At 51.2% G+C, this 57,671-nt stretch carries 51 protein-coding genes and 1 pseudogene (2 of these 52 only partly in view); 14 read left to right on the top strand and 38 right to left on the bottom strand.

Annotation, left to right across the window (positions count from 1 at the left end):
• The 9 genes and pseudogenes from IOQ59_RS08280 to IOQ59_RS08240 all read right to left on the bottom strand — a co-directional run.
• On the bottom strand, positions 1 to 880 hold the 5' portion of the coding sequence (locus tag IOQ59_RS08280; RefSeq protein ID WP_193952792.1) for a GTPase/DUF3482 domain-containing protein. 521 nt of this gene lie to the left of the window's left edge; only the first 880 of its 1,401 coding nucleotides appear in the window; it begins with the start codon at positions 878 to 880; its stop codon lies beyond the left edge, outside the window.
• A complete protein-coding gene (locus IOQ59_RS08275; RefSeq protein ID WP_193952791.1) occupies positions 877 to 2,010 on the bottom strand; it encodes a DUF2868 domain-containing protein in 1,134 nt (377 codons plus the stop codon). The genes IOQ59_RS08280 and IOQ59_RS08275 overlap by 4 nt, the downstream gene beginning before the upstream one ends.
• 136 nt (positions 2,011 to 2,146) lie before the next feature.
• Positions 2,147 to 2,272: pseudogene (locus IOQ59_RS21595) on the bottom strand (helix-turn-helix domain-containing protein); the annotation flags it as partial.
• Between the two features lie 625 nt (positions 2,273 to 2,897).
• On the bottom strand, positions 2,898 to 4,076 hold the full coding sequence (prpF, locus tag IOQ59_RS08265; RefSeq protein WP_193952816.1) for a 2-methylaconitate cis-trans isomerase PrpF: 1,179 nt from the start codon (positions 4,074 to 4,076) through the stop codon (positions 2,898 to 2,900).
• Between the two features lie 246 nt (positions 4,077 to 4,322).
• Complete coding sequence (acnD, locus tag IOQ59_RS08260) at positions 4,323 to 6,929, bottom strand: Fe/S-dependent 2-methylisocitrate dehydratase AcnD (protein WP_193952790.1); 2,607 nt, start codon at positions 6,927 to 6,929, stop codon at positions 4,323 to 4,325.
• A 148-nt stretch (positions 6,930 to 7,077) separates the two neighbouring features.
• A complete protein-coding gene (gene prpC / locus IOQ59_RS08255) occupies positions 7,078 to 8,205 on the bottom strand; it encodes a bifunctional 2-methylcitrate synthase/citrate synthase (RefSeq protein WP_193952789.1) in 1,128 nt (375 codons plus the stop codon).
• A 73-nt stretch (positions 8,206 to 8,278) separates the two neighbouring features.
• Complete coding sequence (gene prpB / locus IOQ59_RS08250) at positions 8,279 to 9,172, bottom strand: methylisocitrate lyase (protein WP_193952788.1); 894 nt, start codon at positions 9,170 to 9,172, stop codon at positions 8,279 to 8,281.
• Positions 9,165 to 9,878 carry a GntR family transcriptional regulator gene (locus IOQ59_RS08245; RefSeq protein ID WP_193952787.1) on the bottom strand — a complete coding sequence of 238 codons (714 nt, stop codon included), beginning with the start codon at positions 9,876 to 9,878 and terminating at the stop codon, positions 9,165 to 9,167. Before IOQ59_RS08245 ends, prpB begins: the two co-directional genes overlap by 8 nt.
• A 162-nt stretch (positions 9,879 to 10,040) precedes the next feature.
• Positions 10,041 to 10,904, bottom strand: coding sequence for an alpha/beta fold hydrolase (locus tag IOQ59_RS08240; protein ID WP_193952786.1), 864 nt, complete (start codon positions 10,902 to 10,904; stop codon positions 10,041 to 10,043).
• 131 nt (positions 10,905 to 11,035) lie between these two features.
• Here IOQ59_RS08240 and pabB point away from each other — a divergent pair, with 131 nt between their 5' ends.
• On the top strand, positions 11,036 to 12,370 hold the full coding sequence (gene pabB / locus IOQ59_RS08235) for an aminodeoxychorismate synthase component I (RefSeq protein ID WP_193952785.1): 1,335 nt from the start codon (positions 11,036 to 11,038) through the stop codon (positions 12,368 to 12,370).
• Positions 12,371 to 12,394: 24 nt separating this feature from the next.
• Here the strand turns inward: pabB and IOQ59_RS08230 are convergent, their stop codons facing one another.
• On the bottom strand, positions 12,395 to 12,568 hold the full coding sequence (locus tag IOQ59_RS08230) for a hypothetical protein (protein ID WP_193952784.1): 174 nt from the start codon (positions 12,566 to 12,568) through the stop codon (positions 12,395 to 12,397).
• 130 nt (positions 12,569 to 12,698) lie between these two features.
• Here IOQ59_RS08230 and IOQ59_RS08225 point away from each other — a divergent pair, with 130 nt between their 5' ends.
• Positions 12,699 to 12,986: a hypothetical protein gene (locus IOQ59_RS08225; protein ID WP_193952783.1), complete on the top strand. Its 288-nt coding sequence runs from the start codon at positions 12,699 to 12,701 to the stop codon at positions 12,984 to 12,986.
• Between the two features lie 110 nt (positions 12,987 to 13,096).
• The gene (locus IOQ59_RS08220) at positions 13,097 to 13,243 is read left to right on the top strand and encodes a hypothetical protein (protein WP_193952782.1); all 147 of its coding nucleotides are present in this window, start codon (positions 13,097 to 13,099) and stop codon (positions 13,241 to 13,243) included.
• A gap of 1 nt (position 13,244) precedes the next feature.
• Here IOQ59_RS08220 and IOQ59_RS08215 read toward each other — a convergent pair whose 3' ends face one another.
• Positions 13,245 to 13,739 (bottom strand): gamma-glutamylcyclotransferase family protein, encoded by a 495-nt coding sequence (locus IOQ59_RS08215; RefSeq protein ID WP_193952781.1) that lies wholly within the window; start codon positions 13,737 to 13,739, stop codon positions 13,245 to 13,247.
• Positions 13,740 to 13,769: 30 nt separating this feature from the next.
• Positions 13,770 to 16,160, bottom strand: a complete 2,391-nt coding sequence (locus IOQ59_RS08210) for a helicase-related protein (protein WP_228050770.1) — start codon at positions 16,158 to 16,160, stop codon at positions 13,770 to 13,772.
• Positions 16,161 to 16,262: 102 nt separating this feature from the next.
• Between IOQ59_RS08210 and IOQ59_RS08205 the strand changes: the two genes are divergently transcribed.
• Positions 16,263 to 17,492 (top strand): TMEM143 family protein, encoded by a 1,230-nt coding sequence (locus IOQ59_RS08205; protein WP_193952780.1) that lies wholly within the window; start codon positions 16,263 to 16,265, stop codon positions 17,490 to 17,492.
• Positions 17,493 to 17,570: 78 nt separating this feature from the next.
• Here IOQ59_RS08205 and thrH read toward each other — a convergent pair whose 3' ends face one another.
• Positions 17,571 to 18,188: a bifunctional phosphoserine phosphatase/homoserine phosphotransferase ThrH gene (thrH, locus tag IOQ59_RS08200; protein ID WP_193952779.1), complete on the bottom strand. Its 618-nt coding sequence runs from the start codon at positions 18,186 to 18,188 to the stop codon at positions 17,571 to 17,573.
• Positions 18,189 to 18,350: 162 nt separating this feature from the next.
• A complete protein-coding gene (locus IOQ59_RS08195) occupies positions 18,351 to 19,247 on the bottom strand; it encodes a LysR family transcriptional regulator (protein WP_193952778.1) in 897 nt (298 codons plus the stop codon).
• Between the two features lie 106 nt (positions 19,248 to 19,353).
• Here IOQ59_RS08195 and IOQ59_RS08190 point away from each other — a divergent pair, with 106 nt between their 5' ends.
• The 3 genes from IOQ59_RS08190 to IOQ59_RS08180 are packed head-to-tail and all read left to right on the top strand — an operon-like array spanning position 19,354 to position 22,465.
• Complete coding sequence (locus IOQ59_RS08190) at positions 19,354 to 21,036, top strand: sigma-54-dependent Fis family transcriptional regulator (protein WP_193952777.1); 1,683 nt, start codon at positions 19,354 to 19,356, stop codon at positions 21,034 to 21,036.
• The gene (locus tag IOQ59_RS08185; protein WP_193952776.1) at positions 21,033 to 21,434 is read left to right on the top strand and encodes a GlcG/HbpS family heme-binding protein; all 402 of its coding nucleotides are present in this window, start codon (positions 21,033 to 21,035) and stop codon (positions 21,432 to 21,434) included. The genes IOQ59_RS08190 and IOQ59_RS08185 overlap by 4 nt, the downstream gene beginning before the upstream one ends.
• 2 nt (positions 21,435 to 21,436) lie before the next feature.
• A complete protein-coding gene (locus tag IOQ59_RS08180) occupies positions 21,437 to 22,465 on the top strand; it encodes an MsnO8 family LLM class oxidoreductase (RefSeq protein ID WP_193952775.1) in 1,029 nt (342 codons plus the stop codon).
• 80 nt (positions 22,466 to 22,545) lie between these two features.
• Here the strand turns inward: IOQ59_RS08180 and cysB are convergent, their stop codons facing one another.
• The 3 genes from cysB to rluC all read right to left on the bottom strand — a co-directional run bounded on the left by cysB (position 22,546) and on the right by rluC (position 25,702).
• Entirely contained in the window at positions 22,546 to 23,520 is a 975-nt protein-coding gene (cysB, locus tag IOQ59_RS08175) for an HTH-type transcriptional regulator CysB (RefSeq protein WP_193952774.1), read from the bottom strand.
• 91 nt (positions 23,521 to 23,611) lie between these two features.
• Positions 23,612 to 24,718, bottom strand: coding sequence for a hypothetical protein (locus tag IOQ59_RS08170; protein WP_193952773.1), 1,107 nt, complete (start codon positions 24,716 to 24,718; stop codon positions 23,612 to 23,614).
• 27 nt (positions 24,719 to 24,745) lie between these two features.
• The gene (rluC, locus tag IOQ59_RS08165; protein WP_193952772.1) at positions 24,746 to 25,702 is read right to left on the bottom strand and encodes a 23S rRNA pseudouridine(955/2504/2580) synthase RluC; all 957 of its coding nucleotides are present in this window, start codon (positions 25,700 to 25,702) and stop codon (positions 24,746 to 24,748) included.
• Positions 25,703 to 26,269: 567 nt separating this feature from the next.
• On the opposite strand from rluC, the gene rne reads away from it, so the two are divergent.
• Positions 26,270 to 29,425 (top strand): ribonuclease E, encoded by a 3,156-nt coding sequence (gene rne / locus IOQ59_RS08160; protein ID WP_193952771.1) that lies wholly within the window; start codon positions 26,270 to 26,272, stop codon positions 29,423 to 29,425.
• A 108-nt stretch (positions 29,426 to 29,533) separates the two neighbouring features.
• Here the strand turns inward: rne and murB are convergent, their stop codons facing one another.
• The 8 genes from murB to IOQ59_RS08120 all read right to left on the bottom strand — a co-directional run bounded on the left by murB (position 29,534) and on the right by IOQ59_RS08120 (position 36,346).
• The gene (gene murB / locus IOQ59_RS08155; RefSeq protein WP_371871842.1) at positions 29,534 to 30,556 is read right to left on the bottom strand and encodes a UDP-N-acetylmuramate dehydrogenase; all 1,023 of its coding nucleotides are present in this window, start codon (positions 30,554 to 30,556) and stop codon (positions 29,534 to 29,536) included.
• Positions 30,557 to 31,030 (bottom strand): low molecular weight protein-tyrosine-phosphatase, encoded by a 474-nt coding sequence (locus IOQ59_RS08150; protein ID WP_193952770.1) that lies wholly within the window; start codon positions 31,028 to 31,030, stop codon positions 30,557 to 30,559.
• Positions 31,027 to 31,797, bottom strand: a complete 771-nt coding sequence (gene kdsB, locus IOQ59_RS08145; RefSeq protein ID WP_193952769.1) for a 3-deoxy-manno-octulosonate cytidylyltransferase — start codon at positions 31,795 to 31,797, stop codon at positions 31,027 to 31,029. Before kdsB ends, IOQ59_RS08150 begins: the two co-directional genes overlap by 4 nt.
• A gap of 12 nt (positions 31,798 to 31,809) precedes the next feature.
• Positions 31,810 to 31,995: a Trm112 family protein gene (locus IOQ59_RS08140; RefSeq protein ID WP_228050768.1), complete on the bottom strand. Its 186-nt coding sequence runs from the start codon at positions 31,993 to 31,995 to the stop codon at positions 31,810 to 31,812.
• On the bottom strand, positions 31,988 to 32,992 hold the full coding sequence (lpxK, locus tag IOQ59_RS08135; protein ID WP_193952767.1) for a tetraacyldisaccharide 4'-kinase: 1,005 nt from the start codon (positions 32,990 to 32,992) through the stop codon (positions 31,988 to 31,990). The genes IOQ59_RS08140 and lpxK overlap by 8 nt, the downstream gene beginning before the upstream one ends.
• Position 32,993: 1 nt before the next feature.
• Positions 32,994 to 33,407, bottom strand: coding sequence for an ExbD/TolR family protein (locus IOQ59_RS08130; RefSeq protein WP_193952766.1), 414 nt, complete (start codon positions 33,405 to 33,407; stop codon positions 32,994 to 32,996).
• A gap of 18 nt (positions 33,408 to 33,425) precedes the next feature.
• The gene (locus tag IOQ59_RS08125; protein WP_193952765.1) at positions 33,426 to 34,040 is read right to left on the bottom strand and encodes a MotA/TolQ/ExbB proton channel family protein; all 615 of its coding nucleotides are present in this window, start codon (positions 34,038 to 34,040) and stop codon (positions 33,426 to 33,428) included.
• A gap of 95 nt (positions 34,041 to 34,135) precedes the next feature.
• Positions 34,136 to 36,346 carry a DNA internalization-related competence protein ComEC/Rec2 gene (locus IOQ59_RS08120; protein WP_193952764.1) on the bottom strand — a complete coding sequence of 737 codons (2,211 nt, stop codon included), beginning with the start codon at positions 36,344 to 36,346 and terminating at the stop codon, positions 34,136 to 34,138.
• 93 nt (positions 36,347 to 36,439) lie between these two features.
• Between IOQ59_RS08120 and IOQ59_RS08115 the strand changes: the two genes are divergently transcribed.
• A complete protein-coding gene (locus IOQ59_RS08115; protein ID WP_193952763.1) occupies positions 36,440 to 36,970 on the top strand; it encodes a DUF2062 domain-containing protein in 531 nt (176 codons plus the stop codon).
• Between the two features lie 55 nt (positions 36,971 to 37,025).
• On the opposite strand, the gene lolD is transcribed toward IOQ59_RS08115, so the two are convergent.
• Positions 37,026 to 37,730, bottom strand: a complete 705-nt coding sequence (lolD, locus tag IOQ59_RS08110; RefSeq protein ID WP_193952762.1) for a lipoprotein-releasing ABC transporter ATP-binding protein LolD — start codon at positions 37,728 to 37,730, stop codon at positions 37,026 to 37,028.
• Positions 37,723 to 38,970 (bottom strand): lipoprotein-releasing ABC transporter permease subunit, encoded by a 1,248-nt coding sequence (locus tag IOQ59_RS08105; protein ID WP_193952813.1) that lies wholly within the window; start codon positions 38,968 to 38,970, stop codon positions 37,723 to 37,725. Before IOQ59_RS08105 ends, lolD begins: the two co-directional genes overlap by 8 nt.
• 110 nt (positions 38,971 to 39,080) lie before the next feature.
• Here IOQ59_RS08105 and IOQ59_RS08100 point away from each other — a divergent pair, with 110 nt between their 5' ends.
• From IOQ59_RS08100 to IOQ59_RS08090, 3 genes are read left to right on the top strand one after another with little or no spacing between them, the layout of a single operon-like run.
• Positions 39,081 to 39,668 carry a PilZ domain-containing protein gene (locus IOQ59_RS08100; protein WP_193952761.1) on the top strand — a complete coding sequence of 196 codons (588 nt, stop codon included), beginning with the start codon at positions 39,081 to 39,083 and terminating at the stop codon, positions 39,666 to 39,668.
• Complete coding sequence (locus tag IOQ59_RS08095; protein ID WP_193952760.1) at positions 39,668 to 40,504, top strand: DNA replication terminus site-binding protein; 837 nt, start codon at positions 39,668 to 39,670, stop codon at positions 40,502 to 40,504. Before IOQ59_RS08100 ends, IOQ59_RS08095 begins: the two co-directional genes overlap by 1 nt.
• Before the next feature lie 17 nt (positions 40,505 to 40,521).
• The gene (locus tag IOQ59_RS08090; RefSeq protein WP_193952759.1) at positions 40,522 to 40,803 is read left to right on the top strand and encodes a hypothetical protein; all 282 of its coding nucleotides are present in this window, start codon (positions 40,522 to 40,524) and stop codon (positions 40,801 to 40,803) included.
• Between the two features lie 54 nt (positions 40,804 to 40,857).
• Here the strand turns inward: IOQ59_RS08090 and sthA are convergent, their stop codons facing one another.
• The 9 genes from sthA to IOQ59_RS08045 all read right to left on the bottom strand — a co-directional run bounded on the left by sthA (position 40,858) and on the right by IOQ59_RS08045 (position 51,207).
• Positions 40,858 to 42,258 carry a Si-specific NAD(P)(+) transhydrogenase gene (sthA, locus tag IOQ59_RS08085; RefSeq protein ID WP_193952758.1) on the bottom strand — a complete coding sequence of 467 codons (1,401 nt, stop codon included), beginning with the start codon at positions 42,256 to 42,258 and terminating at the stop codon, positions 40,858 to 40,860.
• Positions 42,259 to 42,538: 280 nt separating this feature from the next.
• Positions 42,539 to 43,576: an FAD:protein FMN transferase gene (locus IOQ59_RS08080; protein ID WP_193952757.1), complete on the bottom strand. Its 1,038-nt coding sequence runs from the start codon at positions 43,574 to 43,576 to the stop codon at positions 42,539 to 42,541.
• A 6-nt stretch (positions 43,577 to 43,582) separates the two neighbouring features.
• Entirely contained in the window at positions 43,583 to 44,809 is a 1,227-nt protein-coding gene (gene nqrF, locus IOQ59_RS08075; protein ID WP_193952756.1) for an NADH:ubiquinone reductase (Na(+)-transporting) subunit F, read from the bottom strand.
• A gap of 36 nt (positions 44,810 to 44,845) precedes the next feature.
• Positions 44,846 to 45,454, bottom strand: a complete 609-nt coding sequence (gene nqrE, locus IOQ59_RS08070) for an NADH:ubiquinone reductase (Na(+)-transporting) subunit E (RefSeq protein WP_193952755.1) — start codon at positions 45,452 to 45,454, stop codon at positions 44,846 to 44,848.
• On the bottom strand, positions 45,455 to 46,114 hold the full coding sequence (locus IOQ59_RS08065; protein ID WP_193952754.1) for an NADH:ubiquinone reductase (Na(+)-transporting) subunit D: 660 nt from the start codon (positions 46,112 to 46,114) through the stop codon (positions 45,455 to 45,457).
• A 3-nt stretch (positions 46,115 to 46,117) separates the two neighbouring features.
• Entirely contained in the window at positions 46,118 to 46,900 is a 783-nt protein-coding gene (locus tag IOQ59_RS08060) for a Na(+)-translocating NADH-quinone reductase subunit C (protein ID WP_193952753.1), read from the bottom strand.
• On the bottom strand, positions 46,890 to 48,101 hold the full coding sequence (locus IOQ59_RS08055; RefSeq protein WP_193952752.1) for an NADH:ubiquinone reductase (Na(+)-transporting) subunit B: 1,212 nt from the start codon (positions 48,099 to 48,101) through the stop codon (positions 46,890 to 46,892). Before IOQ59_RS08055 ends, IOQ59_RS08060 begins: the two co-directional genes overlap by 11 nt.
• Before the next feature lie 4 nt (positions 48,102 to 48,105).
• Complete coding sequence (locus tag IOQ59_RS08050) at positions 48,106 to 49,449, bottom strand: Na(+)-translocating NADH-quinone reductase subunit A (RefSeq protein WP_193952751.1); 1,344 nt, start codon at positions 49,447 to 49,449, stop codon at positions 48,106 to 48,108.
• Positions 49,450 to 49,773: 324 nt separating this feature from the next.
• A complete protein-coding gene (locus IOQ59_RS08045) occupies positions 49,774 to 51,207 on the bottom strand; it encodes a glyceraldehyde-3-phosphate dehydrogenase (protein WP_193952750.1) in 1,434 nt (477 codons plus the stop codon).
• A gap of 181 nt (positions 51,208 to 51,388) precedes the next feature.
• On the opposite strand from IOQ59_RS08045, the gene mfd reads away from it, so the two are divergent.
• A complete protein-coding gene (gene mfd, locus IOQ59_RS08040; protein ID WP_193952749.1) occupies positions 51,389 to 54,835 on the top strand; it encodes a transcription-repair coupling factor in 3,447 nt (1,148 codons plus the stop codon).
• On the top strand, positions 54,832 to 55,602 hold the full coding sequence (locus IOQ59_RS08035) for a CsiV family protein (protein ID WP_193952748.1): 771 nt from the start codon (positions 54,832 to 54,834) through the stop codon (positions 55,600 to 55,602). Before mfd ends, IOQ59_RS08035 begins: the two co-directional genes overlap by 4 nt.
• A gap of 528 nt (positions 55,603 to 56,130) precedes the next feature.
• Here the strand turns inward: IOQ59_RS08035 and IOQ59_RS08030 are convergent.
• Positions 56,131 to 57,075 carry a sensor domain-containing diguanylate cyclase gene (locus IOQ59_RS08030; protein WP_193952747.1) on the bottom strand — a complete coding sequence of 315 codons (945 nt, stop codon included), beginning with the start codon at positions 57,073 to 57,075 and terminating at the stop codon, positions 56,131 to 56,133.
• Between the two features lie 37 nt (positions 57,076 to 57,112).
• On the bottom strand, positions 57,113 to 57,671 hold the final stretch of the coding sequence (locus tag IOQ59_RS08025) for a mechanosensitive ion channel family protein (RefSeq protein ID WP_371871841.1). The gene runs 560 nt beyond the window's last position; 559 of the gene's 1,119 nt are visible here — the last part of the coding sequence; its start codon lies beyond the right edge, outside the window; its stop codon occupies positions 57,113 to 57,115.

The following is a 57,671-nucleotide window of genomic DNA, read 5'->3' as shown; positions in this document are numbered from 1 at the left end:
TATCAAACAGATCATCTGGCAGGCTCAGTTCAGTTGATTCGCAGGCCAGCTGGTGGTGCCGAAACACCGCCTGCAGCTGCAGATGGGCTTCTTTTTCACGCTGTCGCATCCACTGATAATAGCGCTGTTCCAGCAACAGCTGTAAGGATTCTGCCTGGGATTTGCTGGCCACTTTCTGGCTCAGTTGATACTGGGTCATATCTTCCAGTAACTGGGCGCAAAGCTGGCAGCTTTGCAGCCGTTGCCGAGCGATCTCGTGGTTAAACTCTGTTACCAGCAATTTCAGGGCAGCAGACCATGGCTGATGGATATGGGCAAAGGCTTCCAGCAGATCAATATGGTGATCTATATCTGCGGTAACCGCATTAAACACCCGCACTACTTTGAAATACTGCTGCAGCGCCTGTTGCCAGCTAGGTACATAGTCCTGATTTTCAATCGGGTTGATCAACGCCATGCTCGGCTGGCCGGTCCAACGCAGGATCTCCATCTCTGCTTCATATTCAGCGCTGTAAGGCCGCGAGCCATCCACCACATACAAAATGGCAGCCCCGGCCATAATGGGCCGTAGCAACTCGATCTCATCTTTAAACTGTGCCTGACACTGCAGGTCCTGCAAAAACGCTTCCACCCGTGCGCTACGCTTATCAGCATCAGGGTTGGTCTGATTAAGCCACGCCAACACCTTGCGGGGACGCTGAAATCCCGGTGTATCGATCAGCTGATAACCGGATTCACCCACCCGGATCTCAAAGGTTTCTGCGACCACGGTGGTACCGCTCTGCATCGACACCGCCACCCGATCATCCCGCGCTAACGTCGAGACAACAGAGGATTTACCTTTATTGGGATGGCCGACTACCGCAAAACTCGGGGTCATTTCGATTCCTCATCAAGGCGGGGATTATCCAGCTGCAGCAACTGCCACTGCTCCAGTGGATGGCAGAAGCGCCGCCACTCATCCAGATGCAACGCAGACACCTGCGTAAACACATTATCGCGCCAGTCCAGCGGTATCAGCGCGCCATGGCCCTGCTGCAAAAAGTCATTCAATTCACCCAACGGCGGCTCCCAGGCCGCAACAAGCACCAGCTTGCTGCGAGGGTCGGCTTCGGCGGCCAGCTCCTGATCCATCTCACCGTGGGGTCCGGCATGGAAAGTCTGTTCTGGCAGGCCCATTTGTTCCGTCACTTTATCTACCAGGCTTTGTGGCAGATCGGTCCAGAGCACCAGACAGTAAGGTTGAGACATGGTAGAACAACCTTTTACCTTCTCTACCTCTGCCAGCGCCGGAGCCTCCGGCGATCGATTAACCAGCGGCGCAGTGACAGGCATAACGGCATCAACCGGTTGGGCTGGCAGCGCATTAAAGCGGTAATTGGCCAGCCACAGTAGCAGCAGCCGGGGCAGAATGCCGTAACACAACTGTGACGCCACCAGGAATTTCCACCATAAACCGTACTCAGCACCTCCCGTCGGGTGCGCCACCAACCGCGAATCGCGGGTGCTAACCAGTAGCTCCAGCGCAGGCTGAGCGCTATCGATAAATGCCCAGGGCTCTGCAATTACAGCCAGAAACGGATAGATATCTTCGGCTGTCAGTAAGGTGCTGCGCCAGACAAACGACAGATCGTTGAACAGCAGCAAAGTGATAAATGACACCAGACAGCCGAGATTAAACGACAGCATCGCTTTCTGGCTCTGGCAGAATAACCAGGGCTGAAAGCGCCGTTCACGCTTTAGCTCCGGCAGCGCATCACGCCATGAACTGGGCCAGAGAGACAACCGGGCGAGCGCCCCAACCAGCAGCGGGGGCTTTTTCAAGGCCGAGAACAGTGATAGCAACAACAACGAAAACAGCGGCACCGCCACGTATAGCAGCACGAGATACATCAGATTCACCCGGCCTGCACTATCCCCTGCGGTTACTGCCACAGTGCTTAAAATCCCGGTAATAGCAGCCACAACGGCAATACCCCAGCTAAGGTGGGTATACGATTTGTTGGTCACGAACAGATATCCTAAACCTAAAGTTATAACGCACAGACGTGGCAGTGCCCTGAAAGCAGGATCACATTGATGCGAGTGCTCTGAAAGTACAAGGCCTGTTGCAGTCACGCAACTTACATCCGGCCAAATCCAAACTCTATTCCGTCACCCCTGCTGCCCGATAACGTGCCAGCCAATTGTATACGGTTCGCTTCTTGATGCCGAAGCAAGAAACTACCTCAAGTACTGATTGCCCTTCAGCGAGCGCGCGTTCGACGATTAGGTCTCGATTGTGGACCGTGGTTGGTAGATTTTATGTGGATTGTTCATGCCAGTTATCGAATGTTGTTTGGCGATGAGCAGTGTCTTGAATCTAGCCGATGTGAACGCCCGCCCCCTCTAGCATCTATACCTAACGCTGCGTTAACGGGCCTGAAAAGCCGCAGGTTATTGGAGGCCCGAGCGAGCTTGCTGCCTGACGTTGAACGCCTTGTTATAGATTTTGTATATAGACGCAAGATCGTCTCACCCCTAACCACAATATCGCGGGCGGCGTGGCGCTCTATGAGCGTAAGCTCACTCGCGGGAGATATATCCGCAGGGGACAGATCGGGGTGAAATGCAGTTTATAAAATTCTCATAAATAAAGACCGACAGGTCCTACTGTTCCTTGCTCATTCTTGTTTCTAGCTGACCCAACCGATAAAAAGGGCCGACACTCGGCTATGCTCTCAGACGCTCAATGCTCTTTGGATCACCCAGCGCTCAACAGCCAGACATAATAACAGGCAGGCATAAAAAAACCCCGCCAAGGCGGGGCTGAATGAAGTACCAGAATGGTGGGCAATGATAGGTTAACCCACCACACACTTTGGGGACTTCAAATTTAAACGTTCAGGGCATCGCCCTTAGAAGGAATCACCCGGGATACGTACCCAGCCTTCCATCAGTACACGAGCACTGCGGCTCATAGATACTTTGTTAACTGTCCAGTCGCCGCCGTTTTCACTGGCTTCAGCACCGACTTTCAGGGTGCCTGAAGGATGGCCAAAGGTCACCGCTTCGCGTTCGCCGCCACCCGCTGCCAGATTCACCAGTGTGCCTGGAATGGTTGCCGCTGTGCCGATGGCTACCGCTGCCGTACCCATCATCGCATGGTGAAGTTTACCCATGGACAGTGCACGTACGTTCAGGTCGATATCTGCGCTGCCGATCTCTTTACCGCTGGAAGATACGTAGTCAGCCGCTTTATTCACAAACGCCACTTTAGGCGTGTGCTGGCGAGCCGCTGCTTCAGATACATCGCTGATCAGGCCCATACGCACAGCACCGTGTGCACGGATGGTTTCAAAACGCTCCAGTGCTGCCGGATCACCGTTGATCGCTTCCTGCAGCTCAGTACCGGTGTAACCGATATCTTCAGCATTTAGGAACACCGTTGGAATACCAGCATTGATCATGGTCGCTTTGAAGGTGCCGATGCCCGGTACTTCCAGATCATCAACAAGGTTGCCGGTTGGGAACATGGCGTCGGTAGCATCTACCGGGCTCATGAAATCCACCTGCACTTCAGCGGCCGGGAACGTAACACCGTCCAGCTCGAAGTCACCGGTTTCCTGTACTTCACCATTGGTGATCGGCACATGCGCCACGATGGTTTTCTTGATGTTCGCCTGCCAGATACGTACGACACACACACCGTTTTCAGGTACACGGTCCGCATCTACCAGACCTTTGCTGATCGCAAACGCGCCAACAGCAGCCGTCAGGTTACCGCAGTTACCACTCCAGTCGACAAACGCCTTGTCGATAGCAACCTGACCGAACAGGTAATCTACATCGTGATCTGGCTGGGTGGTTTTAGACAGGATAACCGTCTTACTGGTACTGGAAGTCGCGCCGCCCATACCGTCAGTCTGCTTACCGTATGGATCAGGGCTGCCGATCACGCGCAGCAAAATTGCATCGCGCGCTGCACCTGGCACCTGAGCAACTTCAGGCAGGTCTGTCAGGTTAAAAAATACACCTTTACTGGTGCCACCACGGATGTACGTCGCTGGAATTTTAATCTGAGGTACGTGGGCCATAAGAATCTTGTCCTGTATAAGCTGGGCGGTGCGTCCTGTCTCAATCATCAGACCGGGACCGCGATTCAGAAAATGCTTAATAACAGTTACTGCCAAGCGCGTGGCTTCAGTAGATGTGGTTAAGCAATCTCGGTAGAGAAATTCGGTAGCGCGCTACCTACCCTGTGGATTTCCATACCGGCCCACCGTTTTTAGACAGTGGACCGGACGGGTCAGGGATCAGTAGCGCCTACCGATCAGTCGTGCTTAAGCGCTAGCCAGGAAGTCTTTTGCGAAACGCTGCAATACACCGCCCGCATTGTAGACGTTCACTTCAGCTGCGGTATCCAGACGACATGTCACAGGCACTTCAACGGTCTCGCCGTTTGCACGGTTGATGATCAGCGTCAGATCACAACGTGGGGAGATATCGCCCACTACGTCGAATGTCTCTGTACCGTCGATGCCGTAAGTTTCACGCGTATCGCCCGCTTTAAACTCAACCGGCAGAACACCCATACCAACCAGGTTGGTACGGTGGATACGTTCGAAACCTTCAGCAACGATGGTTTCAACACCCGCCAGACGTACACCTTTCGCAGCCCAGTCACGGGAGGAACCCTGACCGTAGTCTGCACCGGCAACGATGATCAGCGGCTGCTTGCGCTCCATGTAGGTTTCAATCGCTTCCCACATACGGCTCTCGGTACCTTCCGGCTCGATACGTGCCAGAGAACCCTGCTTCACTTCACCGTTTTCGTCACGGCACATTTCGTTCAGCAGTTTAGGGTTCGCAAAGGTCGCACGCTGTGCAGTCAGGTGGTCACCACGGTGCGTTGCGTAAGAGTTGAAATCTTCTTCCGGCAGACCCATCTTCGCGCAGTATTCACCCGCCGCACTGGACGCCTGAATTGCGTTGGATGGAGACAGGTGGTCAGTCGTGATGTTGTCACCCAGTACCGCCAGTGGACGCATACCTTTCATGGTACGTTCGCCCGCCAGAGCGCCTTCCCAGTATGGAGGACGACGGATGTAGGTAGACATTTCACGCCAGTCGTACAGCGGGCTTTCTGCCTGCTCGATATCACCCAGATCAAACATTGGGATGTAGATCTGGTTGAACTGTTCTGGCTTAACGCTCTTCGCTACCAGTGCATCGATCTCTTCATCGCTCGGCCAGATATCTTTCAGCGTCACCGGGTTACCGTTTTGGTCGTTACCCAGTACGTCTTTTTCGATATCGAAACGAACAGTACCCGCGATAGCGTAAGCAACAACCAGCGGTGGAGATGCCAGGAATGCCTGCTTAGCGTGTGGGTGGATACGGCCGTCGAAGTTACGGTTGCCGGACAGTACAGCGGTTGCGTACAGATCGCGATCAACCACTTCTTTTTCGATCACTGGATCCAGCGCACCGGACATACCGTTACAAGTCGTACATGCGTACGCCACGATACCGAAGCCCAGTTTTTCCAGCTCAGGCAACAGACCTGCTTCTTCCAGGTACAGTTTTGCAACTTTGGAACCCGGCGCGAAGGAAGACTTAACCCATGGCTTACGGATCAGACCCAGCTCGTTGGCTTTCTTAGCCACCAGACCTGCCGCCACAACGTTGCGTGGGTTAGAAGTGTTAGTACACGAGGTGATCGCTGCGATGATAACCGCGCCATCTGGCATCAGGCCTTCAGCTTCTTCAGCTTGAGCAGCCGCCAGCATCTCGTCACCCGCAATGCCACGCTCATTCAGCGCAGATGTAGGCAAACGACGGTGCGGGTTAGAAGGACCTGCCATGTTACGAACAACGGTAGACAGATCGAATTCTAGTACACGCTCGTACTCAGCAGCAGCCAGATCATCCGCCCACAGGCCGGTCTCTTTCGCGTACTGCTCAACCAGTGCAACCTGCTCAGGCTCACGACCGGTCAGCTTCAAGTAATCGATGGTCTGTTCGTCGATGTAGAACATACCAGCAGACGCACCGTACTCAGGCGTCATGTTGGACAGGGTTGCGCGGTCACCGATAGACAGAGTTGCAGCACCCGGACCGAAGAACTCCAGGTATGCAGAAACGACTTTCTCGTTACGCAGGAATTCAGTCATCGCCAACGCGATATCCGTCGCGGTGATGCCCGGCTGACGTTCACCAACAATCTTAACGCCTACGATGTCCGGTAGGCGCATCATGGATGGCAGACCCAGCATGACAGTCTCAGCTTCCAGACCACCCACGCCAATCGCGATAACACCCAGTGCATCAACGTGTGGAGTATGGGAGTCGGTACCAACGCACGTATCCGGGTAAGCAACGCCGTCACGGTTCTGGATCACCGGAGACATTTTCTCCAGGTTGATCTGGTGCATGATGCCGTTACCGGCAGGGATCACGTCAACGTTGTCGAACGCAGTCTTACACCACTCGATAAAGTGGAAACGGTCTTCGTTACGACGGTCTTCGATCGCGCGGTTCTTTTCGAACGCGTCTGGATCAAAACCTGGCGCTTCCACTGCCAGAGAGTGGTCAACGATCAGCTGTGTTGGTACAACCGGGTTTACTTTGGCTGGGTCGCCACCCTGATCTGCGATTGCATCACGCAGACCGGCCAGGTCAACCAGTGCAGTCTGACCCAGAATGTCATGACACACTACACGTGCCGGATACCAAGGAAAATCCAGGGTACGCTGACGGTTGATCAGCTGTTTCAGAGAATCAGTCAGCGCAGCCGGATCACAGCGACGCACCAGCTGTTCAGCCAGTACACGAGACGTGTAAGGCAGCGTAGCGTAAGCGCCTGGCTGGATTGCTTCAACCGCTTCACGCGTATCGTAGTAATCCAACTGGGTGCCAGCTAATTGTTTGCGGTGTGCAGTATTCATAACATAACCCACGAGAAAATTTGTTCAGGAACGGTGCAGGATGCAGACGGAGAACCACGCCCTGCCCCTTATATTCTTATATTGAGATGCGCTCCAACCGGAGAGGCTGGAGCGGGCATCTCTTAGCTCAATGCAGTGCGCGCTGAGCTTATGGACGATCTTCGATCGCTACCCATTCAGCTGACTCAGGACCGGTGTAATCCGCAGAAGGACGGATAATACGGTTGTTCGCACGCTGTTCCATTACGTGTGCAGTCCAGCCTGCAGCACGGGAGCATACGAAGATTGGTGTGAACAGCTTGGTTGGGATACCCATGAAGTTGTATGCAGATGCGTGGAAGAAGTCTGCGTTACAGAACAGTTTCTTCTCGCGCCACATAACGGCTTCAACACGCTCAGAGACTGCGTACAGGTATTCATCGCCAACCTGTGCAGACAGTTTCTTGGACCACTCTTTGATGATCGCGTTACGTGGATCAGATTCGCGGTAGATCGCGTGACCGAAGCCCATGATTTTGTCTTTACGCGCCAGCATGCCCATGATCTCAGCTTCAGCTTCATCAGCTGAACGCCAGTTCTCGATCATTTCCATTGCCGCTTCGTTTGCACCACCGTGCAAAGGACCACGCAGGGAACCAATCGCTGCGGTTACGCAGCTGTGGATATCAGACAGCGTAGAAGCACATACACGTGCAGTGAACGTAGATGCGTTGAACTCGTGCTCAGCGTACAGGTTCAGAGATGCGTGCATTACCTGAACGTGCAGTGGCTCAGGTTTTTTGTTGTGCAGCGTCCACAGGAACTGTTCAGCGATAGAGTCAGCATCGGTTTCAACCTCAACGCGAATGCCGTTGTGGCTGAAGTTGTACCAGTAGTTGATCAGACCCGGGAACACGGCCAGCATGCGATCGATGTGATCGTGCTGCTCGGAGAAATCCTGTTCTGTTTCCAGGTTACCCAGCATGGAGCAACCAGTACGCATAACGTCCATTGGATGAGCATCAGCAGGAATCTGCTCCAGAACCACTTTCAGGGCTTCTGGCAGTGCGCGCATGCCTTTCAGCTTCGCTTTGTACGCATCCAGTTCAGCCTGATTAGGCAGCTTTCCGTACAGCAACAGGTATGCAACTTCTTCAAACTGCGCTTTATCAGCCAGAACGGAGATGTCGTAACCGCGATAGGTCAGGCCAGCACCGGTTTTACCTACAGTACACAGTGCAGTTTCACCAGCGGATTGACCTCGCAGGCCCGCGCCGCCTAGTTTCTTCTCAGCCATGTTGTGCTCCTTAGTTCAGGGCGGGCTCTCGCGGCCCGCTTGATTACTTTTTATTCGTCGTAGTCAGTAAGGCTTACTTGTTCTTACCTTCAGCGAACAGCGCATCCAACTTCTGCTCGAAGTCGTGGTAGTTCAAGAAATCGTACAGTTCCATACGGGTCTGCATGGTGTCGACAACGGCTTTCTGGTCGCCGTCTTTCAGCAGGTGCTCGTATACGTTCAGCGCTGCTTTGTTTGCCGCACGGAAAGCAGACAGTGGGTACAGCACCATAGTCGCGCCGTTTTCAGCCAGTTCTGCTTTGTTGAACAGTGGGGTCGCACCGAACTCAGTGATGTTCGCCAGCAGGTGACCGCCGTTGATGCCGTTAGAGAACGCCTGGTAATCTTCCAGCGTGTGAACCGCTTCAGCGAAGATACCGTCAGCACCCGCTTCCAGACATGCCTGTGCACGATCTACAGCAGCGTTCAGGCCTTCCATCTGGAATGCATCAGTACGTGCGATGATGAAGAAGTCATCGTCAGTTTTTGCATCAGCCGCCGCTTTCACGCGATCAACCATCTCTTCCAGAGATACGATCTCTTTGTTAGGACGGTGACCACAACGTTTCTGCGCTACCTGGTCTTCCAGGTGAACCGCAGCTGCGCCTGCTTTAGTCATTTCTTTAATGGCACGTGCGATGTTGAATGCACCACCCCAACCGGTATCGATATCTACCAGCAGTGGAGTTTCAACAGCGCTGGAGATGCGGCGTACATCTTCCAGAACATCGTTCATGGAAGTCATACCCAGATCAGGCAGACCGTAAGAGTGGTTTGCAACACCGCCACCTGACAGGTAGATAGCTTTGTGACCAACACGCTCAGCCATCATCGCGTGATAAGCGTTTGTAGTACCTACGATCTGCAGTGGTTTTGTCTCAGCCAGTGCTTTGCGGAAACGTCCGCCTGCGGTCAGTTTTTCAGCCATGATTATCCCCTTTGGTTTCGGTTGTAGCGTTCAGTTTGCCTTCGATGTTCTTACGTGCTGCGCCGATATGGCGACGCATCAGCATCTCTGCCAGTTCTGGGTCACGCGAGTCGATGGCATCAACGATCTGGCGGTGTTCCTTCAGTGCACGTTTCGGTCGAGAGCTGGAAACGCTGAATTTGTATCGGTACATTCGCACCAGGTGATACAGCTCACCACCTAACACTTCGAGCATCTTTTCGTTCTTGCTGCCCTTAACAATGCGGTGGTGAAAGTCCAGATCACCTTCTTTCTGGAAGTAGGAGCGTCCATCAAGCTCTGCGATGTTGCGTTCGTGCTCATCAAGCAGTTCACGCAGATCTTCGATCTCTTCCTGAGGCATATGCTCGGCAGCCAGACGGCATGCCATACCTTCGAGTGCTTCACGGACGTGATAGATCTCTATCAGTTCCTTTGCCGACAAGTTGACAACACGCGCACCGACATGCGGTTTACGTTCAACCAGTCGATACCCTTCCAATCGGCGAATGGCTTCGCGTAGCGGACCACGGCTAATCCCGTAGGTTCGCGCCAGTTCTGGCTCACTGATTTTGTGACCCGGCGGGATATTTCCCATCACGATGGCATCAACAATTTTCTCGCAAACGCGATCAGCTAATGTGCGTGATTCTGGCTCAAACTGAGTAACTACTGCTTTATCTGTCATAACAACCCTTTTCAGATTGAAGATTGTCGACAATCTTGGAGTAATGTAACGATAGCCGCCTAGAATTTGGCCGTCAACTCAATATTGCCGAAAAACTGTCAACACTATACAAAAGTCTAGAGGTTTAAGGGGCCTCGATTCGACCTTGTACATTCAACTGCATTATTTGTTAAGGAAACGATCCATTTCGCTGTTCATAATCCGCGCGATCTGGCGTGGTTTCTGATAAGGAAGGGAATGATCGGTGCCCGGCATCATGAAGTAATGCCAGTTTGGCAGGCGCTCGGCCAGTTCCTTCTGATATTCATGCATCAGCTCAACGCTGTTGCCCCCGATAAAGCTGGTGACATCACCTTGTGCAGCCACCAGCGAATCGCGGTCTATCTCATTAATCGCATGCGTCACACAATCCAACGCATTGGAAAAACCTTCCGGGCGCTGGCCCAGACGACTGATCGTCAACTCCTCCACCTGCGGGGATACGCGGCGGTTGGGGGAGATCGCATCAAGAAAGCCTACCACGCCATGGCGTACATTATCCTGACGTAACTGACCGGCTGCGTCGGAATAACGCTGGCGAAGTTCAATGGTACTGTTCCAGCATGATCGGTCCAATACCGCCGCTTCAAGGATGAACTGTTTACCGACACGATCACTGTGCTGCTGCTTAAACAGCAAACTCACAAGGCCACCCATGGAATAGCCGGCCAGATCAAAGTCCCACCAGCCCAGATGATCCACCAATGCATTCATGTCCGCCACCAGTTCCTGCGTCTTAAACGCATACTCCTGACCGTCGGGATATTGGGTATCCCCCATACCACGCTGATCAGGCACCAGAACTTCACCCCAATGGGTCAAAAACGCGGTGATCATCTCCCAGGTGTCGACACCGGCCACCCCTGCACCGTGCAACAGGACCAGTTTTCGGGTGCTGTCGATATCGGGGTTCTTATATAGACGGTAGGTAATGTGCTGGTCAGCAAGCTTGAGTTGGCGAGTGGTTTTTGTGAACGGATGGTTCATTGTGTATTCATTCCTGAATGATCTTTTTGGAGCGCCTTTTAATGTTACCTGATTAGCGTTATTAAGCGACTCGATTTGTCGCCTGCGCCCCGTTACAATGCCCGTTTACTCCACCACAGGTAGAATCAGCATTGAGTAATCGGCGTACCATTCCATATCTTGCCGACAGCAGCCTCTATTTCAATCGCATCCGCTCTATGGGTAACGCGGTGTATCTGGACAGCGGTCGACCGCTTTGTCCATGGGGACGCTTTGACATTATTGCTGCCGCTCCTATTGAGCAGGTACTTTTCTCTGTCAGCCCGGCAACCGATACCAACCCGTTTGATCAGCTACGTGAACTGAAATCACGTTACGCCTGTGCGCCCACAGCCGATCCGGACCTGCCCTTTCAGGGTGGACTGCTGGGGCATTTCTCTTATGACCTTGGGCGGGCACTGGAAGACCTGCCTGAATCCGCACAGAAAGATACCGACTTTCCCGACATGGTCGTGGGTGTTTATCTGTGGGCAGTGGTCGTTGACCATGATCTGAAGCGCTGCACCCTAGTGTCGACAGAAAGTGTCGACAATCTACTTTTGGATCAAATTGAACACAGGCTACAAACCCCTTCTGAATCGGACAGCACGTTTGCGCTGACCGGAAAGTTTGGCTCGAATGTCAGCGAAGCGCAGTATCACAGTGCACTCAAGAAGATCGATGATTACATTCACGCCGGTGATTGTTATCAGGTGAACTTTGCACAGCGCTTCAGCAGCACCTATGAAGGCGACCCTTGGGCCGCGTATCAGCAGTTACGCGAAGCGGCTCCCGTCCCTTACTCTGCTTATATAGAGAACGAGTATGGTGCGGTACTCTCTTTGTCGCCAGAACAGTTCCTTGAAGTCAAAGATCAGAAGGTGACGACAAAACCGATCAAAGGCACCCGTCCACGTTCAGAAGACAAAGCGCAAGACGCAGCATTAAAAGAGGAGCTGAAACACTCCACGAAAGACCGGGCAGAGAATCTGATGATTGTTGACCTGCTACGCAACGACCTGAGTAAGGTCTGTGATTTCGGCAGCGTCAAAGTACCCCGCCTGTTTGCCGTAGAGAGTTATCGTAACGTGCACCATTTGGTTACCACGGTAACCGGCCAGATGGATGGACGTTATTCTGATATTGATCTGCTGGAACACTGCTTTCCGGGCGGATCGATTACCGGCGCACCGAAAATTCGCGCCATGGAGATCATTGACGAGCTAGAACCCCATCGTCGTTCGGTCTATTGCGGCTCGATTGGTTACATCAGCTTTTGTGGACAGATGGATACCAGCATCACCATTCGTACCTTATTGTGTGAAAACAATAAGATTCACTGCTGGGCGGGCGGCGGTATTGTGGCCGACTCTGTCAGCGATATGGAGTACGAAGAGACGTACAACAAGGTGAATAACCTGTTGCAGTCATTGGAAAACACGCTCTGATTAGACGTGCACTAAGGCAAACCGTTATTTTTTTGGTTTGCCTTTCTTAAAGATATTCAGCAGCTTTTTCTTCGGATCTTTCTCTTCAGTTGGCAGTGCGTTTTCAAAGCGCTCCTGCATCTTATCCAGGTTACGCTCTTTCCGTCGATGCCTGGCTTCATCCCGCTTACTGTTCAGGTCGATTACGTTATCGCTCATGTTCGCCCTTCAGGTCGTCCAATTTCGTTTAGCTTAGTCGAAACCCATCAGCAGGTATACCCTGCCACAAAGGCCTCTTATCTGTGATTCATGCTATCCTTGGCCCGCATTTTTACTACCGGAGCCAATGATGACAAAACCTGCTGAACCCAAGAAAGTCCGTGTCGCAAAACGCATTGGTACTGTAGGCGCTCTTATTCTCGGATTATCGATCTACGCCCTGCTGTCTGACGATCCAGGTTCATTCTACCCTGAACTGGCCAACCCTAATGTTGTCACCGGCATGATGGTATTGGCGATCATCTGCATTGCCATAGAGCAGTTTATTAAAATTCCTTATTATCAAGAAGTTAAAGCTAAATCCAAGCAGGAGCCTGGTAACAAAGAGGCCCACAAACAGAACGATCATTCAGAATAGTACTTACTACCTATTGCCCTCTTCTGTATAAAAAACGTACAATAAATCTTTCTATTGTCGTGACACACTGTGTTTTAAATGTGCCTAAGAAGTATGAGAAGAGCTTTCGTATGACTAACAAAGAAAACCGTACCTTCATTCAGAAAATCAGCAGTACATTTCCCCTGCTCCGCAAGCTGGGTCTTGCTTACGTAACGATCTCGGCCGGTATGTTTATGTTTGGTTTTGTAAGCACACTGATCGTCAAACTTGCCTGATTTAAACCTGATAGATACTACTTTCCCGCAAATGGCGCTCAACATCCGGATCGTCGATAGAGGATACGTTGTGGATCAACGCAACATAATCCTCTGGCAACCCGGCTTCTAGAGCACCTTGCACAACATGCTGCTTGTACCAATGATACGGCTTCAAGCCTCGGTCGATATGCAACGCAACATAGGCAAATGCCGTTTGCATAACACCACGCCCCAGATCGAGCTCCACCTCAATACACTCGTATCCGACGCCTTCACCTTCCGCACGATCTAAAGACGGCTTATCAACAGACACCATCGAAAAGATAACGCCAATCAGGTGATCCTCAGTGCATCCGGTAAAGTGCGCATCGGCTTTCGCTGAACGATCCATCCCACATTTGTGAAATCGTAACTGGTACTGTCGTAACGTTGCATTACTTACGACCTGCGCACTGGGCACCCGCGCCTGCAGGCGCTTAAGTGACATATTGGAGCCGTAAGCAAAGTAATACATCAATCTATCTCTATATATGACGGGGTCAGGTCAGCGAATATCAACGATCCGGCTGGCTTTTTTATATCGAATTCGCCAACCAGACCACACGGGCAGTTCCCATCGTTTCGGATCATCTTTACGCGTACCCGACAAGCGCTCAACCGTGACCTGCTTTCTTCTTACATCGTAGTGCACTTTCAGACGCAGATCACCGAGTAGCAACTGGGCAGGATATTTCTCATCAAACGCCGCGCGCTGCCACTGCGGAATACCTTCAAATACCAGATCATCTGGTTCAAGCAGCGACATGTCTTCTGCTGCTTCAACGCCAAGCAATGCTAGTTGATCGATCAGCCAGGTCTCCGCCTCAGGTGTCACTGCTTTAGCATCGTCTGATTCGCCCAATGCAACAAATAATGACCAGGCTGCAAGGTCTTTGCGGAGCTGATCTGCCACACCAGACATAACACTGCCACGCAGAATCAAACCGGCCAGCGCCTGACGTGCGGCATCACCTTCAGGCATCAGTACTTCACTGCCGATGACCCGTTCGACATAAATGCGTTGCTGCTCAACACTCAGTTGCCGTGCTTTCCAGATAATCTCCCCTTGTGAGCATTCACCCAGTTCAGCGGTTACGAGCATTTTCATCTTCACTGGCGCCAGACAGGTGCCGATAGTCAGAGTTTGTCGCGTACCACGTCCCGGCATACTGTAATCGTCAAACATGACCGCGGCTTCGTAGTCGTCGGGCATACGGCACTGATCACCAATCGTCAGCTCCGAATAGCCATTCCCCATCGCCGCGCGCCGCTTGGCGCGACGAATAAAGGCCGTGGTCGGCTGCGCTTTGATCACTGACAGCAACCAGTGCTCACGTTCGAAATCGATCTGATCTGGTAAATCCGCTAGACCGAGTGCATGACGTATCTGGCTGGCCAAACGGCGGGCTTCCTGCCGTCCGGCCCGATCGATACCTATCTCTTCCGGCGCATTCATACGCAACGCCGCGATTAACGTCATCGCGTCACAGGGTATCGGTTGCCATGCTTGTAACACCTGCAACCCCTGCTCACTTTTGGGCAAGCTCAACCAACGCCCACCGGCCGTCAGAGATGCAGCCAGATCCACCATAGCGCCCCGAGTCGCATCATCCTGCATCGAGGTGATCAAGTGGGAAAACTGCGTATCGATGGGTAATGGAAACAATGTTTGCCCGAGCTTCATCACGCTACCACTGTTATCCAGCGCGCCCATTTGCAGCAGTTTGTCAGCTGCCTGCCGGGATGACTTTTCCGGGACCAAATCCGGGAATGACAACTCATCCAATGATGATCCGGCACAGGCTGCCGCCAACATCATTTCAACCAGCTCTTCTCTCTGGATCTCGGGGGGTGTAACCAACTCTAACGGTGCATGCTCTCCCCACAAACGCACGCATAAGCCTGCCGTTAAGCGCCCAGCTCGCCCTCGGCGCTGTTCCGCACTGGCCTGAGACACTGCGTGTAAGCCCAACACTGTGCGCCCGTTACGCTGATGGGTACGACGTTCAAGCCCCGAGTCCACCACTAAGGTGATACCCGGTATAGTGAGCGAGGTTTCCGCCACGTTCGTCGCAAGAATAATCCGTCGACGCGCACCGGTGTGAAGTGCCCGCTTTTGTTCAGCAGGGCTGACGCTGGCATGCAGTGGAATCAGATCTGCATCCAAGGCTTTCAAGGCAGCCATCGACTGTTGTATCTCTTTGCGCCCCGGCAAAAACACCAACGTATCGCCTTCGTGCTGAGTAAACAGCTCCGTCACCGCCGCTTTGATCTGCTGTTCCAGCCCTTTGCTTTGCGGCATATCCCGCGGATCTTTCGCGCGATGACGTACTTCAACCGGGAAACTACGTCCTTCCGCCTGTAACACTTCTGCATCCAGATAAGTCGCCAAACGCTGCGCATTCAAGGTCGCCGATGTCAGAATGAGTCGGTGTTTCTGCTGCTTTTTCAGTAACGCCAGCAACAGATCCGTATCCCAACGGCGTTCATGAAATTCATCCAGAATAACGGTATTGAAGTCACGCAGCCCCGATTCGGTCATCCAGCGTAACGCCACACCCGGCGTGACAAAGACAATCTCAGTGTGCGCAGCAAACTGATTGTCGAAACGGATCGAATAACCAACCCCTTCACCTAGAGCCGTCTCCGCCAGTTGCGCGACATATCCGGCGAGCGCAGTACAGGCCACCCGCCGGGGTTCCACCACCAGCACCCGACCGCGACTTCGCGCCCACAGCGGTAAGCGCGTAGATTTACCTGAGCCGGTCGATGCTGCAACGACCAGATCATGATTATCCAGCGTTGACTGAAACTGAGAGTGGATCGCATCAATAGGTAAAACGGGAGACATAATGACCTGAAAAATCAGCAAGATATGAATAGATGAAGTGCTCATCTTATCATTGATTGTGCCTGCTTTAGCGTATTCCCTATTCGGCTTTGATCACATTCACCGTAGAATAGCGCCCTTACATCGCTTGCTGTGGAATATGCCCTGATGGACCTGAAGCCCCCTGCCAAACGTTTTATCCCCTTTCGAAAGCACGACATCCTGCAGCTGTGCCTTGATGACGGCAAACTGGATCAGGCTCAACGCGCCGCATTTCAAAATTGCAGTTCACTGATACAGGCACTGTTTCATTTCGAGTTCCACCAGCGATTGGAACGGTTAAAAAACAGCTTCAGCAGCTTCAACCCCGATAGAGACACCCACAGCCTGAAGCCACAGGAAAAACACTGCGACGCGTTTATTCAGGAGCTTGAACCGCTGCTGGATAAAGCCAATTTTGAAAAAGTCTCCGAAGAGGACTTAGCCCTCGCATTGTGTGAAGACTCTCTGTTCAAAATTAAGCTGCATGTGGACTTTGATGAGTTTGCCGAAGTGCTGCTCTATTGCCGCGGCGAATCCATCCGCACCGAAAGCGTGCCTGCGCTCTTTGGCCTAAAACGACGCCAGGTCCAGTTTGCAAACTATGACCGTGTTGTTATCTATATTCGCTTTAAAGATGATCTCGATCCTAAGACCGCTGCAACACGGGATATTAAACCCGGCAGCGTCATCCTGAAATTGTTCAAAAATGTACCGAAAGCAGATCTGGAGATGCTGTTCCCCAATACAACCGTGCGTATGCGTTTGATCGACAAACTGATGATTGGTGTCCCTGCCGCCATCAGTGGTGGAGTTGTGATCAGCACGAAGCTGGGGGCCACGCTGGTACTTTTGGGATCGCTATTTGGCTTCTGGATGGGCATGCACTCAACACCGGTTGAACTGGATAAAGCCGCCCTGATCGCCCTGTTTGCAGGACTAGGAGCCGTGGGAAGTTATCTATGGAAGCAGTTTAATAACTTCAAAAACCGCAAACTGCGTTTTGTTCAGTCATTAACCCAGAATCTGTACTTCAAAAATCTTGATAACAATGCTGGCGTATTTCATCGGCTGATCGACGATGCCGAAGAGGAAGAGTGCAAGGAAGCAATTCTGGCGTACTACTTCCTACTGACCCGCGACACCGCAATCACAGCGACCGAGCTAGACCAACAGATTGAGCACTGGTTTCGCGGCACTCTGGATTGCGAACTGGATTTCGAGATCGATGACGCGCTCGATAAGCTCAAGCGGCTGCAGCTGGTAACCGAAGCCCCTGACGGGACATTAACTGCGATGCCGTTACCACAGGCACTCAGCGCACTGGACCAACATTGGGATCAGCTATTTTCGTATTGAGTCAACCGCCTACAGCGGAACGTCAGACACAAAAAAGCCACCCGCAGGTGGCTTTTCAGATTGTAGCAATCAGCTCGATTACAAGCTCAGATCGCGTACACTTGCCTTGAGAAATTCCTGCTTCAGGTCTTCGTAGCTGTGTACAGCCGGGAACTGTGGGAACTCAGAAATAACGTTATCCGGTGCATGGAACAAAATACCGGATTCAGCCTGAGTCAGCATAGTGGTGTCATTGTAGGAATCACCTGCTGCAATCACACGGTAGTTCAGCAGCTGGAACGCACGTACAGACTGACGCTTAGGATCGCGCTGACGCAACGTGTAGTCAGTGATACGACCTTCCTCGTTCACTTCCAGCTTGTGGCACAACAGCGTTGGGTTACCCAGCTGAGCCATCAGTGGCGCCGCAAACTCGTAGAAAGTATCAGACAGAATCACCAGCTGAAAACGCTCACGCAACCAATCTACAAACTCAGACGCACCTTCCAGTGGAGACAGACGGCTGATAGTGTTTTGAATCTGCGGCAATGTCAGCCCATGCTCATCCAGAATACGCAGACGCTGTTTCATCAGCACATCGTAATCAGGAATATCGCGGGTCGTCGCTTTCAACTCTTCGATACCGGTTTCTTCGGCAAATGCGATCCAGATTTCCGGAATCAGTACACCTTCCAGGTCAAGACATGCGAGTTCCACAGGGAATTCTCCTAATAGCAATTTATAGTTATGCATTACCTGCGTTCAGACTTTATCGGCCGTCTGTTTTACACGCAGATAGTTATATATTTTGCGCGTCAATTTACCTGCTATGCCAAAACCTTGCAATGACAAACCCGCTTCAGGGTATATCCCTATCGATCAGTGTTTTAATGTCTCCCGATATAGCTCAACTTTTTCCATAATAAATTCAACAAACAAGCGGACCTTGGCAGGCAAATACTTACGATGCGGATACAGCATTTGCACTTCGCGGCCAATGGGCTCCCATTCCGGCAGCAAACGCACCAGCGAACCATCCTCTACGCTTGCACCAACGACATAGTTAGGCAGATTTCCCACCCCTAAACCACTGGCAATCGCTTTCACTGCGGTACTCAGCTCATCCACACGTACACGCGACTCACCGCCAATAGAGCAACGCTCACCATCCCGGTGCTGGAAGTGCCAAATGGGCGAACGCCGGGGAATGACCAACGGCAATCCCGCCAAGTCCGAGGGGTGATCAGGCAAACCATTGCGCTCAATAAACTCTGGGCTCGCGCACAGCGTAAAACGCGAATGAAACAATGAACGACTGACCCAGTCCTTTAACTTGATCTCTCCGATACGAAACGCAATATCGATCCCCTCATCCATCAGATCGATGTTGCGGTTTACCAGTACCAGTTCCAGCCGAATCTTGGGATACAGCTCCATAAACTCAAAAAACCAGGGATCAAGCAGCTCATTAGACAGCGACACCGGCGCGGTAATACGCAGCTCACCCGATGGAGAGGTTAACTCGCCATCCAGCGCTTGGGTGGCTTGCTCCAATTCGGAGAACAGAGGCTGGCAACGACGAAAAAAAAGCTCGCCTGCTTCTGTAAGAGCCAGTTTACGGGCACTGCGATGCAACAACCGATACCCCAAACTCTCTTCCAGATGTTGTACACGCCGGCTCACCGTAGACGTTGGCATACCCAATGCGCGGGACGCTCCGAGAAAGCTGCCCTTTTCCATCACCTTGATAAAGATGAAGAGATTCTGGTAGTCCATCACTAATCCTAAATATGGGATTTAAATTCCCGAAGACCGGGATAAATTTAATATACGAAATTTAATAGAATCATATCTATACAATAATTAAAACTGTGGACCCTGCATGGATAACTCCGTTACCCGCGATACCCAGAACCTCAGCCGCCAGATCCGCTTTCAGGACAGCGACGGTAAGATCTGGTTTGACGAGCAGCGCGTGCTGCTACTCCAGCTGGGAGCACTGACCGATTTCCGCAAAGAGCAGATCGAAACGGTAGGGCTTGAGCGCGCGAAAGGATTCTTTATGCGCCTTGGATATAGCCTGGGGAAAAAAGATGCGCAGCTGGCACTTAAACTGGCCGAAACGGATGATGCGGCCGAACTGCTTCGCACCGGGTTTAACCTACACGCCCTGAAAGGCATGGTCCGTATCGAAGAGTGCACACTGCAGATCGATCAGAACGACGCGCATTTTTACGCCGAATACCGTCTGCATGACTCTTATGAAGCTGAGATGTTTCGCTCGGAACTGGGCCAGCAGGATGAACCGGTATGCTGGAGCTTGGTCGGCCACGCCAGTGCTTACACCTCAACCCTGCTTGGCCGGGAGATCCTGTTTAAAGAGGTTAACTGTCGCGGATGCGGTGACGAACAGTGCCTGTTTGTTGGTCGTCCGGCAGAAGAATGGGACGACGCTGCAACCTACAGACGCTACTTCTCCAGCGACCGTATCATGGAAGAACTGTATGAGCTGCAGTCTCAAATCTCCGTGCTGCGCCATAAGATCGACTCTGAATCCACACTCGGCAACTTCCGTGGCCAGTCTCCTGCGTACAAACAGGTATGTAATCTCGCCCACAAGGCGGCCCCCGGCAAGGTAAACGTCCTGCTCCTGGGTGAAACCGGTGTGGGTAAAGAGCTGGTCGCCAAAGGCATTCACCAGGCCAGCGAACGCTCAGACAAGGCATTTATTGCCGTCAACTGTGCCGCCATTCCACCTGACCTGATCGAATCCGAACTCTTTGGCGTGGAACGTGGCGCTTATACCGGCGCGACTCAATCCCGTCCGGGCAAGTTCGAACGCGCTGATGGGGGCACCATCTTTCTGGATGAGGTCATCGAGCTTACTCCCCGTGCACAGGCATCACTGCTGCGCGTATTACAGGAATCAGAATATGAACGCGTGGGTGACAGCAACACCCGCAAAGTCGACATCCGGGTTGTTGCCGCCACCAACGAATGCCTTGAAACGGCCGTCGAAGAGGGTCGTTTCAGGGCCGACCTGTTTTACCGTCTGAACGTATACCCGATTAACATCCCCCCATTGCGCGAACGACGCGAAGATATCCCGATGCTAATCGAACACTTCCTGGAGAAATATCAGGCCTTTTATAGCCGCCGCGTCGCCGGACTCTCCGATATGGCGATGCGCGCCATTATGAAATACGAATGGCCCGGCAATGTCCGCGAACTGGAAAACATCATCGAACGCGGCCTGATTCTGACCGACCATGACGAAACGATCAGCGCCCATTCCCTGTTTCCGACCCTGCAGATGGATGCCAGCCAAATCGTTTCGTCACAAGGTCATCTCATCGACGATGACGAAGAGGATGACGCTGACAACCAAAACAGCTGGATTGATGAGGCACTGGTTGAATGCGGATCAATTGAAGAGATCGAAAACAAAGTTATTGAGCATGCGCTAACTCAGGCAAATGGCAACGTATCAGAAGCCGCCCGTGTACTCGGTATATCAAGACCCACGCTGGCTTACAGAATTAAAAAGATGGATCAATCCCTATGAGCACACTCAGTTCCCAAATTGCCCGCCAGCTGGTTGCTGCTGCGGAAGATAAAGCCCAGCAGATGGGTATCAACGTATCTATCGCCGTGGTTGACGGTGGCGCCCATTTACTTGAATTCCGTCGTATGGATCGTGCAATTCTCGGCTCGGCCGATGTCGCCCATAAAAAGGCACGAACATCCGCCCTCTTCCCTATGCCTACCGGTGACTTTGGCGAGCTTATTCGGGAAGCCTCACTGACCGGTATTGAGCTCAGCAACGGCCTGCTTACTGGATTTCCCGGCGGGCTTCCTATTCGAAAGGACGGTGATGTCCTAGGCGCTATTGGTATTTCGGGTGGCAGTGCCGAGCAGGATCTGGAAATTGCCCATCATGCATTGGACAAGGCGGGATTATAATCATGACGAAGTTAAAACTGAGTGTTGTAGACCAGTCTCCTGCCCACGACGGCAACTCCCAGACGAATGGCCTTCATCGCACGCTGGAACTGGCAAAAACCTGCGATGAGTTGGGTTATCACCGCTACTGGATCGCCGAACACCATGCAACACCAAGCTATTCCAGCCCGTGCCCGGAAATCGTCATCGGCCAAATTGCAGCACATACTAAGCAGATTAAAGTCGGTAGCGGCGGCATTATGTTGTCCCACTACAGCCCCTATAAAGTGGCTGAAGTATTCCGTACGTTAGAAGCGTTTTTCCCCGGCAGGATTGATCTGGGCTTTGGTCGCGCGCCGGGCGGCGCAGAGCTGCCTAGCCGCGCCCTCGCCTATCCGAATAGCCCCGTTAGCCGAGAGAGTTACCCAGATCTTGTTGAAGCATTGGTCGGATTCGCTGACAACCAGATTCCCAACGGGCATGCGTTTTCCGGTTTACAGGTCACGCCCACAGACAGTACCGCACCCGAACTCTGGACACTGGGTTCCGCTGCAGGGAGCATCGAACTCGCCGCACGCTATGGCGTTGGCTTTGTACTGGCCCTGTTTATCGGCACCCATGAACGTCCAGCAGAGATCATCAGCAAATACCGCGAACTGTTTCAACCACGCGCGGGCAGCCTGATGCAAACCCCGCAGGCGATGATTTCCAGCGCGGTCATCTGCGCGGATTCCGCTGAAGAAGCGAAACTGCTGGCCGCATCACACACTTTCTGGAAGATTCAGGCCTCAAACGGTATTCGTGAAGGTATCCGTCCACCAGAAGAATGCATGGATCTGTACAAACAGCTGTCGCCGTCAGATCAGCATGCGTTCGACATTACACGGGATTCAATGATTACTGGCACCCCTGAATACTGCCGGGACGTACTCGAACAACAGGCAGCATTCTACGATGTCGACGAAGTCGTGGTGGTTGCTGTCACCCACAACTTCGAAAAACGACGCGAAAGTTACGAAAAGCTGGCTCAGGCTTTTGACCTTAACGCGTAGGCACATTCCATATATCACGCATAAAAAAGGAGGCTAATAGCCTCCTTTTTTATCGAACGATCAGTGTAACTGATTAGATCCTATAGATCTGGCAACACCTGATTAGCAAAGATTTCATCAATTTCTGCTCGGTTACCTGCTGACTGGACCTGACGCACAACATCCGGCGTCAGATGCGGTGCAAAGCGCTCGATAAAGTCGTACATGTATCCACGCAGGAAGGTGCCTTTGCGGAAGCCAATCTTAGTCGTGCTGGATTCGAACAGATGACTCGCATCCAACGCAACCAAGTCACTATCAAACTCTTCTTCGTATGCCATCGTCGCGATAATTCCCACACCCAAACCCAGGCGAACGTAGGTTTTGATCACGTCGGAATCTACTGCGGTAAACACCACTTTCGGATCCAGACCTTCTCGCTGGAATGCATCATCCAGCTTAGAACGCCCTGTGAAACCGAATACGTAGGTGACAATCGGGAACTGCGCCAGGTCCTTAAGGGTCAATTTTGGCAACTGAGCCAAAGGATGATCCTTAGGTACAACAACAGAGCGATTCCAGCGATAGCATGGCATCATGATCAGATCACTAAAGTGAGACAGCGCTTCAGTGGCGATGGCAAAATCCACCGTTCCGTCTGCAGCCATTTCAGAAATCTGCATAGGCGTGCCTTGATGCATATGCAATGAAACATCCGGGTACTGCTGGATAAAGCCATTGATTGTCGGTGGCAGCGCATAACGCGCCTGAGTGTGGGTCGTCGCTACCGCCAGACTGCCTTTCTTCTCGTCGCTGAACTCCTGCGCAACCTGCTTGATACTCTCTACTTTTTGCAGAATATCGCCAGCCACACTCAGAATTGCCTGACCCGCAGGCGTGACGCGGGTCAAATGCTTACCACTGCGCGCAAACACCTCTACGCCCAGCTCGTCTTCCAATAACCGGATCTGCTTACTAATACCTGGCTGAGATGTATAAAGACTCTGTGCCGTCGCCGATACGTTTAAATCGTGTCGGGCAACCTCCCATATGTAGCGAAGCTGCTGCAGTTTCATAGGTTACTCCCAAGGGAAAACTAAACTTTTAGTAATTAACAGTGATTTTATTATAACAGGTTAGCATAAAAAATCACCACCCCCTACGCTGCTACTGCGCGGCTTTCAAACGGCGCACTTCCTCATCCAGCGCAATGAGACGCTTCTCAAGGGTAATATTCCGACCTCGGAGTCTCACCATCTCGTCATCTCGCTCACTCAGCTGACCACGAATGGCATTTTCTCGACGAGAGGCTTCATTATTTGAGGCCACTTTCTTCTGCTGCGCAACGCGCAACTCTTCCTGCAAAGAAACAACCTTTTCTTCAAGCCGCTTGGTTTTATTCGTCTCCGCCAGCAACTGGCTGTTCAGTTTTGAGATATCCCGACTCGTCGTACCCTGGTTCTGCTTCACTAACTTTAGCTCAGCTTCCAGACTCTTAATCTGCGTAAAGTGACTTTCGATCTTAACGTCTTTCTTGGCCAGCTCAGCTTTCAGGTCGTGGATACTCTTAGTCAGTGCAGATTCTTTCTTGCCACTTTCTTCGCGAACTTTATCCAGTGAGCCGCGGTAATAACGAACATCAGCTTCAGACTTACTCACCGTGTCCAACGCGTTACGCTGCTCATCCTTCAGCCGCTGCTCAAATACCCTACGTGACTCGTCTCGCGCACGACGCATCTGAGCCAGCTCCTGCTCCAGCTCAGATACACGATGTTCTTCATCTTTACGCTGACCTGTTTCCGACTCAAGCCCCGCCTTCAGAGCTTTGACTTCAGCTTCCAGTGCTTTGACATGAACATTCGCCTCATTCGTGCGTTCAACCTGCGCACGCAAGCGATCTTCAATCTCATCAACACGCCCCCGGGAACGTATTAACTCTTCCTCATGATGGCGGTGCTGTTCTTCTTCACCCACCTTTTCATAACGACGCTCAAGACTGAAGTGACTGTGGGCTTCATGCAGCGCTTCATTCCAGATACGAGAAAACGCCGAATTAATCGCCTCAGGTACGTCCTGAATACTCACGCCGACAGACCGTGTACCACTGCGCGTGCGACTTGCGAGCAGTTCCCACCAAGCCTCATAGGGCTCCTTGAGTGTATCGACATCGCACTCAAGGGCGTCAGCCATAACATCCAGAGTTGGAATACCGCCGTCATTCATAATACGTTCGGCGGCACTAAAAAAAGTTTCGTTGCTGATTATCTCAGACATCAATTTCAGCCTATCAAATTCAATCGACTAAACGTCCAACGCATCCATTGCGCTGAGCAGTTGTTTATCAAGTGGCGCTTTAATGACCATACGGCCGCCACCCGGTAGAGGGATACGCAGCTCTGCAGCATGCAGAAACAAACGTTTTATGCCCTCGTCCCGCATTCTGCGGTTCATCTGGTCGGTGCCATACTTCTCGTCACCGATAATGGGGTGACCCGCAAACTGACAATGAACACGGATCTGGTGGGTACGGCCTGTAATGGGCCTTGCTTCCACCAACGTGACCAACCGTCCGATTCGACGCAGCACTTTATACTCTGTCAGGCACGCTTTGCCATCGGCCTGCACCTTAACAACGCGTTCACCTGACTTCAGTTCATTTTTTCGCAGTGGCGCGTCAATCCTACGCTTCCTGTCAGACCAGGCACCGTCTACCAGCGCATTATAGATCTTGGTAATCCGGCTTTTCTGCAAAGCCTCGTGCATAAATTTAAGCGCACTGCGCTTCTTGGCGATCATAATACAGCCCGACGTATCGCGATCAAGCCGATGAACCAGCTCTAGAAAGCGACACTCTGGACGGATCTGCCGAAACGCCTCGATCAACCCCAGACTGACCCCACTGCCGCCGTGAACCGCTAACCCAGAGGGCTTATTCACGACAATCAGATCCTTATCTTCATAAAGAATGGAGTCTTCCAGTACACGCTGCAGATTATCAGAGGGCTTGGGTGCTTCGGCACGCTCCGCCACACGAACAGGCGGTATGCGTATCAAGTCTCCCCCCTGTAACTTGTACTCAGGCTTTACGCGCTTCTTATTTACGCGCACTTCTCCCTTTCGCAGAATGCGATAGATGAGACTTTTTGGAACACCTTTTAGTTCGGTGCGCAGGAAATTATCGATTCGCTGACCGTCAAAGTCGGCAGCAATTTCTACAAACCTTACGGCAGCGTTTGGGCTGCTAATTTTTTCTGACATATTAATAAGATAGTGTCCGACGCGTCGAATTGATGCTTAGTGTGATAGCTGCTATATTCTACCGCTGCTGTGGGCTGTTGGCTTTATCTTTATGCGACTAGTTGCCAATTCATGCTGAAAAGTGAGCAGGCACCCTATACGTGCCGCCCCACAACAAACGCAATAATGCGTAAGCAGAAAGAATTTATAATTCAGAACGTATTTCACCTACTGGCCTTCAAATAAGGTCCGGTCGGAGGTGGAGATGCACTTCAGCCAGGAACCTGCCCCTTGGGCAGCTACAACGAATCAGAAGAATAACAGAGGCTGAAGTTTCCTCCACCGATAGGCAGACATACCGGTCGCCGATTGCTATCGGTATGGTCACACAACAATAAGACTCAGTAGTACAGCGCTTTTAGCCCTTGTACCGCGTGAGCCGTTGTGCGCGTATATGATTCAACACACAGCCTTTCGAGGCTGTTGCGCTGACATGACCACCATGCCTTACAGGACAGGATAGCGCTTCACGCGCAAAATTTGGGACAGCAGGTTTGAACTGCGTTCTTAAAGAGAACGTTCAAACCAATGAAAAGAATGCTAATTAACGCAACTCAACCTGAAGAGTTGCGCGTAGCGCTGGTCGATGGCCAGCGTCTATATGATCTGGATATCGAATCCGGCTCCCGCGAACAGAAAAAGGCTAACATCTACAAAGGCCGCATTACCCGCGTAGAACCAAGCCTTGAAGCTGCATTTGTTGACTATGGTGCAGAGCGCCATGGCTTCCTGCCTCTGAAAGAGATCTCTCGCGAATATTTCTCCAAACAACCAGAGCGCGGCAACCGTCCTAATATCAAAGAGGTTATCCGCGAAGGCACTGAAGTTATCGTGCAGGTCGACAAAGAAGAGCGCGGAAACAAAGGCGCCGCTCTGACGACCTTTATCAGCCTTGCTGGCCGATATCTTGTTTTGATGCCTAACAACCCTCGTGCTGGCGGTATCTCCCGCCGCATCGAAGGCAGCGATCGCGCCCAGCTGAAAGAAGCTCTGGACGGCGTAAATATCCCGGACAAAATGGGCATTATCGTTCGCACCGCTGGCATCGGCCGCTCGACCGAAGAACTGCAGTGGGACCTCGATTACCTGGCCACACTGTGGAAAGCGATTAAGGAAGTTGAAGCCCGCAAAGCCCCCTTCCTGATCTATCAGGAAAGCAACGTTGTTATTCGCGCTATTCGTGATTACCTGCGCGCCGACATCGGCGAAGTACTGATCGACGACGAAGCTGTATATAACGACGCACGAAACTTCGTGACTCAGGTCATGCCGTCGTACGATCAGAAGATTAAACACTACAGCGAAGCAACCCCGCTGTTTAACCGCTTCCAGATCGAAACACAGATCGAAACCGCCTTTCAGCGTGAAGTTAAGCTACCTTCCGGCGGCTCCATCGTTATTGATCCGACAGAAGCACTGGTATCCATCGATATTAACTCCGCTCGTGCAACCCGCGGTGGCGACATCGAAGAGACCGCCCTGAACACCAACCTGGAAGCCGCAGACGAGATCGCTCGCCAGCTGCGCCTGCGTGATATCGGCGGTCTGATTGTTATCGATTTCATCGATATGAGCCCAATCAAAAACCAGCGTGAAGTTGAAAACCGCCTGCGTGATGCACTTAAACTGGATCGCGCTCGCGTACAAACGGGTCGCATCTCACGCTTTGGCCTGCTGGAAATGTCGCGTCAGCGCTTACGCCCATCACTGGCAGAAAGCCGTGGTGTTGTCTGCCCTCGCTGTAGCGGCCAAGGCACCATCCGAGACACCGAATCACTGGCACTGTCCATTCTTCGCCTGATTGAAGAAGAATCAGCAAAAGACCGTACCGCTCAGATTCGTGCAATCCTGCCTGTTACTGTCGCTACGTTCCTGCTGAATGAAAAGCGACACGCAGTGCATGATGTTGAACTGCGCCACGACGTACGTGTTGTGATCGTGCCGAATCCGAACATGGAAACGCCACATTACGAAGTTGTCCGCCTGCGTGACGATCACACTGTTGCGACAACAAACGATGCCAGTTACACGCTGCAGCCAGAACCAGAAGAGCAGCTGCCAGAGATCGAAACTGCGACCAAGCCAGCTCCGCCTCGTGAAAAAGCAGCCGTGCGCACCGTTGCACCCGCAACACCTGCACCAAAAGAAGCAACAGCTCCTGAACAGACCTCAGAAGCTAAAGCACCTGCGGCACCTGCATCAGTAGAAACTAAAGATAGCGGCTCCCTGCTTGGGCGTATTTTCCGCAGCCTGTTTGGCGGTAGCACTGCTCAGGAAGAAGTTAAGAAAGAAGAACCTGTCGCAGCTGAGCCAGAGAAAAAAGAACCTCGCAGCTCTGGCCGCAAACAGCACAGCGGCAAAAAAGGCCGTCGTCGTGATGATCGTCGCCGCGGACAGAAGAAAGACAACGACGAAATCATTACTATTCAGCCAGAGCCGGATCAACCTCTGGTCGCAGAAGAGAAGACTGAGAAACCGACGAAATCCCGTCGTCGTCGCAAGAGCCGCAAAGATACTGATGATCGCCAGACAAGCGCTCCTCAAGAGCAAACCGAAGCGAAGACACAAAGTACCGACAAAGCTGAAACCAAACAGGATGACAAGGGCGAAGAAGCACCACGCAACCCACGCCGTCGCGGTCGTCGTCGTCGCGGTTCCGAGCGCGGCGCAAAGCGCAGCAATCCTGTAGACACAAATACTGCGAAGAACGCTGAAGCAACTGACGAAACTACACAGCCTGAAGAAAAGAAGACTGCTGTAGCAATCGAAGCAACTGAAGCTCAGGCAACACAGCCAAATGCTGAAGTCTCAGCTAACGCGGACAGCGGCAAAGATGAAACAACTACTGAAGCAGTAGAAGTATCTAAAGCTGCAGAAGTGACTGAAGCTGCAGCCGCAACTGAAACTACGGAAGCAACTGGGACTACAGAAGCGACTGAAACTACAGACGCGACTGAAACTGCAGAAGTAGCTGAAACCTCAGTAGCGCCTGAAACTGCAGAAGCGCCTGAAGCAGCAGAAACCCCAGAAGCGACGGAAGCGACTGAAACTACGGAAGCGCCTGAAGCAGCAGAAACCTCAGAAGCGACTGAAACTACGGAAGCGACTGAAACTGCAGAAGTAGCTGAAACCTCAGAAGCGCCTGAAACTACTGAAACGACTGAAACTGCAGACGTAGCCGAAACCTCAGAAGCGCCTGAAACTACTGAAGCGACTGAAACTGCAGAAGTAGCCGAAACCTCAGAAGCGACTGAAACTACTGAAGCGACTGAAACTGCAGAAGTAGCCGAAACCCCAGAAGCGTCTGAAACTACTGAAGCGACTGAAACTGCAGAAGCATCTGAAAATACTGAAGCGACTGAAGCGACTGAAACCCCAGAAGCATCTGAAACTACTGAAGCTGCAGAAGTAGCTGAAACCCCAGAAGCGCCTGAAACTGCTGAAGCTACTGAAACTGCAGAAGTAGCTGAAACCTCAGAAGCGACTGAAACTACTGAAGCATCAGAAGCAACCCCTGAAGCTCCTTCCGAGCCAACGGAAACAACTGAAGCTCAGAGCAGCGAAGCAATCGAAGAGAAACCCAAGGAAGCTGAACCACGTCGCCGTCGCCGCGGTAGCCGAGCTCCTAACGATCCTCGCGAAATTCGTCGCCGCCAGAAAGAAGCCGCCGAAAAAGGCGAGTAAGCATCTGCAATAGGGTAATGCTGAGCATTTAGCATTACCCTACTTTCAGGCATAAAAAAACCGCGTATAAACGCGGTTTTTTTATGCCTGCTCAAACCTGGGTTATCTTCAGACCGACAGCGGGTACCGACGCGGCTCAGGAACTAGCTCAACCCCATAACGCTCAGACACAGAGTGCTGAATCGCACTTGCCAACGCCATTAACTCATCAGCGCATCCACCACCATAGTTCACCAAGACCAGGGCCTGCTTATCATAGACACCAACCGCGCCGGCTCGATAACCCTTCCAGCCAGCCTGGTCAATCAACCAGCCAGCGGCCACTTTCATAAACCCCGGCCGATCCGGATAAGCCACAACATCAGGATGATGAGCTTTTAGCACATCGTATTGCGCCCGAGGAATCACTGGGTTTTCAAAGAAACTCCCCGCATTACCCAACTCAAGCGGATCCGGCAGCTTAGACTGCCTCACTGCAACAACCGCATCAAAAACGGAACGCGCAGTCACCTCATCATCCGCGAGTTGCTGCGTTAAAGCCCCATACCCGACAGTCGGGACAAAGCATTTAGAGAGACGAAAACGCACACGCGTAATAATATATCGCCCAGGATTCTTCGACTTGAATACGCTATTACGATAACCAAACTGGCAATCAGAAGATGCCAGATCCACAAAAACCTTCTCCTCGCGATCATAGGCCGTCAGCGCTTCAAATCGGTCCTTAATCTCGACACCATAAGCACCGATATTCTGCACCGGCGCAGCGCCTACAGTACCAGGGATTAGCGCAAGGTTTTCCAGACCACTCCAGCCCTCAGCGATGAACTGCTCAACCAACTGATGCCAATTTTCACCGGCTTCAGCCTCAACCAGAACCGACGCATCGTCTTCCGATACTTTTCGATAGCCTGTTGATTGTAAGCGTACAACAACACCTGGCAAGTAGTCTGAAAGAATCAGATTACTACCCCCCCCTATCACCAACAGCGGTAAATCATGCTGCTCGGCAAAGCTTACCGCTTCTACCAACTCATTATCTGAATACACATCTATCAGATACTGAGCCTTGGATGAAAACCCAAAACTATTAAGCTGACTCAGATCGGCGTTTTCCTGAAGGGATATCACTCAGTTCAGCTCCCGCCGAATATCTGCCAACAAACCTTCAGCAGCCTCTTCCACAAGATCCAATACATGACCAAAACCGTCGCTACCGCCATAATAGGGATCCGGGACTTCGGATTCAGAAATGTTCGGCGCAAAATCCAGAAACAACCCCAAGTGCCCTTCATAGCTTTCCGGACATAGGTCTTTGAGGTTCTCAAGATTGCTGTGATCCATCGCCAAGATGTAATCAAACTGCTGAAAGTCTGCTTCTATAGCCTGACGGGCACGCAATGCCGATAAATCGTATCCACGGGACTTCGCAGCCGAAACTGAGCGAGGATCAGGGCTATTGCCCACGTGGTACGCCGCAGTGCCCGCCGAATCAACTCCAACCTGCGCCCCCAGACCACCGCAATCAACAACATGCTGAAACACGCCATGTGCAGTTGGGGAACGACAGATATTGCCCAAACAGACAAACAACACACGCTTCACGCCTGCGACTCCAGCAACTGGCGAATGCGCTCCAGATCTTCCGGCGTATCCACGCCTGCAGGCGGTAGCTCATCAGCCAACGCAACATGAATCTGCGCCCCATTCCACATTGCGCGCAACTGCTCTAGACACTCGGTCTCTTCCAACGGCGCCGGCGGCCAGGTCACAAAGTCATTCAGCAACTTCACGCGGTACGCATAGATGCCGATATGACGCTGCCACGAAAACCCCTCCGGCATGCTAGAGCGCCCTTCCTCTGTATTAAACTGATCACGAGGCCACGGCATTGGAGCTCGGCTGAAGTAAAGCGCACGCCCTCGGGCATCGCTCACCACCTTCACCACATTGGGATTCATCAAGCTTTCGATGTCTTCAATCGGCTCACTCAACGTGGCGATACTCGCGCTCGGCTCAGCTTTCAAGTTATGGGCCACCTGATTAATCACACGCGGCGGCACCAAAGGCTCGTCACCCTGCACGTTAACTACGATGTCATCAGCATAAAAGCCCTGAAGCTTTACCACTTCCTGCAGGCGGTCAGTGCCTGAGGGATGTTCGGCAGATGTCATACACACATCCGCACCAAAACCTTTAGCCACATCAGCGATCCGCTGATCATCCGTTGCGATGATCACCCGGTCTGCTTCGCTCTCCATCGCACGCTCGTAGACATGCTGGACCATCGGTTTACCCGCGAGGTCAGCCAGCGGCTTTCCCGGAAAACGACTGGATGCAAAACGGGCTGGAATAATGACGGTAAAGCTCATATCAGACTCTCCTTACTTACGCTCACGCTCTTCCAGAGTCAGCTTACGCGCTTCCTCTTCCAGCATGACTGGAATACCGTCACGCACAGGATATGCCAAACCACTAGCACGACAGATGAGCTCCTGAGTTTCTGCATTCCACTCAAGAGGCGCTTTTGATACTGGGCACACCAGCATCTCGATCAATTTTTTATCCATCACTTTCAACCGTATAGGTAATCTGTTCGAGTTTATTCAGCAACGCCGTCTCAAACTCAACGGGCAGCTCGGCGGATACCTCTAGGTACCAGCCGTCCAAATTTTTTAGATGAGAAACTTTTACTGCATCCTTCTCCGTCATCACCAAAGGCAGCGATTCCGAAAACTGCAGGTCAGACAGGACATAAGGATGATGATCCGCAAAAGGATGCTCCAGTGGCTCGATACCCGCAGCCAAACGAAGTGTATCAAAGAAACGGGCCGGATTACCGATCCCCGCCACGGCATGCACGCGCTTTTCCTGCCATTGATCAACGGCAATACGCTTAGAACCGTCCAGTGCAACAAATGCAGTAGGGGCTAAGCCCATAGAAATGGCGTCAAAACCATTTTCCCCTTCCCCATTGCTGATCACGAAATCAACGTCATCCAGACGCTCAACGGGCTCTCGCAGCGGCCCCGCTGGTAGACAATGCCCGTTCCCGACACCTCTACGACCATCAATGACCACCAACTCAATATCACGCCCTAACGCATAGTGCTGTAAACCGTCATCACTGATGACCAGGTCACAATCAAATTGCTCCAGAAGATATTGCACTGCGGCCGGACGATCAGGATCCACAACAAGAGGACAACCTGATCGACGCACCAACATACAGGGCTCATCTCCGCCTTCTGCTGGCAACGTATCTTTGGTGACCGCATAAGGATAACGGGGCGCTTTTGCACCGTAGCCCCGACTTACTACACCTGGCTTGTATCCGGCCACTTTCAGTTTTTCAATCAACCAAAGCACAACCGGCGTTTTTCCGGTCCCACCTACAGTGATATTGCCAACAATTATGACAGGCACCCGCGGCCTGAACACTTCTTTGCTGCCTGTAACATACCCCTGACGTTTACCGTCACTCACGGTACGATACAGCCACTCTAACGGGCGCAAAAACAGCGGCGCAGGTCTTTTCTGATACCAACGCGTTTCCAGCCAGCGCATACTATTTAGCAGACTCTTGAGTGATAATACTCAACCGGGTGTATCCCAGCTGCCCAGCTACATCCATCGCAGTCACAACCAATTGATGCGGCGTATCGGCATCAGCCGCGATCACCAGAGGCGTCTCGCCCGGTACGCCTGCGGCCGCCCCCAAAGCCTCTTTTAATGCCTCGGCACTGGACTCTGTCAGCAGTTGGCTATTCAGACGGTATTCGCCTTCTGCACTAATCAAAATTTCTATACGCTCGCGGGCTTCAGTGACACTGCCACTAGCACTTGGAAGGTCAATTTCAAGCTGCGTTTCTTTGGTAAAGGTGGTTGAGACCATAAAAAAGATCAGCAACAAAAACACCACATCAATCAGCGGTGTCAGATTTACGGATACCTCTTCAGGCCGTTGTCGGCTGAATTTCACCTAATCGCCTCGCAACACTCAGTCTTCTTCACGCTGACCGTGAATCATCTCGACCAACTTCACGGCCTGCTGTTCCATGGACACCACGAGTGAATCGATTCGACGCAAGAAAAACCGATGAAAGATCAGTGCCGGTATCGCAACGGCCAAACCAGATGCGGTCGTAATCAACGCTTCCGAAATACCGCCGGCCAATACACTGGCATTACCACTACCTTGAATCATGATCTCGTTAAAGACTTTAATCATTCCGATGACGGTACCGAGCAAACCCAGTAATGGTGTAATCGCCGCGATCGTGCCCAACGGACTGAGAAATCGCTCCAACTCATGAATCACTTCCGAGGCAGCCTCTTCAATGCTCTCTTTCATGACATCACGCCCGTGATTGGCGTTTTTGATACCCGCAACCATGATTCGCCCCAACGGACTACTGTTGCGGATCTGAGCCAACTGCTCGGTCTCCAGTTTCTCCATACGGAAAGCAGTCAACAGCTCTCCCAAGAGTTCGGCAGGCGCAACACTGGACGCACGTAAGGTCCACAACCTTTCCAGGCAGATCGCCATCGCAATCACCGAACAGGCTACGATTGGCACCATCAGCCAACCACCCGATTTCACCAGTTCTAACACGTCAACTCAGCCTCTAGCCCAACCTCGAATATCGGGACAATTAAACAAACAACCCCAACGATACTGCGGCTAACTTTATCATAGGCCCGCTCGGCCTAATAGCCTGACCAGAAACGTCTTTTGGTACTCCTCCAAACGTTGGTTGTACACTCCATATCGGGCTTTGATGAAAGATGCACCGCGCCATGTTTAGCGGTATTCACTGATACTCCACCACTATCTGAAACCCGCTGTACGACATCCGCGCTGGGGTGACCAAATCGGCTTGCGTATCCGGCACTAAATACGACAACGGAAGGACGCCAGCGCGCCAGAAAATCAGCACTGCTGCCCGTCTTGCTCCCGTGATGAGACGCGACCAACCAATCCAATGGCCGCTCCGGTTCAACCAGCCTATGCTCGACGTCCGAATCGACATCTCCTGTGAGTAACAAGGAGCACCGACCATCGTCCACCTGAATAACACAAGAACTGTTGTTATCTGAAACCGCCTGATTTCCGCCAGACAATACGGTAAAGCGGACATCTCTCCACTGCCATTGATCTCCCGGGCGACACACATGGTAACGATACCTGCTAGCTAACGCCTGACTCCCTGTCATCCCGCCATCAACCGACACCTGATCCCGGAGCGAGATATGACCTCCCGTGTGATCAAGGTCATCGTGACTCAATACCAGCATATCTACGGCCTGAATCCGCTCAGCAACCAGATAAGGTGCAACCGCATGCACGAATGCATTTTGGCCGCCCGGATATCCCGGACCGGTATCATATAGAAGGGTTTTCTCTCCGACCCGGATCAACACCGCTGTACCTTGGCCAATATCAAACACCCTTACATCGTAACCTTCGGCCACAGGCGATGACCTGATCCCTAGCATCATAGGCAGCCACAACAGAACGCCTACCCAACGCAGCGGAAACCCCTTGGGCTGAAGCACAAGCAATGATCCCAGTAGTGCCAGGCCCAACACATACCATTCGGGGTTTGGCACCCGCCATAGATCTTGCTGAACCTCGGCGCCCAGCCCGATCAACCACCAGAATATTGAGACACTCCCATCAACCACAGGCACCAACAAATCAACATTCAACACTGAGAACAGCAGATCGACGGCGACCAGCATCAGACAGAGTGCGACCAGAGGGATCGCCAAAAGATTAATTATCGGTGCAACAAAGGAGAACCCGCCGAACAACCAAGCCAGCAAAGGCGTCATAGAAAAAAAGATGCCCCATTGCACTCGCCATCCGAGCAGGTCTTTTATCCGATGACCCGCAAACCAGAGCAATGTTGCAACGGCCATAAATGAGAGCCAGAAACCTGTCTGATGAGTGGCAACGGGCGATAGCGTTAAGACCAACACCATAGCGAACCACCAACGTGACCAGAGATCCACATGCCATAGCCGCCATTGCGCAAGCAGAAACACTGCGACCATCACAAAGGCCCGCTGAGTTGGCAAACCTGCACCGGCCATCTGCATATACACAAACGCCACAGAAATGGTCAACCACACACCGACAGGACGAAGGTAATGCGGCATAAGGACATACGACAGAAGACGCACCAGCCCCAGAATGAGCACAACGATAAATCCAATATGCAGCCCACTGATCACCGCGAGATGTATCGTCCCGGTGGCCCTTAGCAGTTGCCACTGATCATTATCAAAACCGTCTCGAATACCTAACGTAATCGCTTTAACCAGCGCCGCAACTGACTCAGAGGCATAACGTGCCTGAATGACCGCCGCCAGCCTTCCCCTCAAACAATCGAGCGCACAGGTATCAGGAGCAGATGACGCGGACACCGCCCGTACATATCCTGTCGCATCAATGCCTTGTGCCAGCAGCCAAAGCTCGTAGTCAAACCCTGCGGGATTGGAAAATCCATGGGGAGGTTTTAATCTCACCTCCAGATCCAATCTCATCCCCGGCGCCACAACCATATCAGGCCGATACCAATTGAGGCGTAATAACCGAGGAAATGCCGAGTGACGTTCAGCGCCTTTAGCCGCAACAAGCGTGTTTGGTTTGAACAAAAATCGTACGTCCTTTCCCCGAAATTCGGGCAGGCCGACGACCTCACCCGTCACGTACCAATCAGACTTAATAGGATCGCTGCTAAGACGATGGGAGATTTGCCAATGACTCCAACCAAAGCTCCATCCCAATCCAATCAAAAACCAGATCAGAGGTGATGGAAGCTTTCGCCAGAACACTATAAATAATAGAGGAATCACTCCCAACCAAAGCGGAGGAAGCGACGGCAGCCAGACAATAGTTGTAATTCCAGCCACATAACAGATCATCCTTGATCTCATCGGTTGGCTTACCTGTAATGAGTATGCATAATACGAGCGTCTTTGGTCACTACTATAAGTGCGACCCCAATGCCACGCAAACTCATCAAAAAGTATATGCCCGACGAGCGCAAGCTCCGAGAGCACAAACATCTCAGCTGGCTCGGACGCCACCTGCATGATCCCAACCTGTGGCACTTAACCCGCAGATCGGTATCTCGTGCGTTTGCGGTCGGCCTGTTTTGCGCTTTCTTGCCAATCCCGGCACAAATGGTCGTTGCCGCGGTCATGGCGGTCTTCTTTCGTAGCAACCTCCCAATCTCAGTGGGACTAGTCTGGCTAACAAATCCGCTGACCATGCCGCCTATCTTCTACGGTGCCTATTTGGTGGGCGATTTTCTCTTGGGCAACCCTGCGGGAAACATCGAGTTTGAACTCTCGATGAGCTGGCTTAGCGAAAGCCTGTCACTGATTTGGTGGCCATTGTTGTTTGGCTCAATCATCTGCGGTGTGATTTTTGGAGCACTGGCATTTTTTGGTATCAATCAGTTCTGGGTATGGCACGTGAATCGCAGCTGGAAGCGCAGAAAAGAAAAAAGCCGCGATATGCGACTTAAATAGTGATTACCGGGCTTCCTATCAACCTGATTGGAAGCCGCATTTAGCTTAACCCGGCCTAACCTTCCAACACCGACTCAGCCTGCTGCTCAAACAATCCACCATCACGTAACTCGAAGACCCTTCCGGTACGATGCGCCAGCTCAAGATCGTGCGTCACAATCACGAATGCGATATTCAAAGTGCGATTTAGCTGCTCTATCAGCAATTGGACATCGTCCGCCGTCTTGCGATCCAGGTTACCGGTAGGCTCATCCATTAGGACACACGCAGGCTGCCCAATCAGTGACCGGGCAATCGCCACACGCTGACGTTCACCTCCGCTGAGTTGAGCAGGCTTATGGGTAACACGCTCAGACAAACCTACGGCAGCCAGCATCTCCGCCGCCCGCTCCCGAATGTCCGAAACCTTGTCCCCGCGCAGCAACAGCGGCATCGCAACGTTTTCCAATGCGGAAAATTCTGGCAAAAGGTGATGAAACTGATAAACAAAACCCAGCTTTTCGTTGCGGATGCGCGCCCGGTTTTTTTCTGATTGCTCATGCAGATCTTTACCACCAACGCACATACGTCCGCTGGAGGGCACGTCCAAGCCGCCCAGAATATTCAGTAGCGTACTTTTACCTGACCCTGACTGCCCAACGATCGCAACACGCTCTCCAGGCTCCAGTGCAAAATTCAGATTATCCAATACCTTCAATTCGTGACCGCCTTCGCGATACACACGCGAAACGCTCTCGGCGAGCAAGATCGGCTCACTCATAACGCAAAGCCTCCGCAGGATGAGTTTTCGCTGCGCGATATGCCGGATAAATAGTTGCCAGAAAACTAATTACTAACGCCGTACCGCAGATCGTAAAGACATCAGGCCACTGCAGGTCAGATGGTAGGTAACTGATGAAGTAAACATCCGCATTCAGGAACTGTATACCAAAGGTACGCTCCACCCACGCCACCAGATCCGATATGGTCAGCGCCAGAGTAATTCCCAGCGCCCCACCCAATAACGTACCGATAATGCCGATCAACGTACCTTGCACCATGAAGATGCGCATAATTCTGCCCTTAGTGGCGCCCAGTGTGCGTAGAATTGCCACATCAGCCTTCTTATCGGTAACGACCATCACCAATGTTGAAACGATGTTAAATGCCGCTACCAGAACGATAAGGAACAACAACAATCCGATCATTCGCTTTTCCAGCTGAATTGCCTGAAACAAGTTGCCATGGGTACGCGTCCAATCGCTGGTCCGATAGTAACCATCAAGTCCATTTGCGATTTCGCGAGCCTTTTGCGGCGCTGTGAAGAGATCATCAAATTTGAGTCGGATACCGTCGACGACATCTTCACGATACCGCTTAATTTTTGCTGCATCCCCCATAGAGATATACGCCAGCGAAGCATCAAGCTCAGCGCCAACCTCAAACGTACCCACCACGGTAAAGCGTTTAAGGCGAGGCACCATCCCCGCAACACTCACAGTCGCCTCAGGCAGAACCAGCGTCACTTTATCGCCAACCCGCACACCCAGGTACCGCGCTAGCAGATCACCCAAGACGATGCCAAACCGCTGTGTGTTTAACGTATCCAAAGAGCCGGTTTTAATATGATTTGCAAGAATGGAAACCTTTCGTTCGCTCGACGGATCAATACCATACACCATCACCCCCCGCACAACGCCGCGATTGGTGAGCATCCCCTGTGCCTGAATAAATGGTGCTGATGCCTGTACACTTGGGCTCTGATCCACACCACTTTGCACAGACTGCCAGTCCGTCATCGGGCGACCTAGCTCAGTAATAGTCGCGTGCGGCACCATACCCAGAATTCGCTGTTTGAGTTCACGATCAAACCCGTTCATAACGGAAAGTACAACGATGAGTGCAGCTACACCAAGCATTAAGCCAAGCATTGAAGCCAGAGAGATGAAAGAGATGAAATGGTTGCTTCGCTTTGCAGCGGTATAACGCAAACCGACGTATAACGATAGAGGCTTAAACATGGCCGGATTAAAGCATAGAAAGGACATTTTCTCTAACAAATTCAGTGAAATATTGGTTATACTCGATCCAAGAATTACATCAGACCAGTGCTTTGATTAGGGCTATTTGGATGCAAGAACAGGAACGCCGTAAGTTTTTCCGTATTGATCATCAGGTATCGATTGAGCTAAAAACCATCAGCGCAGAGGAGATTGCCAAAAACCCTACGCCGGTTCAGTTTGAAGTCTCACCCTACTTCCTCCTCTTGAGTCAGTTGCAGGATCTCGATACTGAAGGTGATCACCTACTTCGAAAAATCGCGGAGAAAGATGCCAACACTGCCGCTTTCTTGCAGCTCATGCACCGTAAAATTGATACGATTGCCAAAGCTGTCGCGGTAAACGGTATCGAGCTGGAACAAATTCTTTCTCAGGAGATCAACCTGTCTGAAGGCGGGATGATGTTCGAATATCCTGATACATTTGAGATGGACCAGCACCTCGCAATCAAACTGATATTCCCTGAAACCTGCATCGGCCTCCTGCTGTACGCTAAAGTTTGTCGTCTGATCCCAATGCCAAACGGCCACTATAAAGTGGGCATCGAGTTTATTCGTATGCCAGAAAGTTGCCGCGTACTATTGGCACGTCAAGTGATGTTATTGCAAAGCCAACAGCGCCGACGCGAGCGTCTGAGCACCGAGCAAAGCGACGACTAATGAATACTCTGGAGCTTTCGATCATCGAAAGCTTTGAACTGATGCACGAAAATCTGCAGCAGCTCGCAACACAGCTGCTGCGGGAAAAGCCTCGCTGCTGGCTTCCCTGCTCAACCACCCCTCATCAAGATTTGGCTACTCTTTACACCGACATCTGGTATCAGGACGGGCATGACGGGCGTGAGACCCGGAGCCAATGGGGACTTGTTGGTTGTAGCGACGAACTTATTACCCAAGCCACTGTAACCAATCAGCAAAAAAACACCTTTAAAGCCGCCATTCAAAGATACAAAAAACATACTGGCGCACTACCGGGCGAACTCCTACAAAAACGCTCACGCATACTGGCAGAGAAACTTAACCGCACAGGCTTGGCAAGGCTGCATTTAAAGCAGTGCTACCGACTACTCCCGATACTGGAAAATACACCTTCACAGGTTGGCTTCAGCTGGTACACAAGTGGCCGCAGCATTAAAAAACTAACCGTAGCACAAGCCGAAGCGATGCTGCTTAAATTGGATACAAGCCAGCCTCATGTTCAGATTCAACTGCAATCCTTAGGCAACCTAAAGCCCGGCGAACTACTGGCCCAACTGCAACCGCAAGTACCCGTCATGAGAGCCAACGCTGTATGGAAAGGAAAGGCCCATACTTTACGCAAAGCACGAAACTGCCCATTACCCATTCTATTTCCACTTTCCGCCAACCAGCCGTTTCCAGAGCACAACGAACCTGATATAAACCCACCTGAAAAGAGACAACGAATGGAGCGCCGGGACCTTCAAATCAATCCCGACCCATTTTTGCCTAGCCTTCGTATTCATCGCTATAACTAAACACCAGGTACTTCATTATGACCAGACAAAACCTCCTCCATCATATTGCCACGGCAATTGGCTTCTTGGGCCTGATGGCATGGTACTTGGGTGCACGCGAGCTGGGGCTATTTGACTGGGCGGTTGAACTCGCGCCTGAAGGCCATGAAGGCGCAGGACTGATGGTTGGCATTATGGTCGCAATGACGCCCGGCTTTTTCCTGTGGAAGCTATGGGTGCGCTGGAGCGAAAAGAAATTAGGTATTACTGGGAAGTATTACGAAGACGGTTTCTACAAAGATCCACCGAAAAAGAAATAACCTCCTGAAACAAAAAAACCGGCACTAGGCCGGTTTTTTTGTTTCAGCGCTCAATCAAAGATTGGCAATACGGTTCAAACCGGCAATTGCGGCCACACGATACGCTTCAGCCATCGTTGGATAGTTGAACGTTGTGTTCACAAAATACTTAATCGTATTCGCTTCACCTTCCTGCGCCATAATCGCTTGCCCGATATGCACGATCTCAGATGCCTGATCGCCAAAGCAGTGAATGCCCAGAATTTGGAGAGTTTCGCGATGGAACAGGATCTTCAACATACCCACCGGCTGGCCGGAGATCTGGGCACGTGCAGTATCCTTAAAGAACGCCTGACCGGCTTCGTACGGCACACACTCCGCTGTCAGCTCTTCTTCAGTTTTACCAATAGAGCTAATTTCCGGGATTGTATAGATACCAGTAGGCACCTCATTGATATAACGGAAGTCGTCTCCACTCAACATATCAGCTGCCGCCGCACGACCCTGATCCAGCGCAGCCGAAGCGAGACTTGGCCAACCAATTACGTCACCCACTGCATAAATGCCGTCCGTAGACGTGCGGTAGTGCTCATCAATCTCTAGCTGGCCGCGGCTGTTTGCATCCAGCCCAATCGTTTCAAGGCCCAGATTATCAGTATTACCCGTACGACCGTTACACCACAGGAAAGCATCCGCACGAATCTTCTTACCGGATTTGAGGGTCAGAACTACACCGTTGCTGTCACCCTCTACCGACTCATATTCTTCGTTATGTCGGATCTTCACCGCGTTATTGCGCAAGTGGTAACTCAAGGCATCCGAAATCTCTCCATCAAGGAACGACAACAGGCGGTCGCGGTTATCAATCAGATCAACCTTTACACCTAAGCCGCTGAAAATGGAGGCGTACTCACAACCAATAACACCCGCTCCGTAAATAATCATAGTGCGCGGTGTATGGCTCAGCTTCAAGATTGTGTCTGAGCTATAGATACGCGGGTGCTTGAAGTCAATATCGCTCGGACAATACGGACGAGAACCACTTGCGATGATGATGTTCTTGGCACGTAGCGTCTCTGTGCCTTTTGAAGTACCACTTACCTGAATCGTGTTCTTGTCCTGAAAGCGTGCACGACCAAAGAAAACATCAATACGGTTACGTGCATAGAAGTTAGTACGCAACACAACCTGATTGGAGATAACTTTCTCAGCGCGTTTCAGTACCTTAGGGAAAGAGAACCAGCGCGGCTCACCAATGTCTCGGAACATTGGGTTAGTGTTAAACTCGATGATCTGTTTAACGGAATGACGCAACGCCTTTGAGGGGATAGTACCTTTGTGCGTGCAGTTACCACCCACCAGATCCTGTTCCTCTACTACAGCTACCCGGCGACCATGTTTAGCAGCATTCATCGCTGCCCCTTCGCCAGCCGGGCCGGAACCGATCACAATGACATCGTAGTCATAAACAGCCATCACTTTCCCCTTAGATAATCGTTATTATCCTGTTGTTTTAATTAGTACGTCAGTCTATGCCGCACTGCACCAAGCTTAACTCGCTGCAATACAACCAAAACATTAGCCTTTAGATTTACCCCGAAAACCATAGCCGCTGACGGCATAAACCGGCGCACGTTTATAGCTTTAGGCGATTACTCTGTGTCGCTTTTTTCTCCACCAGACAAACCACTTAATCGGCAAGCTGATAGATCATTATCTTTATCCAACCCCTTACCTTAGGAGTTAAATACAAATCTTACTTAGCCAGATATTTCTTAAACCCTGGCGTGATAACTTCTTCAAATCCATTACCGCTTTTACGGATAAACAATGCATTAATTCGATGCTGCATCGCATATTCGTAGCCACGTTCAGTCCCCATCACCATAAATGCCGTCGCTAACGCATCAGCTTCCGCACATGTAGAGGCCAGCACAGTCACAGAAGCCAAACTGTGTTTAATCGGCGCGCCCGTTGCGGGATCAATAGTATGAGAGAACCGCACGCCGTTTTCTTCGAAATAGTTACGATAATCACCAGATGTAGCGATCGCTATATCCTGAACATTGATAATACGCTGCACACTTCGAGTGGACGCATCAGGCGTTTCTATCGCTATACGCCAGTCCTTCCCTCCGGGCTTTAAGCCCTTTGCGCGCAACTCCCCTCCAACCTCGACCAAATATCGCGTAATGCCTTGCTCTTCTAGCAATGATGCGACCCGGTCAACTGCGTAACCTTTAGCAACAGCAGAGAGGTCTATATAGAGATCAGCGACAGCTTTTTTCACCTGTTGCCGCTCAGGATTCAAACCAACCTTCTGATAGCCAACACGCGCTCTTTGCGTTTCTATCTGGGACTCTACCGGCGCTTTAACAACCCGTCCATCAGGCCCAAACCCCCAAAGATTGACCAGTGGACCCACGGTAACATCAAACGCGCCACCCGTCTGTTCACTAATCGCTGTCGACAGGCGTAGAACATCGTACAGACCCGCTGACAACGGCATCCAGTTGGTACTTTCAGATTGGTTTAGTTGTGATAATTCGGAGGTTTTAATATAGGTGGACATGCTTTGATTGATGTCCTTGAGCACAGCCTCGACCGAAGCATGTACCTTTTGAGTACCCTCATCCCTGGATACCCATTTTACTGCGTAGCTCGTACCCATCGTCAGGCCTTGAACAGACCGGACTTCGTCCTTGGCTTGCTGACAACCCGTAATTACAAAAATGGCCAGCAGCAATGCTGCCGGCCATTTTACGAGTTTCAACTGTTTAAACAGTTTACTCATCCGTGGTTAGCCACCAAAGTCATCCAGGAAGATGTTTTCGCGCTCAACACCCAGATCCAACAGCATCTGAATTACCGCGGAGTTCATCATTGGCGGTCCACACATGTAGTACTCACAATCTTCCGGAGCATCATGATCCTTCAGATAGTTTTCGTACAGCACGTTATGGATGAAGCCCGTCATTCCGTCCCAGTTATCTTCTGGAAGCGGATCAGACAGTGCCAGATGCCAGTCGAAGTTTTCATTCTCTGCTGCGAGCATGTCGTATTCGTCGTTGTAGAACGACTCACGCATAGAGCGCGCACCATACCAGAAAGAAATCTTACGCGTAGCGTTCAGACGCTTCAGCTGGTCAAAGATATGTGAGCGCATTGGCGCCATACCCGCACCACCACCGATGAAGACCATTTCAGATTCGTTTTCAGAGGCGAAGAACTCACCAAACGGACCGTAAACATCAATGGTATCACCCGGATTCAGGCTGAACACATAAGAAGACATCTGACCCGGCGGGAAGTCGGTTCCCGGTGGCGGAGATGCAACACGGATGTTGAATTTAACAACACCACGCTCTTCAGGGTAGTTCGCCATGGAGTATGCACGAATAACCGGCTCAGTAACCTTAGAGGTGTACTGCCAAAGATTGAATTTATCCCAATCTTCGCGATATTCCTCGTCGATAGAGAAGTCCTTATAGTGAACTTCGTGAGCAGGCGCTTCCAGCTGCACATAACCACCCGCACGGAAGTCAACGTTTTCACCTTCAGGCAGACGCAGGGTCAGCTCTTTGATGAACGTTGCTACGTTCGGGTTGGACTCAACAGTACAGGTCCACTTCTTAACACCAAAGATCTCTTCTTCCAGCTCAATTTCCATGTCTTGCTTAACAGCAACCTGACAGGAAAGGCGCCAGCCTTCTTTAGCTTCACGCATGGTGAAGTGAGATTCTTCAGTTGGCAGCATAGAGCCGCCTCCATCCAATACCTGACACGAGCACTGTGCACAGGTACCGCCGCCACCACACGCAGATGGTACGAAGATACCCGCGCTTGCCAGTGTCTGCAGCAACTTGCCGCCAGCAGGTACAGTAATTGCTTTTTCCGGATCGTCGTTAATGTTGATCGTTACGTCGCCGGAACTAACCAGTTTTGAGCGGGCTGCCAGAATGACCGCGACCAGTACAAGTACCACCACGGTAAACATAACAACGCCGAGAACGATTTCAGCATTCATAGGCTTATTCCATTCCTCTTCTTATCGTTCCAGCTTTTACAGCTGCACACCGGAGAAAGACATGAAACCCAGGGACATCAGACCAACAGTTACGAAGGTGATACCCAGGCCACGTAAACCGTCCGGTACGTCGCTGTATTTAAGCTTTTCACGAATACCCGCCAACGCAGTGATAGCCAGAGCCCAGCCAACACCTGCACCAACACCATAAACCACGGACTCACTGAAGGTGTAGTCACGCTCAACCATGAACAGGGCCGCACCCATAATTGCACAGTTTACGGTGATCAGCGGCAGGAATACGCCCAGTGCGTTGTACAGCGCCGGTACGTACTTATCCAGAAACATTTCCAGAATCTGTACGATCGCTGCGATAACGCCGATGTAGGAGATGTAACCCAGGAAGCTCAGATCAACTTCCGGGTAACCCGCCCACGCCAGTGCGCCTTCTTTCAGAAGCAGGTTAAAGATCAGGTTGTTAACCGGCGTTGTGATCGCCAATACAACGATTACAGCAATACCCAGACCCAGTGCAGTCTGTACCTTCTTGGAGATCGCCAAGAAAGTACACATACCCAGGAAGAACGCCAGGGCCATGTTTTCTACGAAGATCGCCTTAATAGCAAGGCTGATATACTGTTCCATTTACGCAGCCTCCTTCTTAGTATTTTTAGCCAGTTCGAAATCTGGTTTCTCAACCTGAGATTTATCCCAAGTACGCAGAATCCAGATGAACGCACCAATCAGGAAGAATGCGGATGGAGGCAGCAACATCATACCGTTTGCCTGATACCAACCACCGTTGTTGACCAGAGGCAGGATCTCGATACCAAACAGACTACCGGAACCAAACAGCTCGCGGAAGAAAGCGACAAAGATCAGTACCGCACCGTAACCCAGACCGTTACCGATACCGTCCATAAAGGAGATACCCGGTGGGTTCTGCATAGCAAATGCTTCTGCACGACCCATTACGATACAGTTGGTAATGATCAAACCAACGAATACAGAAAGCTGCTTAGATACATCGTAAGCGTATGCTTTCAGGATCTGGTCCACCACGATTACCAGAGAAGCAATGATCGTCATCTGACAGATGATTCGAATATTGCTTGGGATATGGTTACGGATGATAGATACAAACAGGTTAGAAAACGCAGTTACGGCAATTACCGCCAGCGTCATAACCATTGCAGTATTCAGGTTGGAAGTTACCGCAAGAGCGGAGCAGACACCCAGAATCTGCAGCGCAATCGGGTTGTTTCGTCCAACCGGATTTAACAGAACTTCTTTAGATGCAGACATGGTTTACACCTCCCCTGCTTTCAGGTTGGCCAGGAAGGTCGCGTAACCGTTCTCGCCCATCCAGAATTGAACCAGATTTGTAACACCAATACTGGTTAGCGTCGCACCGGCCAGACCATCAATCTGGTGCTCAGCACCTGGCGCACCCGGAATCGCAGTACCCTTGATCAGGCCCAGCTTAGGTTCGGTAGAACCCTCTGGGTATACCTTCTTACCCGGCCACAGCGCTTTCCACTTAGGGTTATCAACCTCACCACCCAGTCCAGGCGTTTCCGCGTGTGCGTAGAAACCCAGACCAATTACAGTGTTCAGGTCACCTTCCAGTGCCAGGAAACCGTACAAGGTAGACCAGAGACCGTAACCATGTACTGGCAGTACAACCTTCTCGAGCTGGCCATCTTTTTCTACCATATAGACAGGCATGTATTTAGCCTGACGCTTGATAGACGCGATGTCAGTCGAACGCTCCAGTTTTACAGACAGGGCAGGATCTTTCGCTGCTTTGTTAGCATCGTAAGTTGCCGCATCAACTGCGTCTGTGTACTTACCGGTTTCCATATCAACGATTTTGGTCTTGATGCGCTCATCAAACAGCTTGATAACGTCCTGACCTGCGTAATCGATATTCGCAGCGGCCAGAATGTTACTTTTACGGTCAAGCTCTTTGTTCGCGACCTGGATCGGTTTCAGCAGTACTGCTGCTGCGGAGACGATAACGGAGCAGACTACGCACAGCAGAACTGTAACGGTAATTGTTTTACCGATTGTGTCTTTATTAGCCGACATTGCGTGCCATCCTCCGTTTAATATTCGCCTGAACAACAAAGTTATCGATCAGCGGTGCAAACAGGTTCGCGAACAGAATCGCCAGCATCATTCCCTCTGGGAACGCCGGGTTAACCACACGAATCAGTACAACCATCACACCGATCAAAGCACCGAAGTACCATTTACCTTTGTTCGTCATGGATGCAGATACCGGATCGGTTGCCATGAAGAACATACCGAATGCAAAGCCACCCAGCACCAGATGCCAGTAGAACGGCATAGAGAACATTGGGTTAGTATCGGAACCGATGATATTCAGCAGCGTAGACATCGCAACCATACCCAGCATTACACCGGCTACGATCCGCCATGCGGCCACTTTAGCTATCAATAGAACCGCACCACCCATCGCTATCGCCAGCGTGGATACTTCACCTACAGAACCCGGAATCGTACCAATGAACGCATCGAACCAAGTAATGCTCTGTGCAAGGATCGCATCAACACCGCCCAATGCAGCCAGACCCAACGGCGTAGCGCCGGAGAAACCGTCTACAGCAGTCCAGATCGCATCGCCGGACATCTGCGCAGGATATGCGAAGAAGAGGAAGGCACGACCTGTCAAAGCAGGGTTAAGGAAGTTCTTACCAGTACCACCAAATACCTCTTTACCAACAACCACACCGAAGCTAATGCCCAGTGCAACCTGCCAGAGAGGAACAGTAGGAGGAAGAATCAGACAGAACAGGATAGAAGTAACAAAGAAACCTTCGTTGACTTCGTGACCACGTTTCATCGCAAACAGCACTTCCCAGAAACCGCCCACTACAAAGGTCACAATGTAGATCGGCAGCCAATAGGCAGCACCGTGAATCACGTTATCCCATATTGAATTTGGATCAAAGCTGGTGAGCGCACCCGCGATTGCACCCTGCCAGGTAGACGCTTCCGTCAAACCCAGAGATGCCATTGCAGTGTTCGCCTGCAAACCAACGTTATACATACCCATGAATACTGCAGGGAATGTACACATCCATACCAGAATCATCATGCGTTTTAGATCAACCGCATCACGTACGTGAGCAGCTGTCTTAGTCACATGACCTGGTGTGTAGAAAATAGTATCCGCTGCTTCATACAGCGCGTACCAGTTTTCGTATTTGCCGCCTTTATGGAAATGCGGCTCCATTTTATCAAGAACGTTTCTTAGGCTCTTCATATGATCAGGCCTCCTTCTCGATACGTGTCAGGTTATCGCGCAGGATCGGACCATACTCATACTTACCCGGACAGGCAAAAGTACAGAGAGCAAGATCTTCTTCATCGAGTTCCAGACAGCCCAACTGCATGGCAGTCACGATGTCGCCAGTTACCAGCGCACGCAACAACTGAGTTGGCAGGATATCCAGTGGCATCATCTCTTCGAACTGGCCTACAGGCACCATCGCACGTTCAGAGCCATGAGTAGTCGTGGTGAAGTCAAATTGCTTACTGCCACGATTCAGGAAAGAGGTGAAGACATTCAGAACGGAGAACTTATTCGACCCCGGCAACAGCCAGCCAATAAATTCACGCTCATCGCCTTCTTCAAGCACAGAAATCTGGTTCGCATAACGACCGAGATACCCGAAAGCACCGTTCGCTGCGCGACCATTCCATACAGAACCACTGATCACACGGTTGTTATCACCTTTAGTGATGCCCACCAGCAGATCATCCAGATTAGCACCCATACGCGCACGCAACAGACCTGCGCGATACGCCATAGGACCACCCAGAGCAACAACGCGATCGGTAAAGATACGACCGGAAGTAAACAGATGACCCACTGCGATCACATCCTGATAACCAATCGTCCAAACTGTCTTAGTCTGAGATACCGGTTCAAGGAAGTGAATGTGCGTTCCCGCATTACCCGCTGGGTGAGGACCATCAAATTCTTCTACAGTCACACCATCAGTGGTAGGGATATTTGCACCAGGCGCCTTACACAGATAAACATTCTTATCTGCCAGCTTACGCAGCACTTTTAAGCCGTTAACGAACGCTTCACTCTGTTCAGCGATAAAGATCGCCGGATCAGCTGCCAATGGATTGGTATCCATTGCAGTGACAAATACAGAATGCGCGGTTGTACCCGGCTGTGGCACTCGGCTAAAAGGACGGGTCCGCAGAGCGGTCCACATACCAGACTCAACCAGATTCTCCTGTACCTGTTCGGTAGTCAGAGAGTCCAACTGAGACGCTTCGTATTTCGCAAACTCTACTGCTTCTTCGTTGTCATCCAGTTCGATTACAACAGACTGCAGTACACGACGTTCGCCACGGTTAATTTCTTTGACAACGCCTGCTCCAGGCGCGGTGTATTTAACACCTTCTGTCTTCTTGTCGGAAAAGATCACTTGACCGAGTTTTACTCGATCTCCTACCTTGACGGCCATAGTCGGCTTCATGCCAACATAATCAGAGCCAATCACGGCGACCGAACGCACTTCCGGGGAGCCAGAAATAGTCTGCTCCGGTGCGCCCGTAATCGGTAGATCCAGACCTTGTTTGATCTTGATCATTCGCCTCACCCAATCACGTTATAGTTTTCAGGAACCCCGTTTCACTTTGTGCAGTTTTCGCACAGCTGTCCCCGCCTGCAAAAAAACATGCTTTTAAGTTGTTATCGAAACGAAGCAAACCCAACCCAAAAATCCGAATAAGTATACCTGAGCGGCATGTCCTTTTTCTACAAACCCAGTTTTTTATCCTTCTGCTTTCGTTCACCATTCGTACAAGTCGGATAGACGGATATTTCATATACTTATAACCATTGCGAATATAGAGCATTTGATAATAAAAAAGGCCGCTACAAGAGCGACCTTTTATTCAGAAGTAAGAAAGACTTACTTTGCGCTTGGGAACGCTGGCAGCGTACAAGCAGCCATCTTCTGAACCATACGAATAACCTGGCAGCTGTAACCAAATTCATTGTCGTACCATACGTAAAGTACGCAACGCTTATCGTCAGCAATTGTAGCCAGAGCATCAACTACGCCCGCAGCACGAGAACCAACAAAATCGCTGGATACAGCTTCAGGAGAGTTACTGTAGTCGATCTGCTTCTGCAGAACACCGTGCAGCGCAGCTTCACGCAATGTTGCGTTCAACTCGTCTTTATTGGTTGCGGAACCCAGGTTCAGGTTCAGAATCGCCATAGAAACGTTTGGCGTAGGTACGCGAATCGCGTTACCTGTCAGCTTACCTTCCATCTCAGGCAGCGCCTTAGAGACAGCTTTAGCCGCACCCGTTTCGGTCAGAACCATATTCAGACCCGCCGCACGACCACGACGATCACCTTTGTGGTAGTTATCGATCAGGTTCTGGTCATTGGTGTAAGCATGAACCGTTTCAACGTGACCATTTTCAACACCGTAGGTGTCGCTCAGTACTTTCAGTACCGGCGTGATCGCATTGGTAGTACAAGATGCAGCGGACAGGATCTTATCGTCAGCAGCGATATCGCCATCGTTAACACCCATTACGATGTTCTTGATGCCTTTACCCGGCGCAGTCAGAACAACACGGGAAACACCTTTCGCACGTGTATGCAGAGACAGACCGTCTTCATCACGCCACTTACCCGTGTTATCGATAACGATAGCATTGTTAATGCCGTACGCGGTGTAATCGATAGTGTCTGGCGCGTCAGCAGTGATCACTTTGATCATGTTGCCGTTTGCGATCAGTGCGTGGTTTTCTTCGTCAACCTGAATAGTACCTTTGAAGGAACCGTGAACAGAATCGCGACGCAACAGACTCGCACGCTTTTCCAGGTCATTTGCAGCATTACCCTTACGCACAACAATCGCACGCAAACGCAGCGCCTGACCACCACCGGTACGCTCAATCAGCAGGCGTGCCAGAAGACGACCGATACGACCGAAACCGTACAGTACGATATCAGTACCTTCGCGCTCGGTACCTTCAACCGCTTCAGCCAGCTCATCTTTCAGGAAAGCTTCCAGATCACGGCCGTTCGCTTCTTCACGGAACTTAACAGCCAGCTTACCCGCATCGATGTGCGCGTTCTTAATACCCATTGCCTGAACAGATGCCAGCACAGGATAAGTATCGTGAACTGTCACTTCCTGATCTTCAACCTGACGCGCAAAACGATGCGCTTTCAAGATATCGATCACGGAACGTTTAATGATCAGACGACCAAAAACAGAAGATTCGATGTTGTTATCACGATACAGACCACCGATCAGCGGCACCATCGCTTCAGCTTTAGCTTCGCGCTCCTTCCAGTCAGCGAAAACTTTTTCTTGGCTCACAGGCAACTCCAGTTAACTTCAACGCTCAAAAATTAATGCGCACATTATCCTATTTTCCGCACCTGCGAGCAAACCCCCAATTAATATACTTTCGCACGATCCCGCCCACTTGTTCCGATAGCGCCGCTGAACAGGTACACTTATCCGCCCCAAAATACCGCTGCATAAGGAGTCTGGGACGTTGTTGGATCTGACATTTTCATTGCCTACGGGCGCTGGCGATATAAAACGAATAGGCCAAGTCACCGGTGCGGCGCGTGGATTATTAATCGCGAACGCAGCCCAAAAGCACAGTGCATTGACCCTCGTCATCACCAACAACAGCGACGAAGCGGAACGCCTACAGAACGAACTCAGCTTTTTTATTGGATCATCTGAGCTCATTTTGAACTTCCCTGACTGGGAAACACTGCCTTATGACGTGTTTTCACCGCATCAGGACATCATTTCTCAGCGTATAGCGACATTAAACAGACTCCCAAGACTGAAACAAGGCGTATTAATAGTCCCTGCCAGCACCCTGATGCATCGACTGGCACCCCCTTCGTTTCTGGCAGGCAACAGCCTTGTTCTTGACGAAGGCCAAACACTCGACCCCATCCGGCTCAGACAACAACTGACAGATGCGGGTTACCACGCCGTAGAGACCGTTCTGGAACATGGCGAATTCGCAATTCGGGGATCGATAGTTGATATCTATCCAATGGGCAGCAACGCACCCTACCGCATCGAACTGTTCGACGATGAAATTGAAACCCTACGTACATTCGACCCTGATACTCAGCGCTCGATCGACCAAATTACGCAGGTCCGCCTACTTCCAGCTAAAGAGTTTCCATTTGATGACACAGCCATTAAAGGCTTCAAACAACGCTGGCGTGAACTATTTGACGTTGACTACCGCGCGTGCCCTATCTATCAGGATGTCAGCAATGGCCTGACCCCGCCCGGAATTGAGTATTATCAACCGCTGTTTTTTGAAACGACCAACACACTGTTTGACTACCTACCAAAAGACACACAAATCATCGTCGACCCAGGCCTTGAAAATGCGGGCAGCCAATTCTGGGAGGACGCCCAAGCTCGCTATGAACAACGACGCTATGACATTACCCACCCAATCATGGGTCCTGAAGAACTGTTCTTAAGCAGCGACCAGCTCTTTGGCCAATTGAAGCAATATGGCCGCATGCACGTCACTCACAACAGTCTTGAAGACAAGGCCGGACGAACCAACCTAGCATGCACCGAGCCTCCCGAATTACCCGTCGACGCACAGGCAACTCGACCGCTCACCGCATTGGAAGATTTTCTCATGGAGCGCGACGGACCCGTTCTGTTTTGTGCCGAGTCTGCCGGTCGTCGTGAAGCACTTTTAGAGCTACTTGATCGCATTAATCTAAAACCCACGCTCCTCAACAGCTGGCAAGACTTTGTCGATGGTGATGCCGAAATAGCCATCACCACCGTGCCATTGGATCGCGGGCTCTCCCTACCGGGACAAGCGCATCTCATCACCGAAACTCAGCTCTTTGGCCGCCAGGTATTTCAACGCCGCCGCCGCTCTCGCGAAAAAGAACAAGCCGACCAGGTCGTCAAAAACCTGTCTGAACTCAATCTCGGCGCACCCGTTGTACATCTTGATCACGGTGTCGGCCGCTACCAAGGACTCCAGACAATCTCCCTGGAAGGCCAGACCAATGAGTTCCTGACGCTGGAATATCTAAACAATGCCAAGCTGTATGTGCCGGTCTCATCACTCCATTTGATCAGCCGCTATACGGGCGCTAGCGAAGAATTTGCCCCACTCCACAAGCTGGGTGCAGAACAGTGGAGCAAGGCCAAACAGAAAGCGGCTGAAAAAGCACGAGACGCCGCAGCCGAGTTACTGGATATTTACGCACGCCGCGCGGCGCGCAAAGGCTTCAGCTTCAGCAATCCCGATCAGGACTATCGGCACTTTTCAGCCACCTTCCCTTTCGAGGAGACCCCCGATCAGGCTAACGCAATTGACGCGGTGATCAGAGATATGACCTCACCGCAGCCAATGGATCGGCTTGTGTGCGGCGATGTAGGCTTCGGGAAGACAGAAGTTGCCATGCGCGCAGCCTTCATGGCCTGCCAGAGCGGAAAACAGGTCGCCATTCTGGTTCCAACCACCCTATTGGCCCAACAACACTATCAGAACTTCGCAGATCGCTTTGCCGATTGGCCTGTAAACGTAGAGCTCATCTCACGCTTCCGCACCGGCAAACAGCAGAGCGCCATCATTGATAAACTGGAAAACGGTCAAGCCGATATTATCGTCGGCACCCACAAGCTGATTCAAGGTGACATCAAGTTCAAGAACCTCGGACTGCTCATCATTGATGAGGAACACCGCTTTGGTGTACAGCAAAAAGAGCGCCTTAAATCACTGCGTTCGGAAGTCGACATATTGACCCTGACAGCTACCCCCATTCCACGCACGCTGAACATGGCCATGTCCGGCATCCGCGACCTTTCAATTATCGCGACACCGCCCGCCCGCCGCCTTTCGGTCAAAACCTTTGTCAGCCAGAACGACCCGGCCACAGTGAAAGAGGCCATACTCCGAGAACTGCTGCGTGGCGGCCAGGTGTACTACTTACACAACGAAGTAAAGTCCATTGAGAAAACCGCAGCAGAACTGGCAGAGATGATTCCAGAGGCGCGCATCGGCATTGGACACGGCCAGATGCGCGAACGCGAACTGGAACAGGTCATGTCTGACTTCTACCATAAGCGCCACAACGTACTTGTCTGCACCACCATTATCGAAACCGGCATCGATGTACCTAATGCCAATACGATCATCATCGACCGTGCAGATAAATTTGGCCTGGCTCAACTGCACCAGCTGCGTGGACGCGTAGGCCGCTCACATCACCAAGCCTACGCCTATTTGCTGACACCACATCCAAAAGCCATCACTACCGACGCAACCAAGCGACTGGAAGCCATCGCCTCTGCTGACGACCTCGGCGCAGGCTTCACACTGGCGACTCATGACCTGGAAATAAGGGGTGCGGGTGAACTTTTAGGTGAAGATCAGAGCGGCCAGATGCAAACCGTTGGCTTCACACTCTTTATGGAGATGCTCGAACAAGCCGTTAGCGCCATCAAGGAAGGCAAAACACCAAACCTTGATCAGCCTCTAAAACACGGCGCCGAAATCAACCTCCGCATACCAGCATTGATCCCTGATGACTATCTTCCAGATGTCCACAACCGCCTGATAATGTACAAACGCATATCTAACGCGGAGAGCGAAAAAGCACTCAAAGAGCTGCAGATAGAAATGATCGATCGCTTTGGTCTTCTGCCGGAAGCCACACAAAATCTGCTGCGACTGACTAAACTAAAGCTATCCGCCGACGCCATGGAGATCGAAAAAATCGATGCTCATGAAAAAGGCGGCCGGATTGAGTTTGGCTCTGAACCTAAAGTAGATCCACTGACTTTGGTAAAAATGGTTCAAAATCAACCACAAAAGTATAAACTTGAGGGCGCGGACCGACTTCGTTTTTCAATATCCAGCGAAAAATCGGAACAACGCTTTCAAATAATTGAAAAACTGCTGAAGGAATTGGCGGTCAAAGAGTCATGAATATATTTCAGAAAATAGCCACCAGCCTGTGCTTAGTTGCTTTTGCTCTGACCGCAACGGCTGAAGATACCCCTTGGTATCAAGTAGAGGTTCTCGTATTTGCCAACGAGGACCCAAGCGTACTGGATGACGAATTCTGGCCACAAGGCCTGGATGTTAATCACCAGCGAAACGCAATACGATTGCGCCCACCACTGCATAACAGCAACTCTACGTTTGATGCCTACGAACTCCTGCCAACTTCATCCCTTTTATTCAATGACGAGAAGAAACGAATTGCGCGCTACCACTCTTACCGCGTGCTATATCACGCAGGATGGCTGCAACCTGTAGAAAAGCAGAAGAAAGCACGCCCTATTCACATTAGAGCAGGACAGATTCTCGACAATGGGATGTACGAGTTAGAAGGCTACATTACCGTTGACCGTGGTCGCTATCTTCATTTCAAACCTGATCTCTACCACAGCCGAAAACTCTCTAACAGCGAGTCAAATCTGCTGCGTGACTTCCTAAATGCTGGCGACCAACCTCTGACAAGCAGCACAGAGAACTCCCAAAGCACCAGCTCCGTTGCCACCGAGGATAGTGGACTATCAACAGTCACACCGCTGAGCACCAGTTTCCTGAATGTCCCTGAATTCCTGACAATCAATATGAAACAGGGACGACGTATGCGCTCTGAAGAAGTGCATTACCTTGACCATCCTCTGATGGGCGTTTTAGTCTTGATGTTACCGGTGAAAACGACCGGCAGCACCGAGCGCTAATCAGTCATAAAAAGCATCTCGCAGATCAAGCCATTGACCTGACGTGCGCATTGAAGGAAGGCAAAAGCACCCGGCCACTTGGCTGGGTTTTTTATGTGTAAACGCACGCACTTTTACAGATCGAATACCGCGCAAAGGCTTTGGCGGGACGTTCTGAATCTGTGCTTTAAGCCAAAAAGCAGACAATCTGCAGAAATACAGCCCCAAGCTTAAGGTGCATTATCTATCTAAATAATGACGATACTAAGAAACCAACACATACGCCCAAAACGACACCGGTTTTCAGAGCAAATCTAGATCAAGACAGCAATTAAGGCGATGCTCGTGATCCCGGCAGACGCCTGCCGGACGTAAATTGCCAACATAGAGGCAGGACTGTTCTGAAATAAAAGCCCTGAAGGGCGGGCACCAAAACAGCTCCCTGCTTTGTCAAACACCCCGAAAAGGACTCATCACTCCACTGCCTTTCACACATAAAGCCGCCCTATCACCCGCAGAAATGCCTCGAACTTGTTCGCAGCCCCCCCCCTAAGCAATGACAAGCCGATTCCGACCCTGATTCTTCGCCTCGTATAAAGCCTTGTCAGCTCTTTTAACTATGGAATCAAAGTCTCCATCCAACTCCATAATTTCAGTTAACCCCATAGAGACAGTAAACGTTACTTCCCCGGTAGGAGTCTCAAAACTCAAACGCTCAATAAGCGCGCGCAACCTCTCCAAAAAAACAGCTGCGGCATTTTGGGAAGTATCAGGAAAAACCAGTATGAACTCTTCGCCACCAAAGCGCGCAAACACATCGGATTCCCGCTTTTCTTTATCAACCACTAGCGACAATTCTTTTAGCACATAATCACCAGTATCATGCCCGAATGTATCATTGATGTTTTTGAAATAGTCAATATCCAGAAAGGCCAGCGAAAAGCTGTTTTTATACCGTTTATATGCTGCAATCCTTTTGGTAACGTCTTCCTGGAGGTATCTACGATTTAGCAATCCCGTCAAAGCATCTCTTTGAGATAACTCTTTCAACTGATGCTCAAGTTGCTTCCTATCAGTAATGTTAACGGCAACCCAAGCGACCAACCTGTCGGCTTTGTTATTGGTCTTTAGCGGTACTATTCGGCCTTGAAACCAATTACTGCTGGTAGTATGAGATTGCAGGAAATCATCTGATGAGATTTCATACTCGATCAGCGTCAGCTTCTTTGACTCAAGCGCCTGATGGATTGCAGACATGAAGCTTTCACCAAGCTCCGGGCTAAACAAATCCTTTATGCATTTACCGCGCAAATAATTACTATCCAGGTAAAGCTCTCTCGAGTTACCCGCAAGCACTTCCAGATAACACCCATTAACATCAATGATGAAAATTGGATCTGGCAATGCGGTGAAGAGAATACTCAGCTCTTGCTCAAGTAGGGCGATAGAACTGGAGGCTTGCTTTAGCTCATCCCTAACCTGCTCAAAATTCATACTCTCTTACCTTACTTAGCTGAAAACTGATTTCAATTTAGCGCTCTGACAGCTGCCCGCACACACCATCCGGCGGCAACTCAGCAATATGCAGCGTCGTTGTAGGGAACGCAAACTCAGCCCCCTCCTGCTCAACAATACCCATCACCTTCATCATCACATCTTGCTTAATACCATGATACGCAACCCAGTCAGTCGTCTTGGTAAACGTGTAGATAAAGAAATCCAGCGACGATGGCCCAAAACGGTCCAGATTAACGATCAGCGTCTGATTGGTATCAATATCAGGGTGATCCTGCAACATCTGCCTTACATTCTCGATAATCAACTGCACCCGCTGAGCATCACCATAACGCACACCTATATATTCATAGATTCGACGATTGGTCATACGCGACGGGTTTTCCACTGAGATATTCGCAAACGTAGCATTAGGCACATAAAGCGGGCGCTTGCTAAAGGTACGGATACGCGTCTGACGCCAACCGATATCTTCCACCACCCCCTCTATCTCCTGATCGGGCGAGCGAATCCAGTCCCCCACTTTGAATGGTCGATCCAGATAAATCATCAAACCACCAAAGAAATTTGCCAAT

It is taken from the genome of Pontibacterium sinense (assembly GCF_015209595.1).
Lineage (GTDB): Bacteria > Pseudomonadota > Gammaproteobacteria > Pseudomonadales > Balneatricaceae > Pontibacterium > Pontibacterium sinense.
The sequence above is the reverse complement of the archived record's forward strand: the minus strand, read 5'-3'. Positions and strand labels throughout refer to the sequence as shown.

What these genes read in the sequence shown, in the direction of transcription:
- IOQ59_RS08035 (WP_193952748.1), top strand. Translation starts at nt 54,832, where the DNA reads ATGAATATATTTCAGAAAATAGCCACCAGCCTGTGCTTAGTTGCTTTT.
- IOQ59_RS08090 (WP_193952759.1), top strand. Translation starts at nt 40,522, where the DNA reads ATGACCAGACAAAACCTCCTCCATCATATTGCCACGGCAATTGGCTTC.
- prpF (WP_193952816.1), bottom strand. Translation starts at nt 4,076, where the DNA reads ATGGCCCACGTACCTCAGATTAAAATTCCAGCGACGTACATCCGTGGT.
- IOQ59_RS08190 (WP_193952777.1), top strand. Translation starts at nt 19,354, where the DNA reads ATGGATAACTCCGTTACCCGCGATACCCAGAACCTCAGCCGCCAGATC.
- prpC (WP_193952789.1), bottom strand. Translation starts at nt 8,205, where the DNA reads ATGGCTGAGAAGAAACTAGGCGGCGCGGGCCTGCGAGGTCAATCCGCT.
- IOQ59_RS08240 (WP_193952786.1), bottom strand. Translation starts at nt 10,904, where the DNA reads ATGAACCATCCGTTCACAAAAACCACTCGCCAACTCAAGCTTGCTGAC.
- IOQ59_RS08170 (WP_193952773.1), bottom strand. Translation starts at nt 24,718, where the DNA reads ATGTCTGAGATAATCAGCAACGAAACTTTTTTTAGTGCCGCCGAACGT.
- IOQ59_RS08065 (WP_193952754.1), bottom strand. Translation starts at nt 46,114, where the DNA reads ATGTCTGCATCTAAAGAAGTTCTGTTAAATCCGGTTGGACGAAACAAC.
- lpxK (WP_193952767.1), bottom strand. Translation starts at nt 32,992, where the DNA reads ATGCGCTGGCTGGAAACGCGTTGGTATCAGAAAAGACCTGCGCCGCTG.
- IOQ59_RS08180 (WP_193952775.1), top strand. Translation starts at nt 21,437, where the DNA reads ATGACGAAGTTAAAACTGAGTGTTGTAGACCAGTCTCCTGCCCACGAC.
- IOQ59_RS08105 (WP_193952813.1), bottom strand. Translation starts at nt 38,970, where the DNA reads ATGTTTAAGCCTCTATCGTTATACGTCGGTTTGCGTTATACCGCTGCA.
- IOQ59_RS08095 (WP_193952760.1), top strand. Translation starts at nt 39,668, where the DNA reads ATGAATACTCTGGAGCTTTCGATCATCGAAAGCTTTGAACTGATGCAC.
- IOQ59_RS08060 (WP_193952753.1), bottom strand. Translation starts at nt 46,900, where the DNA reads ATGTCGGCTAATAAAGACACAATCGGTAAAACAATTACCGTTACAGTT.
- sthA (WP_193952758.1), bottom strand. Translation starts at nt 42,258, where the DNA reads ATGGCTGTTTATGACTACGATGTCATTGTGATCGGTTCCGGCCCGGCT.
- IOQ59_RS08055 (WP_193952752.1), bottom strand. Translation starts at nt 48,101, where the DNA reads ATGAAGAGCCTAAGAAACGTTCTTGATAAAATGGAGCCGCATTTCCAT.
- IOQ59_RS08215 (WP_193952781.1), bottom strand. Translation starts at nt 13,739, where the DNA reads ATGTATTACTTTGCTTACGGCTCCAATATGTCACTTAAGCGCCTGCAG.
- IOQ59_RS08140 (WP_228050768.1), bottom strand. Translation starts at nt 31,995, where the DNA reads ATGGATAAAAAATTGATCGAGATGCTGGTGTGCCCAGTATCAAAAGCG.
- prpB (WP_193952788.1), bottom strand. Translation starts at nt 9,172, where the DNA reads ATGGCTGAAAAACTGACCGCAGGCGGACGTTTCCGCAAAGCACTGGCT.
- kdsB (WP_193952769.1), bottom strand. Translation starts at nt 31,797, where the DNA reads ATGAGCTTTACCGTCATTATTCCAGCCCGTTTTGCATCCAGTCGTTTT.
- IOQ59_RS08220 (WP_193952782.1), top strand. Translation starts at nt 13,097, where the DNA reads ATGACTAACAAAGAAAACCGTACCTTCATTCAGAAAATCAGCAGTACA.
- rne (WP_193952771.1), top strand. Translation starts at nt 26,270, where the DNA reads ATGAAAAGAATGCTAATTAACGCAACTCAACCTGAAGAGTTGCGCGTA.
- rluC (WP_193952772.1), bottom strand. Translation starts at nt 25,702, where the DNA reads ATGTCAGAAAAAATTAGCAGCCCAAACGCTGCCGTAAGGTTTGTAGAA.
- IOQ59_RS08205 (WP_193952780.1), top strand. Translation starts at nt 16,263, where the DNA reads ATGGACCTGAAGCCCCCTGCCAAACGTTTTATCCCCTTTCGAAAGCAC.
- IOQ59_RS08210 (WP_228050770.1), bottom strand. Translation starts at nt 16,160, where the DNA reads ATGAGCACTTCATCTATTCATATCTTGCTGATTTTTCAGGTCATTATG.
- acnD (WP_193952790.1), bottom strand. Translation starts at nt 6,929, where the DNA reads ATGAATACTGCACACCGCAAACAATTAGCTGGCACCCAGTTGGATTAC.
- IOQ59_RS08195 (WP_193952778.1), bottom strand. Translation starts at nt 19,247, where the DNA reads ATGGACTACCAGAATCTCTTCATCTTTATCAAGGTGATGGAAAAGGGC.
- IOQ59_RS08030 (WP_193952747.1), bottom strand. Translation starts at nt 57,075, where the DNA reads ATGAATTTTGAGCAGGTTAGGGATGAGCTAAAGCAAGCCTCCAGTTCT.
- IOQ59_RS08245 (WP_193952787.1), bottom strand. Translation starts at nt 9,878, where the DNA reads ATGACAGATAAAGCAGTAGTTACTCAGTTTGAGCCAGAATCACGCACA.
- nqrF (WP_193952756.1), bottom strand. Translation starts at nt 44,809, where the DNA reads ATGAATGCTGAAATCGTTCTCGGCGTTGTTATGTTTACCGTGGTGGTA.
- IOQ59_RS08080 (WP_193952757.1), bottom strand. Translation starts at nt 43,576, where the DNA reads ATGAGTAAACTGTTTAAACAGTTGAAACTCGTAAAATGGCCGGCAGCA.
- IOQ59_RS08100 (WP_193952761.1), top strand. Translation starts at nt 39,081, where the DNA reads ATGCAAGAACAGGAACGCCGTAAGTTTTTCCGTATTGATCATCAGGTA.
- IOQ59_RS08115 (WP_193952763.1), top strand. Translation starts at nt 36,440, where the DNA reads ATGCCACGCAAACTCATCAAAAAGTATATGCCCGACGAGCGCAAGCTC.
- lolD (WP_193952762.1), bottom strand. Translation starts at nt 37,730, where the DNA reads ATGAGTGAGCCGATCTTGCTCGCCGAGAGCGTTTCGCGTGTGTATCGC.
- IOQ59_RS08185 (WP_193952776.1), top strand. Translation starts at nt 21,033, where the DNA reads ATGAGCACACTCAGTTCCCAAATTGCCCGCCAGCTGGTTGCTGCTGCG.
- IOQ59_RS08050 (WP_193952751.1), bottom strand. Translation starts at nt 49,449, where the DNA reads ATGATCAAGATCAAACAAGGTCTGGATCTACCGATTACGGGCGCACCG.
- IOQ59_RS08230 (WP_193952784.1), bottom strand. Translation starts at nt 12,568, where the DNA reads ATGAGCGATAACGTAATCGACCTGAACAGTAAGCGGGATGAAGCCAGG.
- IOQ59_RS08225 (WP_193952783.1), top strand. Translation starts at nt 12,699, where the DNA reads ATGACAAAACCTGCTGAACCCAAGAAAGTCCGTGTCGCAAAACGCATT.
- cysB (WP_193952774.1), bottom strand. Translation starts at nt 23,520, where the DNA reads ATGAAACTGCAGCAGCTTCGCTACATATGGGAGGTTGCCCGACACGAT.
- nqrE (WP_193952755.1), bottom strand. Translation starts at nt 45,454, where the DNA reads ATGGAACAGTATATCAGCCTTGCTATTAAGGCGATCTTCGTAGAAAAC.